Annotated in this window: 49 protein-coding genes; 25 read left to right on the top strand and 24 right to left on the bottom strand. The window is 42.8% G+C overall.

All coding sequences use genetic code 11. The features are described from left to right. Nucleotides 1-383 precede the first annotated feature (383 nt). From IEV39_RS18300 to IEV39_RS18285, 4 genes are all read right to left on the bottom strand, one after another. The gene (locus IEV39_RS18300) at nucleotides 384-941 is read right to left on the bottom strand and encodes a peptidylprolyl isomerase (RefSeq protein ID WP_004776438.1); all 558 of its coding nucleotides are present in this window, start codon (nucleotides 939-941) and stop codon (nucleotides 384-386) included. A 130-nt stretch (nucleotides 942-1,071) separates the two neighbouring features. Then, nucleotides 1,072-2,142 (bottom strand): alpha/beta hydrolase, encoded by a 1,071-nt coding sequence (locus tag IEV39_RS18295; RefSeq protein ID WP_005281510.1) that lies wholly within the window; start codon nucleotides 2,140-2,142, stop codon nucleotides 1,072-1,074. Between the two features lie 358 nt (nucleotides 2,143-2,500). Continuing rightward, nucleotides 2,501-2,737, bottom strand: coding sequence for a hypothetical protein (locus tag IEV39_RS18290; protein ID WP_005281513.1), 237 nt, complete (start codon nucleotides 2,735-2,737; stop codon nucleotides 2,501-2,503). 387 nt (nucleotides 2,738-3,124) lie between these two features. Continuing rightward, the gene (locus IEV39_RS18285; RefSeq protein ID WP_005281514.1) at nucleotides 3,125-3,979 is read right to left on the bottom strand and encodes an MBL fold metallo-hydrolase; all 855 of its coding nucleotides are present in this window, start codon (nucleotides 3,977-3,979) and stop codon (nucleotides 3,125-3,127) included. A 107-nt stretch (nucleotides 3,980-4,086) separates the two neighbouring features. Between IEV39_RS18285 and IEV39_RS18280 the strand changes: the two genes are divergently transcribed. From IEV39_RS18280 to IEV39_RS18245, 8 genes are all read left to right on the top strand, one after another. Continuing rightward, nucleotides 4,087-4,980, top strand: coding sequence for a LysR family transcriptional regulator (locus IEV39_RS18280; protein WP_005281517.1), 894 nt, complete (start codon nucleotides 4,087-4,089; stop codon nucleotides 4,978-4,980). Between the two features lie 159 nt (nucleotides 4,981-5,139). Further along, on the top strand, nucleotides 5,140-5,685 hold the full coding sequence (gene grpE / locus IEV39_RS18275; RefSeq protein WP_005228204.1) for a nucleotide exchange factor GrpE: 546 nt from the start codon (nucleotides 5,140-5,142) through the stop codon (nucleotides 5,683-5,685). Nucleotides 5,686-5,837: 152 nt separating this feature from the next. Next, nucleotides 5,838-7,784 carry a molecular chaperone DnaK gene (dnaK, locus tag IEV39_RS18270; protein ID WP_005281520.1) on the top strand — a complete coding sequence of 649 codons (1,947 nt, stop codon included), beginning with the start codon at nucleotides 5,838-5,840 and terminating at the stop codon, nucleotides 7,782-7,784. Between the two features lie 192 nt (nucleotides 7,785-7,976). Then, nucleotides 7,977-8,393 carry a hypothetical protein gene (locus IEV39_RS18265; RefSeq protein WP_005281521.1) on the top strand — a complete coding sequence of 139 codons (417 nt, stop codon included), beginning with the start codon at nucleotides 7,977-7,979 and terminating at the stop codon, nucleotides 8,391-8,393. Beyond that, nucleotides 8,390-9,298, top strand: coding sequence for a matrixin family metalloprotease (locus tag IEV39_RS18260; RefSeq protein ID WP_005281524.1), 909 nt, complete (start codon nucleotides 8,390-8,392; stop codon nucleotides 9,296-9,298). Before IEV39_RS18265 ends, IEV39_RS18260 begins: the two co-directional genes overlap by 4 nt. 390 nt (nucleotides 9,299-9,688) lie before the next feature. Then, on the top strand, nucleotides 9,689-10,600 hold the full coding sequence (locus IEV39_RS18255) for a matrixin family metalloprotease (protein WP_005281527.1): 912 nt from the start codon (nucleotides 9,689-9,691) through the stop codon (nucleotides 10,598-10,600). Between the two features lie 382 nt (nucleotides 10,601-10,982). After that, nucleotides 10,983-11,894: a matrixin family metalloprotease gene (locus IEV39_RS18250; protein ID WP_005281530.1), complete on the top strand. Its 912-nt coding sequence runs from the start codon at nucleotides 10,983-10,985 to the stop codon at nucleotides 11,892-11,894. 111 nt (nucleotides 11,895-12,005) lie between these two features. Next, nucleotides 12,006-12,389, top strand: coding sequence for a hypothetical protein (locus tag IEV39_RS18245; protein WP_165569325.1), 384 nt, complete (start codon nucleotides 12,006-12,008; stop codon nucleotides 12,387-12,389). Between the two features lie 45 nt (nucleotides 12,390-12,434). Here the strand turns inward: IEV39_RS18245 and IEV39_RS18240 are convergent, their stop codons facing one another. The 4 genes from IEV39_RS18240 to IEV39_RS18225 all read right to left on the bottom strand — a co-directional run bounded on the left by IEV39_RS18240 (nucleotide 12,435) and on the right by IEV39_RS18225 (nucleotide 16,584). Continuing rightward, nucleotides 12,435-13,730: a lytic murein transglycosylase gene (locus IEV39_RS18240; protein ID WP_005281533.1), complete on the bottom strand. Its 1,296-nt coding sequence runs from the start codon at nucleotides 13,728-13,730 to the stop codon at nucleotides 12,435-12,437. 602 nt (nucleotides 13,731-14,332) lie between these two features. Then, nucleotides 14,333-15,460 carry a 5-(carboxyamino)imidazole ribonucleotide synthase gene (locus IEV39_RS18235; RefSeq protein ID WP_264822105.1) on the bottom strand — a complete coding sequence of 376 codons (1,128 nt, stop codon included), beginning with the start codon at nucleotides 15,458-15,460 and terminating at the stop codon, nucleotides 14,333-14,335. 123 nt (nucleotides 15,461-15,583) lie between these two features. After that, nucleotides 15,584-16,096 (bottom strand): 5-(carboxyamino)imidazole ribonucleotide mutase, encoded by a 513-nt coding sequence (purE, locus tag IEV39_RS18230; RefSeq protein ID WP_005281538.1) that lies wholly within the window; start codon nucleotides 16,094-16,096, stop codon nucleotides 15,584-15,586. A gap of 134 nt (nucleotides 16,097-16,230) precedes the next feature. Beyond that, nucleotides 16,231-16,584: a DMT family protein gene (locus IEV39_RS18225; RefSeq protein WP_005186310.1), complete on the bottom strand. Its 354-nt coding sequence runs from the start codon at nucleotides 16,582-16,584 to the stop codon at nucleotides 16,231-16,233. 222 nt (nucleotides 16,585-16,806) lie between these two features. Between IEV39_RS18225 and mpl the strand changes: the two genes are divergently transcribed. After that, complete coding sequence (gene mpl, locus IEV39_RS18220) at nucleotides 16,807-18,168, top strand: UDP-N-acetylmuramate:L-alanyl-gamma-D-glutamyl-meso-diaminopimelate ligase (protein ID WP_005281541.1); 1,362 nt, start codon at nucleotides 16,807-16,809, stop codon at nucleotides 18,166-18,168. A gap of 311 nt (nucleotides 18,169-18,479) precedes the next feature. On the opposite strand, the gene IEV39_RS18215 is transcribed toward mpl, so the two are convergent. Genes IEV39_RS18215 through IEV39_RS18200 form a run of 4 tightly spaced genes read right to left on the bottom strand, consistent with a single transcriptional unit; the run spans nucleotide 18,480 to nucleotide 22,304 of the window. Further along, a complete protein-coding gene (locus IEV39_RS18215) occupies nucleotides 18,480-19,223 on the bottom strand; it encodes an SDR family oxidoreductase (protein WP_005281549.1) in 744 nt (247 codons plus the stop codon). Between the two features lie 19 nt (nucleotides 19,224-19,242). After that, nucleotides 19,243-19,941 (bottom strand): histidine phosphatase family protein, encoded by a 699-nt coding sequence (locus tag IEV39_RS18210; RefSeq protein WP_005281552.1) that lies wholly within the window; start codon nucleotides 19,939-19,941, stop codon nucleotides 19,243-19,245. Beyond that, a complete protein-coding gene (locus IEV39_RS18205; RefSeq protein ID WP_005281555.1) occupies nucleotides 19,938-21,059 on the bottom strand; it encodes a phosphotransferase family protein in 1,122 nt (373 codons plus the stop codon). The genes IEV39_RS18210 and IEV39_RS18205 overlap by 4 nt, the downstream gene beginning before the upstream one ends. A gap of 12 nt (nucleotides 21,060-21,071) precedes the next feature. Then, nucleotides 21,072-22,304, bottom strand: coding sequence for an acyl-CoA dehydrogenase family protein (locus IEV39_RS18200; RefSeq protein ID WP_005281559.1), 1,233 nt, complete (start codon nucleotides 22,302-22,304; stop codon nucleotides 21,072-21,074). Nucleotides 22,305-22,409: 105 nt separating this feature from the next. Here IEV39_RS18200 and IEV39_RS18195 point away from each other — a divergent pair, with 105 nt between their 5' ends. Both IEV39_RS18195 and IEV39_RS18190 read left to right on the top strand, forming a co-directional pair. Next, nucleotides 22,410-23,324, top strand: a complete 915-nt coding sequence (locus tag IEV39_RS18195; RefSeq protein WP_005281561.1) for a LysR family transcriptional regulator — start codon at nucleotides 22,410-22,412, stop codon at nucleotides 23,322-23,324. A 297-nt stretch (nucleotides 23,325-23,621) separates the two neighbouring features. Continuing rightward, nucleotides 23,622-24,578 carry a TerC family protein gene (locus IEV39_RS18190; RefSeq protein ID WP_005228180.1) on the top strand — a complete coding sequence of 319 codons (957 nt, stop codon included), beginning with the start codon at nucleotides 23,622-23,624 and terminating at the stop codon, nucleotides 24,576-24,578. Between the two features lie 56 nt (nucleotides 24,579-24,634). On the opposite strand, the gene IEV39_RS18185 is transcribed toward IEV39_RS18190, so the two are convergent. Continuing rightward, a complete protein-coding gene (locus IEV39_RS18185; RefSeq protein WP_005281565.1) occupies nucleotides 24,635-25,006 on the bottom strand; it encodes a hypothetical protein in 372 nt (123 codons plus the stop codon). 316 nt (nucleotides 25,007-25,322) lie between these two features. On the opposite strand from IEV39_RS18185, the gene guaD reads away from it, so the two are divergent. From guaD to IEV39_RS18170, 3 genes are all read left to right on the top strand, one after another. Further along, entirely contained in the window at nucleotides 25,323-26,639 is a 1,317-nt protein-coding gene (guaD, locus tag IEV39_RS18180; protein WP_005281568.1) for a guanine deaminase, read from the top strand. Between the two features lie 224 nt (nucleotides 26,640-26,863). After that, nucleotides 26,864-27,391, top strand: coding sequence for a hypoxanthine phosphoribosyltransferase (gene hpt, locus IEV39_RS18175; protein ID WP_004776485.1), 528 nt, complete (start codon nucleotides 26,864-26,866; stop codon nucleotides 27,389-27,391). 232 nt (nucleotides 27,392-27,623) lie between these two features. After that, nucleotides 27,624-27,875: a GlsB/YeaQ/YmgE family stress response membrane protein gene (locus tag IEV39_RS18170; protein WP_004660536.1), complete on the top strand. Its 252-nt coding sequence runs from the start codon at nucleotides 27,624-27,626 to the stop codon at nucleotides 27,873-27,875. A gap of 55 nt (nucleotides 27,876-27,930) precedes the next feature. Here IEV39_RS18170 and IEV39_RS18165 read toward each other — a convergent pair whose 3' ends face one another. Then, on the bottom strand, nucleotides 27,931-28,629 hold the full coding sequence (locus tag IEV39_RS18165) for a DsbC family protein (protein WP_005281571.1): 699 nt from the start codon (nucleotides 28,627-28,629) through the stop codon (nucleotides 27,931-27,933). Between the two features lie 427 nt (nucleotides 28,630-29,056). Between IEV39_RS18165 and IEV39_RS18160 the strand changes: the two genes are divergently transcribed. Beyond that, on the top strand, nucleotides 29,057-30,247 hold the full coding sequence (locus tag IEV39_RS18160; protein ID WP_005281573.1) for a PilT/PilU family type 4a pilus ATPase: 1,191 nt from the start codon (nucleotides 29,057-29,059) through the stop codon (nucleotides 30,245-30,247). A 53-nt stretch (nucleotides 30,248-30,300) separates the two neighbouring features. Here the strand turns inward: IEV39_RS18160 and mnmE are convergent, their stop codons facing one another. The 5 genes from mnmE to rpmH form a co-directional block, all read right to left on the bottom strand. Further along, nucleotides 30,301-31,656 carry a tRNA uridine-5-carboxymethylaminomethyl(34) synthesis GTPase MnmE gene (gene mnmE, locus IEV39_RS18155; RefSeq protein WP_005281576.1) on the bottom strand — a complete coding sequence of 452 codons (1,356 nt, stop codon included), beginning with the start codon at nucleotides 31,654-31,656 and terminating at the stop codon, nucleotides 30,301-30,303. Between the two features lie 114 nt (nucleotides 31,657-31,770). Continuing rightward, the gene (gene yidC / locus IEV39_RS18150; RefSeq protein ID WP_005281579.1) at nucleotides 31,771-33,528 is read right to left on the bottom strand and encodes a membrane protein insertase YidC; all 1,758 of its coding nucleotides are present in this window, start codon (nucleotides 33,526-33,528) and stop codon (nucleotides 31,771-31,773) included. 5 nt (nucleotides 33,529-33,533) lie between these two features. Further along, entirely contained in the window at nucleotides 33,534-33,854 is a 321-nt protein-coding gene (gene yidD, locus IEV39_RS18145; protein WP_005228171.1) for a membrane protein insertion efficiency factor YidD, read from the bottom strand. 9 nt (nucleotides 33,855-33,863) lie between these two features. Continuing rightward, nucleotides 33,864-34,259 carry a ribonuclease P protein component gene (gene rnpA / locus IEV39_RS18140; protein ID WP_005228170.1) on the bottom strand — a complete coding sequence of 132 codons (396 nt, stop codon included), beginning with the start codon at nucleotides 34,257-34,259 and terminating at the stop codon, nucleotides 33,864-33,866. A gap of 27 nt (nucleotides 34,260-34,286) precedes the next feature. Next, the gene (gene rpmH / locus IEV39_RS18135; protein ID WP_000831329.1) at nucleotides 34,287-34,421 is read right to left on the bottom strand and encodes a 50S ribosomal protein L34; all 135 of its coding nucleotides are present in this window, start codon (nucleotides 34,419-34,421) and stop codon (nucleotides 34,287-34,289) included. Between the two features lie 668 nt (nucleotides 34,422-35,089). Here rpmH and dnaA point away from each other — a divergent pair. The 4 genes from dnaA (at nucleotide 35,090) to gyrB (ending at nucleotide 41,383) form a co-directional block, all read left to right on the top strand. Further along, nucleotides 35,090-36,493, top strand: coding sequence for a chromosomal replication initiator protein DnaA (gene dnaA, locus IEV39_RS18130; protein WP_005281583.1), 1,404 nt, complete (start codon nucleotides 35,090-35,092; stop codon nucleotides 36,491-36,493). 112 nt (nucleotides 36,494-36,605) lie between these two features. Next, nucleotides 36,606-37,754, top strand: coding sequence for a DNA polymerase III subunit beta (gene dnaN / locus IEV39_RS18120; RefSeq protein ID WP_005228168.1), 1,149 nt, complete (start codon nucleotides 36,606-36,608; stop codon nucleotides 37,752-37,754). A 28-nt stretch (nucleotides 37,755-37,782) separates the two neighbouring features. Further along, a complete protein-coding gene (gene recF / locus IEV39_RS18115) occupies nucleotides 37,783-38,865 on the top strand; it encodes a DNA replication/repair protein RecF (protein ID WP_005260342.1) in 1,083 nt (360 codons plus the stop codon). 49 nt (nucleotides 38,866-38,914) lie between these two features. Continuing rightward, a complete protein-coding gene (gyrB, locus tag IEV39_RS18110; RefSeq protein WP_005281587.1) occupies nucleotides 38,915-41,383 on the top strand; it encodes a DNA topoisomerase (ATP-hydrolyzing) subunit B in 2,469 nt (822 codons plus the stop codon). A gap of 33 nt (nucleotides 41,384-41,416) precedes the next feature. Here gyrB and IEV39_RS18105 read toward each other — a convergent pair whose 3' ends face one another. The 4 genes from IEV39_RS18105 to IEV39_RS18090 form a co-directional block, all read right to left on the bottom strand. Continuing rightward, nucleotides 41,417-41,593, bottom strand: a complete 177-nt coding sequence (locus tag IEV39_RS18105; RefSeq protein WP_005281590.1) for a hypothetical protein — start codon at nucleotides 41,591-41,593, stop codon at nucleotides 41,417-41,419. Continuing rightward, nucleotides 41,577-42,734: a PepSY-associated TM helix domain-containing protein gene (locus tag IEV39_RS18100; protein ID WP_005281593.1), complete on the bottom strand. Its 1,158-nt coding sequence runs from the start codon at nucleotides 42,732-42,734 to the stop codon at nucleotides 41,577-41,579. Before IEV39_RS18100 ends, IEV39_RS18105 begins: the two co-directional genes overlap by 17 nt. Nucleotides 42,735-42,945: 211 nt before the next feature. Further along, on the bottom strand, nucleotides 42,946-43,503 hold the full coding sequence (locus tag IEV39_RS18095) for a VTT domain-containing protein (RefSeq protein WP_005281596.1): 558 nt from the start codon (nucleotides 43,501-43,503) through the stop codon (nucleotides 42,946-42,948). A 336-nt stretch (nucleotides 43,504-43,839) separates the two neighbouring features. Then, nucleotides 43,840-45,768 (bottom strand): ATP-binding cassette domain-containing protein, encoded by a 1,929-nt coding sequence (locus IEV39_RS18090; RefSeq protein WP_032883122.1) that lies wholly within the window; start codon nucleotides 45,766-45,768, stop codon nucleotides 43,840-43,842. A 211-nt stretch (nucleotides 45,769-45,979) separates the two neighbouring features. Here IEV39_RS18090 and IEV39_RS18085 point away from each other — a divergent pair, with 211 nt between their 5' ends. The 5 genes from IEV39_RS18085 (at nucleotide 45,980) to erpA (ending at nucleotide 51,173) form a co-directional block, all read left to right on the top strand. Then, a complete protein-coding gene (locus tag IEV39_RS18085) occupies nucleotides 45,980-46,987 on the top strand; it encodes a putative solute-binding protein (protein ID WP_005281604.1) in 1,008 nt (335 codons plus the stop codon). A gap of 213 nt (nucleotides 46,988-47,200) precedes the next feature. Continuing rightward, nucleotides 47,201-48,202 carry a putative solute-binding protein gene (locus tag IEV39_RS18080; RefSeq protein ID WP_005281607.1) on the top strand — a complete coding sequence of 334 codons (1,002 nt, stop codon included), beginning with the start codon at nucleotides 47,201-47,203 and terminating at the stop codon, nucleotides 48,200-48,202. A gap of 217 nt (nucleotides 48,203-48,419) precedes the next feature. Then, on the top strand, nucleotides 48,420-49,427 hold the full coding sequence (locus IEV39_RS18075) for a putative solute-binding protein (protein ID WP_005281610.1): 1,008 nt from the start codon (nucleotides 48,420-48,422) through the stop codon (nucleotides 49,425-49,427). A 282-nt stretch (nucleotides 49,428-49,709) separates the two neighbouring features. Further along, a complete protein-coding gene (locus IEV39_RS18070; protein WP_005281613.1) occupies nucleotides 49,710-50,714 on the top strand; it encodes a putative solute-binding protein in 1,005 nt (334 codons plus the stop codon). 123 nt (nucleotides 50,715-50,837) lie between these two features. Continuing rightward, on the top strand, nucleotides 50,838-51,173 hold the full coding sequence (erpA, locus tag IEV39_RS18065; RefSeq protein ID WP_005281616.1) for an iron-sulfur cluster insertion protein ErpA: 336 nt from the start codon (nucleotides 50,838-50,840) through the stop codon (nucleotides 51,171-51,173). 51 nt (nucleotides 51,174-51,224) lie between these two features. Here the strand turns inward: erpA and IEV39_RS18060 are convergent, their stop codons facing one another. Further along, nucleotides 51,225-52,358 carry an anhydro-N-acetylmuramic acid kinase gene (locus IEV39_RS18060; RefSeq protein ID WP_005228146.1) on the bottom strand — a complete coding sequence of 378 codons (1,134 nt, stop codon included), beginning with the start codon at nucleotides 52,356-52,358 and terminating at the stop codon, nucleotides 51,225-51,227. 61 nt (nucleotides 52,359-52,419) lie between these two features. Here IEV39_RS18060 and tyrS point away from each other — a divergent pair, with 61 nt between their 5' ends. After that, on the top strand, nucleotides 52,420-53,652 hold the full coding sequence (gene tyrS, locus IEV39_RS18055; protein ID WP_009506246.1) for a tyrosine--tRNA ligase: 1,233 nt from the start codon (nucleotides 52,420-52,422) through the stop codon (nucleotides 53,650-53,652). The last annotated feature ends 269 nt before the right edge of the window (nucleotides 53,653-53,921 follow it).

Below are 53,921 nucleotides of genomic sequence, written 5' to 3'. Positions count from 1 at the left end.
ATTACTGACTTATATATTTGCTCAAATAAACTTCGAGAAATTTAAACCAATTAATCAATGAAATATTTTCGATCGATCAACCAGTAAAAATCCACACAAGTTGTTCTTCTATTCTCTTAATGATCTCTTTATCGCCTCGTCAGCGATAAATAAAACGCAACAAATATTTAACAACTTAACCGTTAAAGCTAAGTTATTTTTGCTTCATTGCGTCGGGATGTGTGCATTATAGGAGATTTTTTTTTAGTGTGCAAGCTTTTTTAAGCCCTTGTTTTATTGAGTGTTCTTTTTTTACACATAAATATGTGTACTATTCAAACAAATTCGCTGTAACCATATAAATTTAAAGCAGAAATATTTTATTCATATTTCTGCTTTGCTTTTTACTTCTTGTTCTTTATCTGAACACTAAGAATTTTAACTGGCTGTTTAGGGACATTTTGATGCATTCCATAGTTCCCTGTAGGAACACTCACAATCTTGTCAACGATATCCATGCCCTTTGTGACCTTACCAAAGACGGCGTAGCCCGCATCCATCGGTGATTTGTTTAAAAAGTTATTATCCGCCACATTAATAAAGAATTGACTGCTTGCAGAGTTTGGATCACTGGTACGTGCCATTGCCAAAGTACCACGGGTATTCTTTAAACCATTACTTGCTTCATTCACAATCGGCGCTTTCGTGCTTTTCTCAATCATGTTTGCTTCTAGGCCGCCACCTTGCACCATGAAACCAGGGATCACGCGATGAAAGATCGTACCTGTATAGAAGTTACTTTTTACGTAGCTTTCAAAGTTCTTTGCTGAAACTGGTGCTTTATCATCAAACAGCTCAATTTCAATATTCCCCATACTGGTTTTCATATCAACCATCGTATTTGCAAATAAATGACCGCTTGCCAAAATTAAACTTGTTGTAATGAACAACTTTTTCATCATTGCTTTTCTCAGCTTGGAAATAGACGTGTTGTGGATCTTCATCTTATTTTTGCAAATCTGTTTTTGCTATTTCTATTTGTTACCTGAAACAAAGAACCGATGTTTCACGTGAAACATCGGTTCTTTATCATTAACTATGTTTATCCCAGAACTTTCTGAAGTTCTTCGCTACTTCAATGGTATTGCGTTTTGCTTTGCTTGAGACGGGCGTTATATTGATAAAACCATGCGTTTGGTCTGGATAATCGACGTATTGCACTTTGACGCCATTTTGTCTGAGTTTATGACTATAGATCGCACCTTCATCATGAAGTAGATCATGACCAGCCGTAATCACATATGCAGGGGCTAACTTTTTAAGGCTGCCATAGGTCGGCGAAATTAATGGGTCGTCTAAAGCCACATTTTGCTGGGTCGCATAATAATCTGTCACATAGTCCACATCTTTACTGGTTAACACCAGCCCCTCGCCATAGGCATAGAATGATGGATGTCTGCTTTTAAAGTCGACCACAGGATATATCAGTAACTGTGCTTGTGGTGCATAAGATTTCCCAACAGCATGTTGCGCGACTACCGTACTGATATTTCCACCCGCACTGTCTCCACCAACCGCAATACGGTTTTTATAGATTTTCAATTGACGGCGGTTTTGATAAACCCATGCCAATGCATCTTCACACGACTTAATCAGTAACTGAGGTGAAGCTTCCGGTGCCAGTGGATAGTCAATACTTAAAACCTGTACTTTGGCATGCTTGGCAATTAGTCGACATGCTTCATCATGCGTATCTAAACCACCCACCACAAAGCCACCACCGTGGTAAAACACCAGCATAGGCAATTTTTTATTGGGTGCCGGATGATAATGGCGGGCGAAGACCGTGCCGCTTTGGAGCGGTAAACGAATATCTTCAACCGATTCAATCGAAGTGGGTTTATTGAGAATCGCCAACATTTGCGCATCAAACTGACGACGGGAGTCAATCGGATCGTCACCGATAAAACCGATACGGCCTTGCTTGATCTGAACAGCCATCAGACACTTGGTAAATGCATCTAAATCTGGATATTGATGAGGATAGCCTAAAAGCTTGGCCAGAGATTCTTGTACAATTTTGGGCAGCTTATCGAGCGCTCGTGCAGCAGGGCCTTGTCCTTTATCTAACAGTGTTTGTATTTTTGGAGGTAATGCTGTCACTTCTGTCCCCTTTTCTCGCTCTGTCCATCATTGTTGTTGTCTTCGACTATATGCTTTTATAAAGTCTTAGATCAAGTTCAAGATTTGAAATAAGTCGTACGCTAAAGGGCTATTGCTAAAAAGTCATTAACCAGAGTGCTTATTCACAGCTACTTTTTATGTCAATTCAATGCTGTTTTAAGCTTTTATTGTCAAACTATAAAACTAGAGCTAACCGGTTAGCTCTAGTTTTATATCACTTTAAAAGTGTCATTTTTATGAGTAAGTTAGCTTCGCGTTATGTATAGCAGTACATGAATAAGATTAAATGCGGCATCTGTTGTTCAATCTTATGCGAAGCGAACTTAACAATAAAAAATTATTGCGCGCCAGCACCTGCTGAACCTGATACAGAGCCTGAAACGTCAGCAGAAGCACCACCTGGTTGAACATCGACTGATGAACCCGCTTCTACACCAACGCCACCTTGAACGCCTGCTGGGCTTGCACTTGTTTGAGCTGAACCAGAAGCATCCAAACCAGCTTGAGACGAGCAACCTACAGCTGTTAATGCAACACCAGCTACAACTGCAGAAATCAATGCTAACTTTTTCATTTCGTATTTCCTTTCATTATGACAAAAAGCAAAGTTGTCTTTGCGATGCCTATCATTCACAATTTTTTTCACGGACGTGATGAGGATTAGTTGCAGTTTGTTATGTAAGCCGCATTGTTTTGCAATTTTTCTTAAAGCAACTCATTGCTTAATTCACGTATTCTCTCAACCTTCGGCAAACGCTAAGCATTTATCAATACAGCACTTTCAGGGATTTTTACTGTCATAGAAAATGAAAAAAGCCATTATCTTATTTTTTTATAATTCATAGAAACACAGCACAACCGTCCTAAAAGATTACAATTAAGTAATTATGATTAAAAATAAATGTAGCAGATATAAAAAAACCGTGCATTTTCATCACGGTTTTCATTGATTAGCCCATAATTAAGGCCATTTCATCTCGCCTTTCACGACTTTGGCGCCAAGTTCCAGACTACTCGACTCACCCAACGCTGGATACTGCGTTTGCATCTTTTTCACCAGCTCAGCCGAGTTCTTTGTGCTTTTCACAGCTTTCTCATATTGCTTCAAATAATCAATCGAGAAATTCACCGCCTCTAGACCTTCTGCCGCTCCTGCTTTCATATGCGCAGGTACCACTACTTTCGGGTTGAGTGCCTTAATACTTTCTAAAGCCTGAACCACTTCAGCACGATCTTTGACTGTCGGGGTATCGGCTGTCCATAAATGAATACCCGAAGATACCGGAATACCACCAACGACAGCTTTTGCACTCGGAATCCATAAATAAGTCAGTTCTTTTTTGCCTTTAATCTCGATATCCTGATTTTCGAGTTTTAAAGTCTTCGCGCTATACGCTTGTGGCACAAAAATTTTACTTGGTGCATTCGCACCCATTTTTGGACCCCAATAGGCAACTTTCAACGCTTGTGTATCCTGAATATGTTTCACTGTTTCAGGAGTCGCAATGATTTGTACATTCGGAAAGTATTGTTTAAATACGTCTAAGCCAAAATAGAAATCTGGATCACCATAACTGACAAAAATAGTTTTTAGGGTCTTACCGCTATCCAAGATGTCGGCAGCGATGCGCAACGCCTCTGATTTAGAAAATTGCGCATTGACCAGTAAAACTTCTTTATCCCCTTCAATTAGGGTTGAAGTTACGCCAAAATGCTCAGGTTGAGCCAGAAAATTCTGGATTTTTAAATCTTGTGCAAATGTAGCAGATGTTGCTGCGAAGGCAGATAAAGCAAGGATGTAAGGTTTGGTATTCATCTTATCGTCTCCAATCTGATAAGGAACACTTTAAATTGCAATTATTGCTGAAGAAACACACTAAACTAAGATAAAATGTTGCATATCTTGCAACAATGATAATAAACATGGATACCTTAAAAGCCATTCAAGTCTTTGTCTGTATTGCCCATCAAGGCAATCTGAGCAAAGCCGCAGAACATCTGGATTATTCCAAAGCCATGGTGTCCCGTTATCTGGAACATCTTGAGCAGACGTTTTCAACCCGGTTATTTCAACGTAATACCCGTAAGGTGTCGCTTACCCCCGCTGGTGAAAAAGCGTTGGTGTATTGTGAGAATATTTTACAGCAGCAACAGTTACTGGAAGGTTTGGCTGCGCCCGAACAACATAACGGAACCATTCGTTTTACCTGTGGTCTGTTTTTATTTCAGCTAGGCGTGAATGAATGTATTAAGCAATTTAAAAAACGCTACCCACAGATTCATTTTGATGTGTATTTAACTGAAAATACCGTAGATCTGATCGATGCTCAGGTTGATCTTGCATTACGCATTACCCAGAAAGTTGCGGATGGATTGATTGCACGGCCTGTCTGCCAGATTGAATCGACCTTTTGCGCACATCCTCATTATTTACAAGACCACACGCCCCTGTCGCATCCCAGTCAGCTGATTCAGCATGATTGTATTGCGCATCATACCCATAACCAGTACTGGACCTTGTTTGATACAGATCAGCAACCCCAGAACTATCCATTAAATGTTACGTTTAAAAGCAATGATGTGATTGCGCTTTATCAGATGTGTCTTAAAGCTGAAGGTATTGCCATGCTACCGAGCTTACTGGTACGTAAGGACATTGCGCAGCAGCGTTTGCAACAGGTCTTTACCGATTTTTCTGCACCTGACCTGACCTTGTCGCTGGTCTATGCGTCAAGGCAACATTTACCCAAAATCACCCAAGAATTTATTGCTTTTGTGATTGAAAACCTGAATTTTTACTTAAATCAGCAAAATTAAAAGATTTAAATTGACCTGAACGCTTGAATTTTGTCGGCTTGCCCATACTTCATCCCTATCAATGAATGACCAAGATGTGGCAGTTCGGGTTTAACCCTAAGAGCATTCACGCCAAAAGGACTGTACATGTTTAAGAACTTTTTTCAACGGAGATCATCAATGGCTAATGAGCACAATGAGCAAGCTCAAGACATTCAAAATGAGCAACAGACTGAACAAACTCAAGCTGAAGGTGTAGAGCAGGCAAACGAGCTTAGCGTTGAAGATTTACAAGCGCAAATCACCAAACTTGAAGAAAGCCTGAAATTAGAAAAAGCACGTACTGCCAATGCGGTTTATGAAGCGCAGAAAAGTGTAGAGCGTATTCAACGTGAATCTGAAAAGCATAAAGATACCGTGCTTGAGAAGTTCGCAAAAGAATTGCTCGATTCTGTCGATAACCTCGAGCGTGCAATTCAGGCAGCTGGCGAAGAAGAAACACCGGTACTTGAAGGCGTTAAGCTGACTTTGAAATCATTATTGACCACGCTTGAGAAGTTTGGCGTAGTCGAAGCAGATACCCAAAATGGTTTCAATGCAGATTTACACCAGGCGGTAGGGATTGATCCAAATGCCCAAGCCAACCAAATCGGCACTGTTTTACAGAAAGGTTATACCTTAAATGGTCGCCTACTCCGCCCAGCCATGGTGATGGTGGGCCAATAATCCCCATGGGCAGAGCATTTATTTGCTCAAAAATGCAGAAATTTGAGAGTTTTTTGATTTTTTTTCATAAAAATGCTTGAAAAAAACCGATTGACTCTCATATCGAATAACAAGCAAAAACATTGCAACAAAATTTTAGAGGAACACAATCAATGGCAAAAATTATTGGTATTGACTTAGGTACTACCAACTCATGTGTTGCTGTACTTGAAGGCGATAAAGTAAAAGTAATCGAAAACGCTGAAGGCGCACGTACAACTCCATCGATCATCGCTTATAAAGATGGCGAGATCTTAGTAGGTCAAAGTGCTAAACGCCAAGCGGTAACCAACCCGAAAAATACATTATTCGCGATCAAGCGTTTAATTGGTCGTCGTTATGAAGACCAAGCGGTACAAAAAGATATCGGTCTTGTACCTTACAAAATCATCAAAGCTGACAATGGTGATGCTTGGGTTGAAGTAAATGACAAAAAATTAGCACCTCAACAGATCTCTGCTGAAATCTTGAAAAAGATGAAAAAAACTGCAGAAGACTATTTAGGTGAAACAGTTACAGAAGCAGTGATTACTGTTCCTGCTTACTTTAACGATGCGCAACGTCAAGCAACTAAAGATGCGGGTAAAATCGCTGGCTTAGACGTTAAACGTATCATTAACGAACCAACTGCTGCTGCACTTGCGTTCGGTATGGACAAAAAAGAAGGCGACCGTAAAGTTGCAGTTTACGACTTAGGTGGTGGTACTTTTGACGTATCAATCATTGAAATCGCAGACCTTGATGGCGACCAACAAATCGAAGTGTTATCAACAAACGGTGATACTTTCCTTGGTGGTGAAGACTTTGATAACGCATTAATTGAATTCCTAGTTGAAGAATTCAAAAAAGAACAAAGTGTGAACTTGAAAAATGATCCACTTGCGTTACAACGTTTGAAAGAAGCTGCTGAAAAAGCAAAAATCGAGCTTTCTTCATCAAATGCAACTGAAATTAACCTTCCATACATCACCGCTGATGCGACTGGTCCTAAACACTTAGTGATCAACGTAACACGTGCGAAACTTGAAGGTTTGGTTGCTGACTTAGTTGCTCGTACAATTGAGCCTTGCCGTATTGCACTTAAAGATGCAGGTCTTTCGACTTCTGACATCTCTGACGTAATCTTGGTTGGTGGTCAGTCTCGTATGCCACTTGTACAACAAAAAGTACAAGAATTCTTCGGTAAAGAGCCACGTAAAGACGTGAACCCTGACGAAGCAGTTGCGATTGGTGCAGCGATTCAAGGTGCAGTATTGTCTGGTGACAAAACTGACGTGCTTTTATTAGACGTAACACCGTTAACTTTAGGTATCGAAACAATGGGCGGCGTATTGACTCCGATCATTGAGAAAAACACCACGATTCCTGCGAAGAAATCACAAGTGTTCTCTACCGCTGCTGATAACCAGCCTGCAGTAGACATTTCGGTTTACCAGGGTGAACGTAAAATGGCTCAACAAAACAAATTGTTGGGTAACTTCCAGTTAGGCGATATCCCACCTGCTCCACGTGGCGTACCGCAAATTGAAGTATCGTTCGACATCAACGCTGACGGTATCTTGAAAGTATCAGCGAAAGATAAGAGCACAGGTAAAGAGCAATCGATCCAGATTAAAGCAAACTCAGGTTTGTCTGATGCTGAAATCGAAGCAATGATCAAAGATGCTGAAGCGAATGCAGAAGAAGACCGTAAGTTTGAAGAACTTGCAAAAGCACGTAACGAAGCTGATGCATTAATTTCAAGCTCGACCAAAGCTGTGAAAGATCTTGGTGATAAAGTCACTGAAGATGAAAAAACAGCTGTAAGCACTGCCGTTTCTGAACTTGAAGCAGCAACTAAAGAAAATGATGTTGAAGACATCAAAGCGAAAACTGAAGCTTTACAAAACATCTTGATGCCAATTACACAACGTGCTTATGAACAAGCACAAGGTGCAGCTGGCGGCGCAGAAGGTTTTGATCCAAATGCATTCCAAGGTGGCGATGCGGGTCAACAACAAAAAGCGGACGATGGCGTTGTAGATGCTGAGTTCACAGAAGTAAAAGATGACAAAAAATAATTTGTCTCTTTAAAAAAACCGCGCGTAAGCGCGGTTTTTTTATTTTAAATATCTGCTGTTTGAGCCAAATCATAGGCATGCACGTGCTATAAACCGCTTATTTCCCCCTTCCGCAAACGCTTGCAACAATTGAAGGAACTGAATTCTTTTTATGTATAATTCAGGCAATTAAAAAATCCTTCAGCGCTAAAAATGAAAAATGATCCTATCCTTAGCAAATCCAAATTTAGACTGTTATTAAGTGCTTCACTGCTTTGTATTGGTTTAGGCACAATCTTGGATGCCTATGATCAACGCTCTATTGCCGTAGCGGAATTGCTGGCAACCGAACCCCAAAACTGGGAAATTCTACTTTCAGGCCTAGCCTCAATCATTGCTGTGATCATGTTAGCGGGTTTATTTTTCTTTAAGGCATGGGCAAGAACCTTATATCTGTATAGCTATTTCCCCTTGTTACTGCTTTATCTATTACCCGGTTTTTCCTGGACATTCATATCGGGTCTGGGTGCTATTTTTTATGAAATGGGCAATATTTTTGCGACACTGATCTGGGGAATTCTCCTGCTCCCGAGCCTGTATCAGTCTTTATTCTGCACACCTAAGCAATGAAGCATCTCCTCGTTGTTATATTGGCAATGTTTCTGTTCTGGTCGGGTTATCAAACCTACCAACACCCGCAGCTTAAATTTAACTCATTGATCGATCGTATCAGCAAACCCTTTGATACACGGCTCCGCTATCGTATTGCTGAGGTGGATCCACGTTTTAAGCTTAGCCTTGAGCAAGTGCAGGCGATCAGTGAGCAAGCCGCCCAGATCTGGAAAGACGGTACAGGACAGGATTATCTGGTTTATGATCCAAAGGCCCAGCTGGCAATACATCTCATTTATGATGAGCGTCAAATCGAGAGTGAACAACGTCGGGAACATTTAAGCCAGCTTGAATCCAATCAGCAACGCTGGCGAGAGAAAAAGAAATCCTTAGATCAGATTGAACAGGAAATTCTTCAAAGCCGGCAATTTTTAGGCTTAAAACAGCAACAATTAAATCAGCAAATTCAGGCCTATCAGCAAGCACAGCAACAGGTTCGGCAGAATCCGGCGGTATTCGCCAATCCTGATGGTCTTCAACAGCGACAACAGGCTTTGCAGCAAAATGTACAGTCGCTTAAACAGGAAATTGACCAGTACAATCAGAAGATTCAGCAGCTCAATCAGCAAATAGATGAGCTTAATGCACTGGACCAGCAATTGAATGCATCCGTTGACCAATATAAACAACGTTTTAAGCCACATTTATTCCATAAAGGCCTATTTAATAGCAAACAGATTCTGATTTATGAATTTGAATCTGAGGATGATCTACGTTTAACGCTGGCGCATGAATTCGGCCATGCCTTAGGCCTACAACATACTGATGATCCACATGCATTGATGCATCCGATTATGAAAGATCAGGATAGGGCGCATTTTCGCCTCACTGAAGCAGATTTAAGTCTGTTAAAGGCCAGATAAGTAGAGAAAATAAAACCCTTCCAGAATGAGCGATCATTCACATTTTGCTTAAAATACGCCTCGACATTAAATGTCACAAAGCAGCAATTTTTTATCAAAAATTATAAAAAATTGCCAATTTATCAATATTTTACAAAAGGTAACAATCAAGGCTTTTATCGCTATTTATACAGCTGTTCCGTGCTTAATAAATTTAATCTTTTGATTCTCTTGGAATTATGAACAAAAAACAGACAAGCTGCTGATTTTAAGATTGTGTAAATTATTCGATTTATTTTTTTATTTATTAGAAAAAAATCACACTTTTTAGTTTTATTTATTAAATAGATAGCGTTTTGACCTGAATCCAATACTGCTCAAAAATAAGCCTTATTTAGGGGAGTTTGGCTTATGCGTATTACGAATATGGTGATGCTTGCAGTATATTTCTGTACGCTCTCCCCTCACCTTAGCTATGCCCAGACCAATATCAATCCGGTTAATCCGCATCAGCATCAAACCATCAAAAAAACACTGCATTATCGTATTGCCGATATTGATCCACGCTTTCATTTAAGTCAGCAACAAGTGCTTGAACTGACGCAGCAAGCAGCCAAAATCTGGGAACATGAAACAGGCCAGCAAAATTTTATCTATGATCCAGAGGCGGAATTTAGTATCAATCTGGTTTTTGATGAACGTCAACAACGCAGTACAGATCGCGTGCAGAGCCTGCAACAACTGCAGCAAGACCAGCAACAATGGCATAAACAGAATCAACAATTACAGCAGGTCAAGGCGGATATTCAGCAAAATTCGGCCTTGATTGCCGATAAACAGGCACAACTTAACGCACAATTTCAGCAATATAATCAGGATGTGCAGCACTTTAACCAGCAGCGCTCTTCTTCAAAAGTTCTGGCGGATCAACTGGCACAACGACAAACTGCCTTACAGCAGCAAGCTTTAGCTTTGCAACAGGACATTCAGCAACATAATCAACGTAGCCGACAGCTTAATCAGGACATTCGGGCTTTAAATCAAGGCAATCAGCAACTGGTGGCTTCTGCCAATCAGTTTAATCAGATCTTTCAACCCCGTCTGTTCCACAAAGGCCATTTTGATGGCAAACACATCATGATTTATGAATTTTCATCCACACATGACCTACGCTTAACGCTGGCGCATGAGTTTGGGCATGCCTTAGGTTTTGCCCATACTGATGATCCAAGCTCTTTGATGTACCCGATTATTCAACAACAGAACCTGCAAAAGTTCGCATTAACCCATTCTGATAAAGACCTGGTGAAAGCCATGTATTAATGATTCCCCCAATTTGGTAACGATTGAGGAACGACTAGACTCATTGTCTACTTTTCAATCAGTTAAATTTTGGCTTTTATGTGAAAAATAAAATAATTTTCAATCCTTTATTTTATGCTTTGCCTAGTTTAGACACGCTCTTTAGATGAGCACACATGAGAAAAGGATAAAAATTAAACACCTGTTCTGATTTTATTTTTTATTCACTTTAGCAGCAAACTTGCTCTATTCCGCTATATTTTACTTACTTTTTTCTACATCTGTATTTTTATTCATTTTCTAGAAATATCTTCCCAAATTCTCACCCTTCACTCAATTGATCCATTTGACTCCCTGTTTAAACTGATTAAAATGCGACCTTTTTCAAGCTTTATCTCCCTTTATGCGTTGTTTTTCTCATTTATTGGCTACATGTGTGTTCATGCTGGTCCAAGCGCCAGCTTTTGCCCAAATTTCCTCAAACGCCCCTCAAACACAAATCCGTTATAGCAGCGAGCATCCTCTACGCTACCGGATTGCCGATCTGGATCCACGTCTCAATATCACGCAACAACAAATGATTGAGTTAAGCCAACAGGCGGCTGCCATCTGGGCAAAAGATACCGCACAACAGTATTTTGTCTATGATCCAGAAGCCGAGTTTGTCATTCATTTGGTATTTGATCAGCGTCAAGTACGCAGCATGAAACGCTCGGAAAATCTGAACCAGCTTGAGCAGGAACAACAGCATTGGTTAGCGCAAAATCAGCAATTACAGCGTCTAAAACAAAGTGTTGCTGACTCCAGGACTCAACTCGAATTACAAAAGATTGAATATCAAAATAATCAGCAAAAGTATCAGCAGGCCCTGCAAAATCTCAAAGCCCCCGCTCAAAACTCAAAGCAAGTTGCACGACTGCAGCAACAACAACACACCCTGCAACAGCAAGCGAGCGATTTACAGACCAAAATTGCTGAGCATAATCAGCTGGTCCAACAATTCAATGCGCAAACAGAGCAATCGAAACAGCTCTACCAACAATTGACTGAATCCGTAGCGGCATTTAACCAGACCTTTAAACCTCAGGTCCTGCATAAAGGTCAGTTTCACGGTCAACAGATTTTTATTTATGAATTTTCATCCATGGACGACTTACGCCTAACACTCGCGCATGAATTTGGGCATGCTTTAGGCCTAAAGCATACTCAAGATCCTAAATCTTTAATGTATCCTCGCATTAAAGAGCAGAATGCAAAAGATTTTCAGCTGACGGATACCGATCTGGAATTATTGGGTTTTTCTCGAGCGCCTTAATCCCTATAAAATATAGGTGTTTTATCCATTATCGCTTGCTTAGTAACAAGAATGGGTCGATTCTTTGGATTTATTCATGTTATTGTGGATGAAAACATCATATTTATCTTAATGGAGATCGGCATGAGTTATTATCATATCTTAATTGAAGTGAACGACCACATCAGTACGATTGAGCAGACTCGTGATATCGAATTCTTGAATATTGAAGATATTAGCCCCTTTCTCCATTCCATTTTGATTCCCTATTTCAACGAGCAAGAAGTTGAGCTGGAAGATGAAAATGTCGCCTATGACGAGATTTTACATCTGGAAGTCAAACAGACCTTATTACCCATCGAACATCTGGTTGAAGAAGAACAAAAGCAACTCCCGAGCGATACAGATGTGACCATTACTGCTTATGAAATTTTTAATGACCGTGATTTAAGTCAGGATGTAACTGCAGTGATTTTCGATATTTTAGAAGCCGTTAAACTCGATCCTGCCCCTTAATATAAAAAAGGTCTGCATATGGCAGACCTTTTTTTAATGCATCAATTATTGCATCATTTGTTTGGCTTGTTCCTGACGGAAAGCGCGTAAAATCTGCTGCCCTGCACGTCCGGTTGGATTTAAGCCTAAACGGGTTTGCTCTTGGCGAATAGCCTGGCGGCTTTTATCACCAATCAATCCATCCACAGTCCCAATATCATAACCGCGTTGTACTAAAAACTGTTGAATTTCACGACGTTCCGCACGTGAAGTACCCGGATCATCGGTTGGCCATGAAGTTAAGAATGGTGTACCACCACGTAAACGATCCGATAAATGGGCAATGGCTAAACCATAGCTTTCAGCCGCGTTATAGCTATAAATCGCGTCAAAGTTCTTAAATACCAAGAACACGGGACCATTAGCACCGGCTGGAGAAATCAGCCCTGCCGGGGTGCTGCCAGATAAATTACCTTGAATCAATGCGGTACCGTCGGCCCGGGTCACACCTTGGGCTATCCAGCTATTTAACGGCTTTTTATTACGGCGGCTTTCACCAGAAATCGACATGCCTTGCGGGATTTTGACTTCAAAGCCCCATGGCATACCGGTTTGCCACCCTGCCCGTTTTAAGAAGTTTGCTGTTGAAGCCAGAGCATCTGTAGTACTAGAAACCAGATCACGACGGCCATCACCATCAAAATCAACCGCTAAACGTTCATAAGTCGATGGCATAAACTGGGTATGACCAAAAGCCCCAGCCCATGAACCGTATAGCTGATCCTGCGTTAAATCACCGCGCTGTAAAATACGCATGGTGGCAAAAAACTCGCCACGGAAATAACTTTGACGGCGACCTTCACAACTTAATGTTCCTAAAGCCTGTAATAAAGGATATTTACCGGAAATATCACCATAATTACTTTCCACTCCCCACACGGCCACAACCGTTTCCGCAGGGACACCATAGGCCTGCTCGACACGGTTCAATACTGCACGGTGTTGATTTAATTTTTGCTGCCCTGCCTGAACGCGCTCGTTATCCACAAGGCCAGACAAATAATCCCAGATCGGTGTCGAAAATTCAGGCTGATAATTTAATTTATCAATCACGGAATAATCCGGGGTTAAATTTTGGGTATAGCGATCATAGGTCGAACCAGAAACACCCGATGCGATGGCCTGCGAACGCAAATTGGCAATACAGCCCTGAAAATTAGAATTGGGCGTATAATTGCTGGCGACCGCTGCGGTCGTGGCTGGTGTAGAAACGGCTGCGCCATTAATTACCAGCTCGGCATGCGCCTGATTAAAAAAAGTAAATAAGGCAGTGCCTAGAAAAAAAGAAAAATGACGTTTCATGACTGAACCAAAACTTTTGAATTTAAATTTCCTCTCCACCTTAACACGCTATATGAAGATGTATAGTTTGGAAACGTAACTTTGAATTCATTTCTCGGTTTTTTAAATTTAAAACCCTGCTTTTAAATTCATAATTCAGACTTTATTTTAAATTTAAAAGTTATCAACAAGCCCAATTTAAATTCAAAAATACCATACTGGATAACTTGAGCATTTAAATTTAAAAAACTTATCCACTTTTAAATTCATTTCTTCGATTTAAACAGTACATGATGCGAACAAAACATCCAGAAGACGCTAAGCTTATATTTTTCAGCTTATTATTCTAGGTAAAAATAGATATCCACAGCCCATGATTTAAATTTAAAAACCTACTCTGGACTTAACTTTTAAATTTAAATCAGGCGCTCTTTTTTGAATTTAAAATACAGAACAACTTATCCACTGCATATTTAAATTCAAATTACCCCCATAATTTTAAATTCAAAATACCGAAAACAAGTTATCCACAACAGCTCAACTTTATTATTTTAAATTTAAAAACAGCGCAGAATGAAAAAAGCGATCCGAAGATCGCTTTTTTTGAGCTATTGTGGATAAGTTTAGAGGGTCATATCTGCGGTTAATGCCAATGGTACAGGTAAAATTCGTGCCAATTGGCGGCATAAAGCGGTTAAATCATCCGAATTATTCGGCATCAAGGTAATATGTCCCAGCTTACGACCTGTACGCTCAGACTTATTATAGAGATGTAAATGTGCACCGTTCAGGGCCAAAACATCTTCAGATTTTGGATGCTGGCCAATAATATTGATCATCACCGTTGGACGAATCACTTCCGTTGAGCCCAAAGGTAAACCGGCAACCGCACGAATATGGTTCTCAAATTGCGAGCAAATCGCACCTTCAATCGACCAGTGACCTGAATTATGTACACGACATGCCATTTCATTGGCATAGAGACCTTGCTCGGTTACAAACAATTCAAGTGTAAGCACGCCGACATAATTCAAGTGGTTTAACAAACGGGTAATATAATCTTGTGCCACAGGCTGTAAATCGACGCTATTTGGCGCTGGTACAATCGAATGGGACAAGATGCCGTTATGATGATGGTTTTCTGCCAGCGCCCAGGTTTTCACATCGCCGTTTTGTCCACGCACCGCAATAATCGAGACTTCACGACTGAATTTAACAAAGCTTTCAGCGATCAAGCTTTTTGCCGGGCCAAGTTCAGCCCAAGCCGTGTCGATCTGATCTTCAGTACGTAATACGAACTGACCTTTACCATCATAGCCACCTGTCACGGTTTTTAAGACAATCGGTAAGCCAAGATCAGCAACTGCCTGTTTTAAGCTCTCTAAGCTCTCCACAGCACGATACGGCGCAACAGGAATGTTGAGCTCATCAAACAAACTTTTCTCGGCCAAGCGGTTTTGTGCAGTCGCTAACGCAAGGCGAGGCGGGTACAGGGTTTTGCTTTGAGTTAAAACATCCACATCCGCAACAGGCGTATTTTCAAATTCAAGACTAAATACATCCGCACTGGCAATGAAATCTTGCAAGCCTTGCGGATTTTGGCTAGAAAATACCGGACCTAAAATTGCAGCAGGGCAATCCGTTTCTGCCTCAAAGAAGGTGCATTGAATATTCAGTGGCAATGCCGCTTGCGCCATCATACGTCCAAGCTGTCCGCCACCAAAAATACCGATGGTTTTATTCATATCTATAACTCTTTTGCTCGGGCAAAGCCTTAAAGCGATGCTTTAAGTTTGCTTATCCTCTTACTCGGACAAAGTCCTTGTCTTGCATTCGGGCAAAGCCTTAAAGCGATGCTTTAAGTTTGCTTATCCTCACTCATGACCAGGAATGTTATTGCTCGATACTTTTTCTGTTTGTGCCGTACGAAAATCCGCTACATTTTGAGCGATGTCTGGACGAGTTAAGCCTAAAATCTGCGCTGCCATAATCGCTGCATTAGTCGCACCAGCCTGACCAATCGCCAAAGTACCTACCGCAATACCTGCTGGCATTTGCACGATTGAAAGCAATGAATCTACACCATTTAAAATCGATGATTTAACCGGTACGCCCAGTACAGGTAAATCAGTTTTAGCCGCACACATCCCCGGTAAGTGTGCCGCACCACCAGCGCCTGCAATAATCACCTGAATACCACGATCACGAGCTGTTTCAGCATATTCAAACAAACGATCCGGGGTACGGTGCGCAGAAACCACTTCAGCTTCAAAAGGAACACCCAACTGTTTGAGCATGTTAGCGGTATGTTCAAGGGTTGCCCAATCTGATTGAGAACCCATGATAATTCCGACTAAAGGTTGGCTATCTGTTGCGACCGCATTCATTGGCTTTTCCAAAACATGATAAAAATAGAGAAGTATCTCGACTTACGCCAAGCACGAAGGAATAAATTGGCAAATATTATAGCGGTTTTTTCAAGCATCCCCAACAAAAGAACGCGTGAACTGCTTCACGAAAATTAGCTCTGGTTTCGAAATACAAAATAGACACACCCCATTAAACACAGCATTGCCCAGATATAGTCCAGCTTAAACGGCTGTTTAAAGACAAAAATCATAAAGGGCACAAACACCATTAATGTCACCACTTCCTGGGTAATCTTCATTTCCCCCAGACTCCAGCCATGCTGGTTGAGCAACTTGGTGGCAGGAATCATAAAACTGTATTCCAGCAGGGCAATACACCAGCTAAACAGGATCGCTTGCCAGATCGGCGCATCATGCAGGATTTTCAGATGTCCATACCATGCCAAGGTCATAAAACAGTTGGAAATAATCAACAAACATAACGCTAAAAGAGTAGGGCTCAACATAATGTGCTGGTATCCAGATCAAGGGTGAATCGCAGAGAAGATATGCTTTTAAAAACCCTGAAATTTTAGCACTCATCTGCATAATTAGAACTAAACAACAACAACGAATTTTGACTATCTTTTCCATGCAAGCCTTGCTATCGTTGCGTTTGATTTTTATTGATAACGACAATCATACATACGATATCAGTGCTGTATGAAGAGCAGTGGAGAAGGCGCGTTATGCATCTGCATATTTTGGGTATTTGTGGCACATTTATGGGGTCTTTGGCTCTACTCGCACGAGATTTAGGACATAAAGTCACAGGTTCAGATGCCAATGTTTATCCACCTATGTCAACTCAACTCGAAAATGCGGGTATTGAACTGATGCAGGGCTATGACCGTAGCCATTTACAGCCGCATCCTGATCTTGTGATCGTCGGTAATGCCATGAAACGCGGCATTGATGCGATTGAATATATGCTGAATGAAGGCCTGCCTTATATTTCTGGCCCACAATTTCTGGCAGACCATGTGCTGCAAGGCAAACACGTACTCGGTGTCGCAGGTACACATGGTAAAACCACTACCACGACAATGCTGGCCTGGGTGCTGGATCAGGCGGGTTTAAATCCAGGTTTCTTGATCGGCGGCGTACCGCTTGGTTTTAGTGAAAGTGCACGTTTAGGTGGTGGTCAATATTTCTGTGTTGAAGCGGATGAATATGATTCTGCATTCTTCGACAAGCGTTCTAAGTTTGTTCACTATCATCCTAAAACCGCAATTTTAAACAATCTTGAATTTGACCACGCTGACATTTTCGATGATCTCGCTGCGATTCAAAAACAGTTCCATCATTTAGTCCGTACCATTCCGAGTGAAGGTCGTATTATTGCGCCCATTACTGAAACCAATATTGATGAAGTCTTGGAGCAGGGCTGCTGGACACCAGTGATTCGTACCAGTCTAGAGCCAAATGCACAAGCCGCGTTATCTGCTGAGTTGATCAGTGCGGATGGTAGCCACTTTAAAGTGCTTGAACAGGGCAACGTGGTCGGTGAAGTGAAGTGGAACATGACCGGGCAACACAGCGTTGCCAATGCCTTAGCGACCATTGCTGCTGCACAACACGTGGGTGTTCGCCTTGAACAGGCCTGTGAAGCCTTATCCAACTTCGGTGGGGTAAAACGCCGTATGGAGCTGTTAGGTACGGTGCGTGGCATCGAAGTCTATGATGACTTTGCCCATCATCCAACTGCCATTGAGACCACATTGGACGGCGCGCGTAAACGTCTAGGTGAACGTAAGCTATGGGCGATCATTGAACCACGTTCAAATACCATGCGTATGGGCAGCCATAAAGATGGTTTGGCACATTCAGCCCGTTTAGCCGATGAAGTGATCTGGTATCAACCGGAAGGTCTGGATTGGGATTTGCAACCTGTGATTGCAGCATCATCGAACAAGGCAGAAGTCAGCCGTTCATTGGATGAGATCATTGCCCGTGTGGTGAATGAAGCAGGTGAGGGGGATGCTGTGGTGATCATGTCCAATGGCGGTTTTGGTGGTTTACACCAAAAGTTGATTACGGCATTGTCATAATCAAAGTCAGCACTTTCTGAAAAACTATTGTCTTAACGGAGTCTTGCAAGTTCTTATCTAATTTCTGGATCAGCCTGCGGCTCGCCCTACTTTTCTTTCGGGAAAAGTAGGCAAAACCATTGTCATCTGCAAAACCTGTCCTCTTCTTGCATTTATCAACATATATCGCAGAAACAGCCTCTCATTTAAACCACGCAGGTTGCAGATGACGTTTCCGCGTATCGTATTTCTTCAAAATTATGTTCATTCAGATCGTGACAAGCAACATCCCTGTCGAATAAACATATGTACACATGCATTTTAAATTGCTATCAACTCAGTTTATTCACCAATTTTAACGGCAAAATCTTCATTGCTATGCCCATTGGCAACCATGGCCATTGTGGCACATACGCCTTCACAGGCTCTTTCTCAATGGCTTTCACCAAAGCCTTGCTTCCTGTCTTCTCATCCACTTCAAACGGCAGTTTCTTGGCGCCTTCATTCAATTCAGTGCGAATATAACCTGGGTAAATCGTCGACACTTTAATGGGTGTACCCAGCAATTCCGCACGGATGCCCTCTGCCAAATGCGCCACTGCCGCTTTACTGGCTGCATAGGTCGATAAATGCTTCGGTAAACCACGCATGGCACTCATCGAGGAAATCACCACCAAATGACCTTTATTTTGCGCTCTAAAGATTTCAACCGCGGCTTCGCATTGTGCCAGAGCAGAAATAAAGTTGGTCTCCGCCGTCGCCCGATTCACCTCAAAATGTCCTTTCCCAATACGGCGACCATCACCGACACCTGCATTGACAATAATGCGGTCAATGCTGCCAAATTCTTGCTGAAAGGCTTTAAATACGGTAAACACATCATCGTAATGAGTCACATCCAGGGTCTTGATCTTGACCTGAACGGAAAACTGGCTTTGCAACTCCTGTTGTAACGTTTCCAGACGCTCTAAACGTCGTGCACAAAGCGCCAGATTGTAGCCTTTGGCGGCAAATTCACGCGCCATACCTGCGCCTAAACCCGAACTTGCACCTGTAATTAAAATTGTCTTTGCCATTTCTGCCACCTATTCTTGTTTAAATCCATGTAAGGAGTTCTGCATCGTGTGCTTTTAAATAATGATGTTCATTAAAACTCAGTAATTGCAAGCGTCCATCCACCCAACGCAGCGTCGTAATACTGGCATTGGCAATCGACCAGTTCAGCGCAAAGATCTGTTTCGCATCCAAGCCCAGCACCTGGCCCACCGCCACTGAAATGACACCACCTGAGCTGAATACCACCGCCTGACGCTGCTGTGTGGCATCAAGCTGCTGACACAGGCCATGCAACGCGCTTTCTACACGGCTTTGGAAACCTAACCAGGTCTCATGATATTCATGGTCATATTGCTCTCCAATCCAGCGTTCAATCGCCCCATCAAAGATTTTCGCCAGATAGACACGTGGGTTCTCAACTTGCGCGACATCCTGTTTGAGTAATTCAGGCTGATTAAAGCGGGGTTCGTATTGAGCAAATACATGCTGATGATCAAACTCATTCCAGCTGGATTCAGTGTGAATCGGTACCTCTGCAAAACCTTGCGCTAAAGTGAGTTGCGCGGTTTGTTGATGGCGTTGCATTGAACCGGCCACCACCAAAGGAGAGGATTTTAAAGTCTTGCTGAGAAACTCACCCGCTGCCTGTGCCTGTTGTTCACCTTTGGCAGAGAGCAGGTCATAACTGGCCGCCCCAAAGGAGGCCTGCCCATGTCGTACCAGATATATGGTGCTCATGCTGTTAAAATTTCCTTCAGTTTTGCGCCATATTCAGGAATTAATTGCTGGGCTTGTGTATTGTCCTGTGCAATCAATTTTAGGGCACGAATATGCAGGGCATGAATCAGGATCCAGAAGTCTTTAAAGGCTGGATTATCGGTTTGCTGATGGTAATAACGGTAATAGATCTGCTGCGCGATCACGGCTAGGCGGAATAGACCAAATACTTCATAAAATGCCCAGTTGTCAGGCTTCAACCCTGTTTTTTCCAGATAGTAATCCACCACTTGCTGACGTGTCAGCATGCCTTTCAGATTGGTCGGCTGACGGCGACTGGACTTCATCAAGGCATCGTCATCGTCCTGAATCCAGTAGGCGAGGGCGCTGCCCAAATCCATTAACGGATCACCCAAGGTCGCCATTTCCCAGTCCAGTACCCCAATCACCTGAGTCGGTTGCTGTGGATCTAAAATGACATTATCAAAACGCCAGTCATTATGAATCACGCAGGTTTTGGAATCGGCCGGAATATGTTGTTGCAACCATTCCCGCACAAACGCGAAATCAGGTACATTCGGTGTCAGGGCCTTGCTATAGCGCGCGTCCCAACCTTCGACCTGACGGCGGCAATAGCCTTCACCTTTGCCCAGTTTTTCCAGCGCTGTACCTTGATAAGGCACTTGATGCAGTTCAATCAATTTATCCAGCACATTCAGGCACAGTTGCTGGACTTGCTGTTCATCCAGCTGTAATTCTTTGGGTAAATTGGCACGTGGAATAATGCCTTCAATCCGCTTCATCACATAGAAATCACAACCGATCACGCTCTCATCCTGACACAGCGCGATCATTTCAGGCAGCACAGGGTAGAAGGGTGCCAGATACTTCTGCACATTGTATTCACGGGCCATATCATGCGCTGATTTGGCCTTAGTGCCTTTCGGTGGACGGCGTAGGATCAGATCTGCATTGTCATACGCTAAACGGTAGGTCCAGTTAGATGCACCACCTGAATATTGGGTGACTTTTGCCTGTCCTTGCAGACTCACTCCCTGATTTTTTAACCATGTTTCAACCGCTGCAATATCCAGTTCTTCACCATGACGAACCTGACCGCCCATATCAATTACTGTCATTTGCTTTTATCCTTATTTACGACCATAGCCACGTTTTTTGAGTTCTAATTTGGCAATCATGCCTTTATGGACTTCGTCAGGTCCATCGGCCAAACGTAAACTTCGCGCCTGAGTAAAGAAAGCCGTTAACGGTGTATCACGGGAAACACCTTCGCCACCGTGGATCTGAATCGCCATATCCACCACATTTTGCAAGACTGTTGGCGCGACCACTTTAATGGCCGAAATTTCAGTTAATGCCGCCATATTACCTTGCGTATCCATCTTATAGGCAGCGTATAAGGTCAATAAACGCGCCTGATCGATCTGCACACGCGCATCTGCAACGCGTTCCAGATTGCCACCCAGCTTGAGCAGTTCTTTGCCAAAAGCCTTACGCGACATGCCACGGTCAATCATCAGTTCCAGTGCTTTCTCTGCCGCGCCAACACAGCGCATACAATGATGAATACGCCCAGGGCCTAAACGGCCTTGCGCAATTTCAAAGCCTTGGCCTGCACCACCAATGAAGTTGCTAACAGGCACACGCACATTGTCGAAGCTGACCTGTCCATGCCCATGCGGTGCATCGTAATCACCAAACACAGGCAGCATACGTTCAATGGTCACGCCTGCGGTATTGACCGGTACCAGTACCATAGAATGCTGGTGATGACGGTCTTTGCTTGGGTCCGGCGTATAGGCCATAAAAATAATGATTTTGGCATTGGGATCGCCTAAACCGGATGACCACCATTTGCGTCCATTCAAGACGATTTCATCACCCTCTATCACCGCAGTGGCCTGCATATTGGTCGCATCACTGGATGCCACCGCAGGCTCGGTCATACAGAACACGGAACGAATTTCACCCTTGAGTAGTGGTTGTAGCCATTGCTGTTTTTGCGCATCGCTACCATAGCGCCACAATACTTCCATATTGCCGCTATCGGGTGCATTACAGTTAAATACCGTCGGCGCAAGCAGGCTACGTCCCGTCAGTTCGGCAATATGTGCATATTCCTGAACCGATAAGCCTGCACCAAGCTCGGCATCAGGTAAGAACATGTTCCATAAGCCCGCTGCTTTGGCTTTGTCTTTCAATTGTTGTAATTGTTCAGGCCATTGCCATTGGGTCCAGTCACCATCGACATTGAGGCGATGTACCTCATCCCAGAATGCTTTTTCAATAGGTTCAATTTCTTGTTGGATAAACGCTTGCGTACGTGCAATAAAATCCTGTGCACGCGCTGATAATGCAAACATCCTGTTCTCCCTCAATCTAAAATTTGGCGAAAGCTGATTCGCTGCTTTACATCACCATAAGCGAAAATTTATTATGAATGAAATGATTTTATTTTATTCAAAACTATGAATCAGATTCATAATAGCAACCTACTGGAAGTCGGGCACTTTCATCGTATCGATATTAATTTATATCCGCTTTTTATTGCGATTTTTGAACAGAAGAGCATTTCTAAAGCAGCACAATTGCTGTGTATCAGCCAGTCTGCGGTGAGTCATGCCTTGCAACGCTTGCGTAGCCAGCTTGGCGATGAGTTATTCGTGCGCAGCGGTCAAAAAATGCTCCCTACTCCGTATGCCGAGCAAATTTACCAGCCCATTCAAACCGCGTTATTGACGATCCAGAGTATTGCCGTACCGCAACAGGACTTTGTGCCTGATATGTTGCACAGCTTAAAAATCGCCATTCATGACGAAATTGAGCCGATTATTTTTCCGCAGCTGGTACATCATTTTGCGCAACTGAATCTGGACATCCAGTTCCTGAGCTCCAAACTGGATCGTAAAAACATGCTGGCGGATCTTTCTGCCCAACAGATTGATTTTGTCATTGATCTGGTGCAACCGTATCAGGCCAGTTTACAGTTTGAAAATCTGATTGAAGACCATTTTGTGGTGTGTACCCAGCAGCCCAATATGGATTTATCGCTGTATTTGTCTTCACCGCATATTGGTGTGTCTTCACGGCGTACCGGGATTCTGCTCGAGGATATTTATCTCAATCGGCAGCAATTATCCCGCCAGATTTTCCTGCGTTGTCAGCACTATGCAACGGCATTGCAGATATTGAATCATTATCCCGATGCCATTCTGACCATTCCGCAAAGCATCCTCAAGCATTTGCATTATTCCCAAGCCTTACATATCCATCCTTTGCCAATCGAGCTACCTCAAATCAATATGGGTATGTATTGGCATGAAAATGTGAAACATCATCCACGCCATCAATTTTTACGCACGGAAATCCTGAAAATTTTTTAGTTGAACCTTGCTGATGAATATTTGCACATTGTCTAAAAATATGTAATTCTATACGCATATTTGGATATGAATATCCATACAGAATAAGTTGACAAGGGGAGTAGCCTCCTCCAGACCTAAGCGCTGAATGCCTTAGGTGTCAGAGCTTCGTCATTACACTTTGCAAAAAGTCGGACTCTGAGCATCACAATCCATCGTGGTGTAGGCAAGACCTTGATCATGTTGAAACAGATGTATTAATTCATCTGGCAACTGGTCGAGGTTTTTTTATGTCCATTTGCCAGATAGGGAGTTGTGATGGAAACTATCGGTAATTTATGGCTCTATGTCGCATTCTTCGGTCTCGTTACCGTGATGCTACTGGTCGACTTTTTAGGCTTTAAGCAAAAACAAAATCAGGACGTGCCGATCAGACAGGCAGCCTACTGGAGTATTGCCTGGGTCAGTGTTGCAGTGATTTTTGGTGGCGGATTATGGTTTTATCTACAGCAAACCGTAGGTGCAACCATTGCCAACCAGAAAACCATGGAATACTTCGCAGGTTATCTATTGGAAAAATCGCTGGCAATTGATAACGTCTTTGTCTGGTTAATGATTTTCGCAGCTTTTGCGATCCCGCCTGCATATCAACGTAAAATCCTGCTTTACGGCGTACTTGGTGCAATCATTCTGCGAACCATTTTTATCTTTATTGGTGCGTGGTTTGTGCAAGAGTTCTCTTGGGTGCTATATATCTTCGGTGCCTTCCTGGTCTACACCGGCTTTAAATTCCTGAAAGGTCAGGATGAAGAAGATACCAATATTGAAGATATCAAGTTACTGAAATGGTTACGCAAACACATGCGTATCACACCACAGCTTGAAGGCAACAATTTCTTCGTTCGCCAGAATGGTGTGTTATGGGCAACCCCTTTATTTTTAGTTTTGATTTTGGTCGAAGCGTCTGATGTGATCTTTGCGGTGGATTCCATTCCTGCAATTTTCGCCGTGACCAGTGATCCGTTCATTGTTTTAACCGCAAACTTAATGGCGATTTTGGGTTTACGTGCGATGTTCTTCTTATTGGCAGGTGCGGCGTCGAAAATGCATTACTTACCGTATGGTTTGGGCATCATCTTACTATTCATTGGTGCAAAAATGTTATTGCTCGACGTATTCCACATGCCAATCTGGATTTCGTTAGGCTTTATCGTTCTGGTATTAGGCATCACCGCTTATCTGTCGTTACGACACAATAAGCGACAAGCGCAATAAACCATCAGAAATAGAAAGGGCCTGCATTGCAGGCCTTTTTTATCATGACCTACTTTTTAAAAGCAGTCTTTAATAAAAGAGGGATGTGAACCCAGCTTGATAGGAATCATATTCATATCATCAAAGGTTGAGTTGAAAATTTCATTTCGAGCTTTATTCACCTTAATCCGCCCAGCTGATCGGGTGGCATTTGGCTGTTTTTCAGCGATGTTAATTTGGATAATTTCTTCATTGTTATCTTTCGCTTGAAAATCAAAGCTCAAACGCTCCTTTGCAATATCATCCAGCTTAAAATTGCCTTTGCTAATGTCTATTAACTGAGCTTGGCATTCAGTAGTATGCTTAAACGTGCTTTGATAGGTTTCGTTGTGAGAACTGCATGCCGAAATTGTGCATGCCAATAAAATAAATAACCCTGTTTTTTTCATAAATTTTCTCTTGATTTCTAAACTCTAAATGACAGCAAAGTGAATGTGCACTTGATTATAGCTTTCATAAGCACTGCCGGGCGAATGAAATAATATGATTCAGAACACATCCGGGTCTTCAAATATTCATCTACTGTTCTCAAATGCACTTCTTTTTATTGAAAATATAGATACAGCGTCGCTGAAGACACAATCAAATGGCTCAAACTACTGCTCACATTTATATACCTTTTAAGCGCATTAATTAGCCGAATAATCCAGTAAATTTGGCAAAATCAGGTACAATCAACCGAAAAAAGTAAAATTGTAGGTTGTTATGACTTTGGCTACTCCAACCACGGTGATTCGTGGTCGCTTCTTAGATATTCAAAAGACCGTTTCTCAAGCCACTGAAATTGCCGATCAAGTCCGTTATATCGAAGACGGCATAATGATCACTGAACAAGGTAAAATTCGCTGGTTTGGCCCGTGGAACGACGCTCAAGCCCATCTTCCTGCAAACGTTGAAATCCAGCATTATCCAGAACAATTGATCATCCCGGGCATGATCGATACCCATATCCATTTCCCACAAACGGAAATGGTCGGTGCTTACGGCGAACAATTATTAAGCTGGCTCAACACCTATACCTTCCCGACTGAAATTCAGTTTAAAGACAAAGCTTATGCCCAAGAGATAGCTCAGTTTTTTGTCAATGAATTGCTTAAAAACGGAACCACCACCGCGTTGGTGTTCTGTACGGTACATCCTGAATCTGTGGATGCTTTATTTGAAGCCGCAGCACAGCACCAGATGCGTTTAATCGCAGGGAAGGTGATGATGGATCGTCATGCACCAGAAGCATTGTGTGATACCGCACAGAGTGCCTATGATGATTCTAAGGCGCTGATTGAGAAGTGGCATGGACAGGGCCGTGCTTTATACGCGATTACACCACGTTTTGCGCCAACGTCTACTCCCGAACAACTGGAACAAGCAGGCCAGCTCAAAGCACAATTCCCTGATGTTTATGTACATACCCATTTAAGTGAAAACAAAGATGAAATCGCATGGGTAAAAGAGCTATTCCCTGAGCAAGATGGTTATCTGGATGTTTATCATCATTATGGCTTAACCGGTCAACGTTCTGTATTTGCGCATTGCGTCCATCTGGAAGATGCAGAATGGAAATGTATGCATGAAACCGACTCTGCGATTGCCTTCTGCCCAACTTCAAACCTGTTCTTGGGCAGTGGATTATTCCCTTTGAAAAAGACCTGGGAACAGCAAGTAAAAGTCGGTTTAGGCACTGACGTTGGGGCAGGGACTTCATTTAGTCTGTTGCAAACCGTGAATGAAGCGTACAAAGTTCAACAGTTACAAGGCGATAAACTCTCGGCTTTTGAATCGTTGTATCACGCCACACTAGGTGGGGCGAAAGCGCTGGATCTGGATGAGAAACTCGGTAACTTTAACATCGGTAAAGAAGCTGATTTCGTGGTCTTGAATACCCAGCCAACCGCGTTACAACAACTGCGTCAGTCACGTTCAAAATCGGTTGAAGATAGCCTGTTTGCTTTATTCACCATGGGCGATGACCGAAATATTGAGGCAACCTATATCTATGGACAAAAAGCCTATAGCCAAAACTAAATTTTTAAATAAACAGAGACTTGGCTTACTCTGTATTGCGATTGGATGTGCAGTTCTGCTGAAACGGGACAGCTCGTCTGCTCAAAATGAAACACATTCTTCGTCATCAAAAGGTGCATGAAAAGTGATTTTGTTTTAAAATTGCCAGATTAGCTCAAGATTTCGAGGTGTTGCAGGTCAACACCTTTTTTATTTTCCCGTTTTTAAGTTTTAGGAATCTACCGATGACCATTGCAATGCGCATTATGATTTCAAGTGAAGAGATTCAAGCCAAAGTGAAAGAACTTGGCGACAAAATCAATGCACACTATGCTCAAAGTGATAAAGAACTGGTACTGATCGGCTTATTACGTGGTTCAGTCATTTTTATGGCGGATTTATGCCGTGCCATCGACAAACCACATGAACTCGATTTTATGACCGTGTCTAGTTATGGTGGTGGAACCGTTTCCTCTCGTGATGTCAAAATTTTAAAAGATCTTGATGGCGAAATTCACGGTAAAGATGTGCTTGTGGTCGAAGATATTATCGACTCAGGTAATACCCTCAGCAAAGTGGTTGAAATGCTGAAAACCCGTAATCCAAACTCAATTGAATTATGTACTTTAGTCAGCAAGCCGTCACGCCGTGAAATTCCTTTAGATGTAAAATTTCTGGGCTTTGAAGTCGAAGACCGCTTTATTGTCGGCTATGGCCTCGACTTTGATCAAAAATATCGTCACTTGCCATTTATTGGTGAAATCGGGATTTAATCCAATCCTTCGGTTAATAATCTCGTTCCTACCTTGTCCTGCGCTCAGATCAACTGTCGAATGCTTTGGTCTGAGTGATGCGTCTAAAGCTGCTTTTTCAGCCATGCTTTAATCAAAACCCGCTAAATCCAGCACAAAAATACGACATAACTCAGTAATCCACTACAGACAAAGTTTGTGCGTATCAAGCAGGATAGTAATAAATATCACTGTTAAAACAAGGAGAAAGACAATGTGGTCTCTAATTGTGGCAATCGTCGTTGGTTTTTTTGCTGGTTTAATTGCACGTGCTTTACATCCGGGTGAAGATAAAGCAGGCTTTATTGTAACCACCTTATTAGGTATCGCAGGTTCACTCTTGGCAACCTATGGTGGTCGCTTGCTCGGCCTATATGGTGAAAATTCGGCAGCCGGTTTCATTGCCTCTGTGATTGGTGCGATCATTATTTTGTTTATCTACAATCTGGTCACCAAAAAAAGCTAGAACGGTCTAGATTAATACGCCCAATTCATTCATGTAATGGATTGGGCATTTTTATTTATAGGCCGAGTTCTTTCCAGATCGTCTGAATGTCTGCAGCACTTCGTGCACCGACCATTTTAAATCCATTGCTGAAAATCAGGGTCGGGGTGCCATCTACGGCTAATTTTCGACCGAGCTGCAAATTACGCTCTATCGGATTCGCACAGGTTTTTTGTTGCGGCTGTACATTCTTCTGCAGCAGGTTTTTCCATGCATAGGCCGGGTTAGCATCACACCAGACTGATTGAGACACAGCAACCGATTGTGCTTTTAAGGGATAGATAAAGGTATAGATGGTCACATCATTCAGCTTGTCCAGCTCGGCTTCCAGTTTCTTGCAATATGGACAGTTCGGATCGGAGAAAACCGCCAACTCACGCTTACCATTGCCTTTGACGGTTTTAATCGCATCTTTGAACGGAAGCTGTTTCCAGTCCACCGTGTTTTGCTGGATCACCAGATCCTTGGTCAAATTTTTCTGGTCTTTTAAACGCACCATTGACCCGATAAACATGTGTTGAGCACTTTCATCCAGATAGATGATCTGGTTGTCCAGACTGGCACTGTATAAACCGTTCATTGCAGTCGGTTGGATGTTGGTCACCTGAATATTGGGATATTGTTTACTCAAATTACTTTTTAAGGTCTCGACATTGGCAAAGCCCAGTGCAGAAACACAACTTAATAATGAGAAAATCCCAATTTTTTTTAACATGAGTGACACTCTATACAAAAATCAGCCGCTATTGTAATGATTATCGGACGGCCAAACAGCTCAGCTTACGCAGTAACAACCAAAATTCAACCGACGACTGTGATGTTTCACGTGGAACATCTGCTTCAATCCAAGTCTGGTTTTAGATTGCTTTTCATGAGCTATTTTTAGTTAGAAAATGACAATTATTTTCACATCACATTGAAATATCCGCGTTAATTTGAAAATAACTAGATCAATCGGGCCATGTTTGGAATAATTCCCCAGGAAACGATGAGCTGTGGAAATGATTCAGCAAATATTTGGGGTGTTTTTGAGGCTGAATAGTTTTAACCCACATTTAAAAACCATATAGATCATTCTTTTCATTGCAATTTTTAAATCGAATGGCAACAAACCATCTTATTATTCAGATCCAGGTAGATTGATGTATAGCGCAGAATTACTCGAAGAAGCCAAAACATTTATGTTTCATATGCTGACCAAAGTAGTGGAATATGGGGGTTCAGATTTATTTATTACTGCAGATTTTCCGCCCAGCATTAAATTACAGGGACTGATGCGTCCACTCGGGCAACAGGAACTGACGGCCGATAAAACCAAACTGTTTGCCTATAGCTTAATGAATGAAAAGCAACGCCAGGAGTTTGAAAAAGAATGGGAATGTAATTTTGCCATCAATGTTCCCCATGTTTCACGTTTTCGTGTCAATGTGTTTAAACAGCAGCTACAGATCGGCATGGTGATTCGTACCATTACCTCGGAAATTCCAACCTTTCAGAAGCTGAAGCTGCCTGAATCGCTTAAACAGGTGATTATGGAAAAACGTGGTCTGGTCTTGGTGGTAGGCGGTACCGGCTCAGGCAAATCAACCTCTTTGGCCGCCATGATTGATCACCGCAATGAAAACTCAGCGGGACATATCATTACCGTTGAAGATCCGGTTGAGTATGTACATAAACACAAAAAATCCATGATTACCCATCGTGAAGTCGGTGTTGATTGTCACTCATGGCAGCATGCCCTGAAAAACACCTTACGTCAGGCACCCGATGTGATCCTGATTGGGGAAATCCGTGATACGGAAACCATGGAACATGCGATTGCCTTTGCCGAAACAGGGCATCTTTGCCTAGGGACTTTACACGCCAACAATGCCAATCAGGCGCTGGACCGGATTATTAATTTCTTCCCGGAAGAACGTCGTAACCAGTTACTCATGGATCTTTCATCCAATATGAAAGGTATTATTTCTCAACGATTGGTGCGCACGCAGGATGGCAAAGGGCGTCGCGCAGCGATTGAAATCCTGCTGAATACGCCCTTAATTGCAGATAATATTTTAAAAGGCCAGTTCCACGCACTGAAAGAGATTATGAGTAAATCACGTGAGCTGGGGATGCAAACCTTCGATCAGGCTTTATTCGATCTGTATAACGAAGGCGCGATTAGCTATGATGAGGCCTTGCGTAATGCCGATTCAGTCAATGAATTGCGTTTGCAGATCAAGCTCAAAGCCACACGTCAGGACGGCGCGCCAGCTGCCATGATGACGGCATTAAATGTGGTACCAGAACAAAAAGCAGAGCAAGAACAGACCGCTGAAGAGAAGGAATAAAAAATGGCTTGGATTGCAATACAATTCAAGCCATAAGTATTTGATTTAATTGATTATTTACCAATACAAAATGAACCAAAAATCTTCCCTAGAAGATCATCGGCACTAAAGTCACCGGTGATTTCACCCAATGCATTTTGTGCCAGACGCAATGATTCAGCCACCAGTTCACCTGCGTTAAACACAACAAGTTGCTCACGTGCCTCGGCAAGATAGCGCTGAGTGCGCTTCATTGCGTCTAAATGACGTGTTCGGGCAATAAAGGTGTCTTCCTCAGGCTGGAAGCCTGCATGCGCTGTAATCGCTTCTATAAGCGCCTGAACACCCATATCCTGTTTGGCAGACACACTGATATGACGGAAGCCCTGATAATCACTTAAAGTCGCCTCCTGACCGGTTAAATCACATTTATTACCGATCAACAGTAAACGTTTCGGTTCAAGATGATCGGCAAAATATTCGCGCGCCAGCTGCAACGGTTCATCGCCCTGGTTTAAATCGTAGACCAGCAGTAATAAATCGGCCTGTTCAATTTCTTTAATCGCACGACGAATCCCTTCCTGCTCGACGATATCACCTGTTTCACGTAAACCGGCAGTATCGGTTAAGGTAATTGGCAAACCATTCAAACTGATCTTTTCATGCAATACATCGCGGGTGGTTCCGGCAATATCGGTCACAATGGCCCGTTCGTGGCCCGCCAGCGCGTTTAACAGGCTGGATTTGCCCGCGTTCGGCTTACCGGCGATCACTACCTGCAAACCTTCACGTAACAGCTGACCTTGGCGTGCAGATTGCTGTACGGCCTTAACCGAGTCCTGTACATCATCCAGCAAAGCTAAAATCTTGCCATCGGCAAGGAAATCAATTTCTTCTTCTGGAAAATCAATGGCCGCTTCCACATGCAAACGCAAGTGAATCAGCTTTTCTAAAACGGTATTAATTTTGGTTGAAAAGGCACCCTGTAAGGAACGAACCGCTGAACGTGCGGCGGCCTGTGAGGTTGCATCAATCAAATCAGCGATCGCTTCGGCTTGCACCAGATCCATCTTGCCGTTTTCAAAGGCACGCATGGAAAACTCACCCGCCTTGGCAGCCGTCGCACCCAAATCCAGTAAACGCGCTAATAACGCATTCTGAATAACTGGGCCACCATGCCCCTGTAATTCCACCACATCCTCACCGGTAAACGAATGCGGATTTGGAAAACACAGTACAATGCCTTCATCCATCACTGAACCATCCGCATCACAGAACTGACGGAAGCCAGCCATGCGGGCAGCAGGAAGAGTTTTCTGGGTCAACTGTTCAGCAATGGCATAAGCTTTAGGGCCGGAAAGTCGAATCACGCCCACACCACCACGACCTAATGGGGTAGCAATCGCAGCAATTGTGGTTTGATGTTGCATGTTAAATTCACCTAAAAAACACGAGGGTTATGAAACAGGAACCCTAAATACAGACAAAGAAAAATCCGCTTAAGATTACCATCTTAAGCGGATTTATTCAGCAAAAGTTCGAACTTAAGAACTCGATTCAACCTTGTTGAGACGGTCTTTTTCGACACCTTTGTTAATAAACCATTGTTGCAAAATGGTAATACTGTTGTTGACGATCCAGTAAAGCACCAAACCGGCAGGGAAGAACAACATGAATACCGTAAACATGATTGGCATGATACGGAACACTTTTGCCTGCATAGGATCAGTCGGTTGTGGATTCAACATTTGCTGAACGAACATGGTCACACCCATGATCAACGGCAAGATAAACCATGGATCCATTGCCGATAAGTCTTGAATCCAGCCTAACCATGGTGCATGACGCAATTCAACCGATTCCATCAATACCCAGTACAAGGCCAAGAAAATCGGCATTTGTAACAATAACGGCAAGCAACCAGACAATGGATTGACTTGTTCACGCTTGTATAAGGCCATCATTTCTTGAGAGAAGCGCATACGGTCTTCACCAAATTCTTCTTTCATGCGTTGCATTTCTGGTGCAATCACACGCATTTTCGCCATTGAGCGATAACTTTTTGAAGAAAGTGGCCATAAAATCAATTTCACCAAGATCGTCAATAAGATAATTGACCAACCCCAGTTACCAATGATGTTATGGAAGAACTGTAAGCCCAGGAACAAGAGTTTGGCAATCGGCCATAACCAGCCGTAATCTACAGTCTGGTTTAAACCAGCAGCTAGATCTTTGAGTTCAGACTGAATTTTTGGACCAGAATAAAGTTGCGCATCCACTTCCATTGAGGTACCGGCCGGTACATTGATCACTGGAGAGGTGAAGCCCATGATATTCATGTGATCGGCAGACTGGCGCGATTCCAGTTTAGCCACATAAGGCTGGCCATCCGCTTGGGTCAGTTTCAGATTACCCGGAATCCAGGCACTGACGAAATAATGCTGAACCATGGCAACCCAGCCGCCTTTGGCTTCAACACTCAATTTTTCATCATTAAAATTGCTGAATTTCAACTTGTTATAATGCGCGTCTGGTGTACCCCATGCGCCACCCAGATAAGTTCCAAGGGTAAAGATACCTTGAGAAGATTTACCCGGATCATCAGAATTGTCACGCTTTAACTGACCAAACATCTGGCCTTGCCAGTTTTGCTGACTACGGTTAACAACCTGATGTTTCACTGTAATTGGATAATCACCTTGGGTGAAGATGAACGACTTGATCACTTCCACACCTTCAGGTGTTTTAAATACCAATGGCACAGTCAACACTTGATGTGTCTTACCATCTTTTGAGGCAACGCTCTTCGCATCCGCCAAAGTATATGCTGTTTTTTCAACATCATACATTGGACGTCCGCCACGGCTGCTATCTGGTCCATTCAAACCGATCAAACCAGATTGAGCGACGTAAGTACGTTTCGCATCACTTTCCAGCATGACAAACGGTTTATCGCTGTCTTTGCTTTCATCATGGCTTAACAATTCAATACGAACGATATCACCACCTTTAGGATTGATCCAAAGATGATACAGATCCGTTTGTACTGAAATCAGTTGCTGACTCACAGATGGTGTTTCTGTGGTTTGTGATGCAGTCACATTTGCTTGTGGCAAGTCTGAAGCCGCTGTTGCATTTTGAGCATTTGGCAAATCTGCAGATACATCATGTGCAGTGACAGCCGCCGCTTGTTGTTGCGGTGCTGGTGCAGCATGACCATAGTCTTTTTGCCAAGCCAAAATAAGCAAATATGCGGTAACAAACATGGCTCCAAGAATTGCAAATCTGGCCCATTGTTGCATATCTATTATCCCAAATGATTAGAGAGATTTTGCTTGAATAAACGATCACGAAAGGGTACAGCAACGTGATGCATTTGAGAATCTATTTGATGAAACGAAATAAAACGAAGTGCTTTGCGGGGTACCGGATCATAGCCTGAACCACCCCAAGGATGACAACGGCAAATTCGCTGAGTCGATAGCCATACACCTTTGAGCGCACCATGCGTTTGTAAAGCTTCAATTGCATATTGCGAGCACGTGGGAATATAGCGACAACGAGGACCCAATAATGGACTAATTGCAATCTGGTAACATCTTATCAACCAATGAAGTAAACGTACCATTGGAGATCTCTAATTCTGGAGGGATGTCACAACGACTTTGGAATGCTTCTTTGCTAAGCGTTGTAATTTTTGCCAAGCAAAATCTAATTGTTGATGTAATTCTTCATTTGAAATTGCTTCTATACCTACTTTAGGCATCACCACAATATCGATATCAGCATTAAATTGTGCTTGATGGATACGAAAGCTCTCCCGAGCAAGACGTTTTATTCGATTTCGTTCATGAGCACGACGTACCTTTTTTTTAGCAACGACAATACCCAAACGGCTGTTAGGCTGTTCGGTTAATTTTGCTAAAAAAAGGAAATGGGGCTGATGCACTTTAAAAAGCGCACCATCAAATACACTTTTATAATCAGCAGCACAACGAATACGAGATTCAGTACTGAAACTGTAAAGTGTCATCACCCAAGTCTGGTCAGCTTAACAGTATTAAACAGTTAAGCTATGACGACCTTTTGCACGACGACGAGCTAACACTTGACGACCTGCTTTAGTAGCCATACGAGCGCGGAAACCATGAACGCGTTTACGCTTTAATTCAGATGGTTGGAAAGTACGTTTCATTTCGAAACTCCAAAATGATCTTTCTATAAAGGTCCGCGATTTTATTGTGCAATGTTTACGCTGTCAATGAAAAATCAAAAACTTTACATTTTCTTTGTTCTGTTTTGAAGCAATAGCGCTACGCGTAAAGAAGTGCTTTTATTGAAAACAAAAAATATACACAAGCTATCTCTTTATATTATATCAACATTCAGCTATATTCACAGCTTAATAGCACAGTTATCAACAATTCAATTTCTGATTTAAATTTAATTCTTGGATTTTGAATTTAAATTTCGATATGCTCGGTTATCCACAATTCCGTTAAACCCCTATAAGTAAATTCAAATTTTAAAATTTAAATTTATTCTTATTAGGGGGGATTTTTTCTGTGGAAAGTGACGTTTTTATATAAATAAACAAATAGTTACTTTGTGGATAACCATGTTTTTATCAATTTTATAGATTGTGGATAACTTGAGGGTTGAAATTATCCACAGCTTGTGCAAAAAGTTATACACAAGTGGTTTTGAATTTAAATTTATAAACGACTGCTTTCTTTTTCAGCAAAAGTCCCATAAATTGGCCTGACAGATGTGGATAACTTGGTTAGAATGGCGACCCCTTCGAAAGATGGGGCTGGTGATTTTTATTTTTTGAATTTAAAAATGGATATATAGGGGATGCACATGCTCTGGACAGACTGCTTAACTCGCTTGCGACAAGAGCTCTCTGATAACGTCTTTGCGATGTGGATTCGTCCTTTAGTTGCCGAAGAGGTTGATGGTGTGATGCGTTTATACGCACCGAACCCTTATTGGACCCGTTATATTCAAGATAACCATTTAGAATTGATTTCAATTCTTGCTGAACAACTGTCTGAAGGTCGCGTACGTCAGGTTGAGATTTTGGTCGACTCTCGCCCAGGGACAATTTTGTCTTCGAATGAACAACCAGCCACGACCACTGCTGCTTTAAGTAGTGCGCCAACCGCCACTGCCGTACCAGTTAAAGCCAAAAAAGAATCTGATCTGATCCAACCCGGCCAAAATGTCACGAAAATACCGAAGAAAAGACAACTTAATCCGTTATTTACATTTTCTTTATTTGTTGAAGGCCGTTCTAACCAGATGGCTGCTGAGACTTGCCGTAAGGTATTAACCCAATTAGGTGCATCTCAGCACAATCCTTTATTTTTGTATGGCCCAACTGGTTTGGGTAAAACCCACTTGATGCAAGCGGTCGGTAATGCGCTGTTACAAGCCAAACCCAATGCACGGGTGATGTATATGACTTCAGAAAGTTTTGTACAAGACTTTGTCAGTTCATTACAGAAAGGCAAGGTTGAAGAATTTAAGAAAAATTGTCGTTCTTTAGATTTACTCTTGGTCGATGATATTCATTTGCTTGCCGGTAAAGAAGCCAGCCTTGTTGAATTCTTTTATACTTTCAATGCCTTACTGGATGAATCCAAGCAAATTATTCTCACTTCAGACCGTTATCCAAAAGAACTCACCGAACTTGATCCACGTCTGGTTTCTCGATTCTCTTGGGGACTGTCGGTGGGGGTAGAACCACCGGATATTGAAACCCGTATCGAAATCTTGCTGAAAAAAGCTGAAAATAGTGGCGTCGATTTACCGCGCAACTGTGCTTTGTTTATTGCGCAACAAGTGGTCGCAAACGTGCGTGAACTTGAAGGTGCATTGAATAAAGTTGTGGCAATTTCACGATTTAAAGGGACCGCCATCGATCTCGATGTGGTGAGGGAATCCTTAAAAGACGTGCTGGCGATCCGTGCCCGGACCATTAGTGTAGAAAACATCCAGCGTGTGGTCAGTGAATACTTCCGCATTCCGCTAAAAGAACTGATTGGGCCAAAACGTACCCGTATTTATGCCCGACCTCGTCAATTGGCGATGGGATTGGCGCGTGAATTAACCGGAGACAGTTTTCCGGAAATCGGTATGGCCTTCGGTGGGCGAGATCACAGTACCGTGATGCACGCCTGCGAAAAAGTGGTCAGCTTGCGCGAGGAAGATCCAATTTTTAATGAAGATTATAAAAACTTACTTCGTTTATTACAAAGTTAGGCCTGAGCATAATCTCGGCTGACTCAATTTTCATGGTTGCAAACTGCTTTTAAGTGCAGCATAGTACACTGCTAACATTCATATCGGCTTCTGTTGTAAGAGGAATAAAATCGTGCGTTTGAAAATCGCTAAAGAAAGTTTACTCAATGTGTTATCCCATGTGGTCGGGGCTGTAGAGCGTCGTCATACCTTGAATATTCTTTCAAATGTCAAAATTCAAACCACGCAACAGGCCTTAACCATTACCGGTTCTGATTTAGAAGTTGAACTGGTGGCAAGCACAACGTTAGCTGAAGGTGCTTGTCTGGAAGCAGGGGAGACCACCGTTCCGGCACGTAAACTGGTCGAAATTTGTAAATCTCTTCCGACAGCAGCCTTGATTGACTTACAAATTACAGAAGATCAGCGTTGTATTTTAAAATCGGGTAACAGCCGCTTTGTGTTGGGTACACTTCCAGCGGATGATTATCCTTTACTCACCACTGAAAATAGCCAGGGCACACAAGTTCAGGTGACTCAGCGTGAATTAAAACGTTTATTTGAAAAAACTGCCTTTGCAATGGCGGTACAGGATGTACGTTTCTATCTGACTGGTACTTTGCTGGAAATTGATCAAAATCAATTACGTACCGTAACCACAGACGGTCACCGTTTGGCATTGTGCGAAGTATTGGCATCCTCAACTGCTGCTGCACCGATTCAGGCCATTGTACCGCGTAAAGCCGTGGGTGAATTGCAGCGTTTATTGAGTATTGAAGATGAGCAGCTTACCTTGCTCATTGGTCGTGAATTGTTGAATGTCACGATTAATACGCCAAGCCGTGATAAAGAGCAGGGTGATATTACCGTTCGTTTCACCACCAAATTGATTGATGGTAAATTCCCTGATTATCGCCGTGTTATTCCGAAAGGTGGTGATAAGCATGTGTTTATTGCGCATGATGTATTTAAACAGTCTTTACAACGGGTCGCGATTTTAAGTAATGAAAAATTACGTGGCGTGTTCCTGAATTTTAATCAGGATTCGTTGCAACTCCGTGCTAATAACCCGGAGCAAGATGAAGCGGTTGAAGATATTGCAATTCAATATCAGGATGCACCACTGGAAATGTCATTTAATGCGCAATATATCCTGGATGTATTGAGTGTGCTGGATGGCGATGATGTGAGAATGAGCATGACTGAAGCAAATCAATCGGTACTTGTTCAAGATCCAGCGCATCCAGACCAGACTTATGTTGTTATGCCGATGCGTGTGTAATTGGCATTGATGATTTGAGTTTTTAAGCATGCAAATCACGCGTTTAAATATCGAACGTGTACGTAATTTAAAGGCGGTTGCACTCAATGAGTTGCAACCGTTTAATATTTTTTACGGGTCGAATGGTTCTGGAAAGACCTCAATTCTGGAATCTATCCATTTATTGGCCACAGGTCGCTCATTTCGCACCCATATTCCCAAGCATTACATCCAGTACGAGGCTGATGATGCGATTGTCTTCGCACAGTCGGCCAGTGAACGGATTGGCATGCAAAAACTGGCTTCGGGTGAGCAACTGATCAAGGTCAATGGCGATACTATTGCCACTCAAGGGCAACTGGCAAAACTTTTGCCCTTACAACATATTGATCCGCAAAGTACCGATATTATTGATCATGGCGCCAAACCCAGACGGCAATTGCTGGACTGGTTGATGTTCCACGTGGAACCTGAGTTCTATTTTGCCTGGCAGTACTATTCTCGTGCCTTAAAACAGCGTAATAGCTTGTTAAAGACCCGACGTAACCTGAGCTTGGCCGATTTAGAGCCGTGGAACAAAATGCTGAGTGATTATGGCGAAATTTTGCACTCGCAACGGGTCGGTATCGTGGAGCAATGGAACCAGTTCTTTCAGGAAGATTTGCAGCAACTATTGCCAAATCTTGAAATTGAACTGGAATATCACGCCGGTTTTCATACCGAACAGGGGCTGTTGCAGGACCTGATTCAACAGCATCAAAGAGACCAGGAACGGCGTTATACCGAGTATGGTCCACATCGTGCAGATTTGCGCTTGAAAACCCCGTATGGCAATGCCGATGACGTGTTATCACGTGGGCAAAAAAAGTTGTTAATCATGGCATTAAAACTGTCACAAATTGCAATGCTGCATGCGAGTAACAAGGAAACTGTGGTATTATTAGATGATCTGACAGCAGAGTTAGATTTAGCTGCACAACAACGTTTAATTGAGCGATTGAGTCAGTTAGGAAGTCAGGTTTTTATGACGACCTTAGACCATACGTCGGTATTAAAACACTTACATGATTTGTCGATTTCCTTTCAATTGTTTCACGTTGTCCAAGGCCAAGTCAGTCTTGCTGCGCCATAATTTTATTTCCTCATCTTTGGATAGATTAGATATTTACTAGGGAGTAACCATGAGTTCAGAGTCTCAATCAGTCTCTCAAACAGAACAAACAAATGAAAAGGCTTATGATTCCTCTAGTATTAAAGTATTACGTGGATTAGACGCGGTTCGTAAACGTCCGGGCATGTATATCGGTGACACCGATGACGGTACCGGTTTGCACCATATGGTGTTTGAGGTGGTGGATAATGCCATTGATGAAGCTTTGGCAGGTCATTGTGACGAGATCTTAGTGACCATTCATGAAGATGAGTCGGTCAGTGTCTCGGATAATGGTCGTGGTATTCCAACCGATATTCACCCTGAAGAAGGGGTGTCTGCCGCAGAAGTTATTCTGACCATTCTGCATGCGGGTGGTAAGTTCGATGACAACAGCTATAAAGTGTCAGGCGGTTTACACGGCGTTGGTGTTTCGGTAGTAAATGCGCTCTCTAAGAAATTGCATTTGACCATTCAACGCGCAGGTAAAATCCATGAGCAGGAATATGCACATGGTGATCCGCAATATCCGTTGAAAGTTGTCGGTGAAACTGACCAATCCGGTACCACCGTGCGTTTCTGGCCAAGTGAATTGACCTTTAGCCAAACCATTTTCAGTGTGGATATCCTGGCACGCCGTTTAAGAGAACTTTCATTCCTGAATGCCGGTGTACGTATCGTATTGCGTGACGAGCGCGTGAATCTTGAGCACGTTTACGATTATGAAGGTGGGTTATCCGAGTTCGTTAAATATATTAACGAAGGTAAAACCCATCTGAATGATATCTTCCATTTCACCACAGATGCAGATAATGGCATTGGCGTTGAGGTGGCATTGCAGTGGAATGATAGCTATCAAGAGAATGTGCGTTGCTTTACCAACAATATTCCGCAAAAAGATGGTGGTACCCACCTTGCAGGTTTCCGTGCGGCATTGACCCGTGGCTTAAACAGCTACATGGAAAATGAAAGCTTACTGAAAAAAGAAAAAGTGGCCGTGACCGGTGACGATGCACGTGAAGGCTTAACTGCCATCATTTCAGTGAAAGTGCCTGATCCAAAATTCTCTTCACAAACCAAAGAAAAACTGGTGTCGAGTGAAGTCAAACCTGCGGTCGAGCAGGCCATGAACAAAGAGTTCTCGGCTTATCTGCTGGAAAACCCGCAAGCGGCGAAATCGATTGCTGGCAAGATTATTGATGCTGCACGTGCGCGTGATGCTGCACGTAAAGCGCGTGAAATGACACGCCGTAAGAGCGCGTTAGACATCGCTGGTTTGCCAGGTAAACTGGCAGACTGTCAGGAAAAAGACCCAGCATTGTCGGAACTGTATCTGGTCGAGGGTGACTCTGCGGGCGGTAGTGCCAAACAAGGTCGTAACCGTAAAATGCAGGCGATTTTACCGTTGAAAGGTAAGATCCTGAACGTTGAACGTGCGCGTTTTGACAAGATGATTTCCAGCCAGGAAGTGGGAACTTTAATTACCGCTTTGGGCTGTGGTATCGGACGTGAAGAATACAATCCAGACAAATTACGTTATCACAAAATCATTATCATGACCGATGCGGACGTGGATGGTTCACATATTCGTACCTTGTTATTGACCTTCTTCTTCCGTCAAATGCCGGAACTGGTTGAGCGTGGCTATATCTATATTGCACAGCCACCACTGTACAAGTTGAAGAAAGGCAAGCACGAGCAATATCTAAAAGACAATGATGCATTAGAAACCTTCCTGATCTCCAATGCGATTGATGAGCTGTCCTTGCATGTGAGCGCGGATGCACCTGCGATTAATGGTTCTGCATTGGCCAGTGTGATTGCCGATTATCAGGTATCACAAAAGAGCTTACAGCGCTTAACGCAACGTTATCCGGCAAGTTTACTGGATGGCTTACTGGAGCTGGATGCTTTCAAAGGCGATCATAATCATGAACGTGACTATGTTGAAGCATGGGCTGAGCAATTACGTGTAGCGATTGAAAAGTTGCAACCAAGCCTGCGTCCTGAAATTAGCTTGGAAGCATTTGAACGTGAAAATGCACAAGGTGAGAAATCAGCGCATTATTGGCCACGTGTGACGGTTTATGTGCATAACTTACCGCATTCTTATTTACTTGATGCCGGTTTGCTCAATTCTGCCGAGTATGCACGTTTGCTGAAGAACTCGAAGAGCTGGTTTAAATTGCTTGAAGAGGGGGCTTATCTACAAAAAGGTGAGCGTCGTATTCAGGTCAGCAATTTCCACCAGGTGTGGCAGCACATTTTACAAGACTCGCGCCGCGGCATGATGATCCAGCGCTATAAAGGCTTGGGTGAGATGAACGCTGAGCAGCTTTGGGAAACGACCATGGACCCTGAAAACCGTAATATGTTACAGGTGACTATTGATGATGCGATCGAAGCAGATCGTATGTTCTCATGCTTAATGGGCGATGATGTAGAACCACGTCGTGCCTTCATTGAAGAAAATGCATTAAATGCAGATATTGATGCTTAATGAGTTTAGGCATCAATAATATGTAAAAAGCGCTTATCTTTTGCGTTGCTGTAAAAGATAAGCTCTCCATCCTGCAATTAAAACTGGAAGCAGGGTGATGATGAGAAAAATAATATCTGCAATACCGTCCATCAGCAGCATGCCGATTATTCCTAAAATACTGCATACAGCCATTAGCCATAACAAGCCTGATTTATTCCACAGTTGCATTACTGACTCCTTTTAGGCTTTTTGGCCGACGTTTTGCCCACCATAGCCAAGCGCCATTCAGGGTGATAAACAAACTTAAAAGCGTACATAAGCTCCATAAAATCTTGAGTGGCATACCGCCGTAATTACCGAAATGTAGAGGCTGAGAGAGCAAGATGGCTTTCAGATAGGTCGGGAGTTCTTCAACAGTATCGACTTGTCCTGTGGCTGCATTGACCAAGGCAACCTTCAGCATTTTTTGGTTTAAACCCTCATTGCCTTGCAGTAATACCATGTAATGCCCTTGGGTCGAATATTCGGTTTTAGGATAGAACACAGTGGTAGGGTGCCAGCCGATTTCGCCTTTCTGTGCAACAGCATAGACATTATCAATACTCAATGTCGGATTAATTGGGCTGACATGATGATATTTTTCTTGCAGAGCTTTTAGTTCAGTCATTTGCCAGAGACCAATGGCAACCGTACCAAAACCGAGTAAAAAGCCAGTCAAGGTCACAACCAATGCCCAGCCGAGTACCGCTGAACCGATTAAGTTATGTAAATCGAGTTGTAATAAACGCTGACCTTTGCCTGTTCGAATAATCCCCAAAAAGAATTTTTTCACATAAGGGGCGTATACCACCAGCCCTGAAATCAGTGATAAGAACACTAGAAAGGCAATCAAGGCACCGATCAATTGTCCAATAAAACCTAAAAACCAGTTGGCATGCAGTTCCAGTAACAAACCGGTTAAAGTATCCCGTTCACTGGGTTGCTGAATCAGCGTAGCAGAACCAATATCTGCAAATAACCAACGCGCTTGCTCAAAACGCTGTTCCGGTTTTGCCATTCCGATCAGCAGTACACCCGGATGATGCTCAGGATCATAGCCTGTACTGATAATGTGCTCATGAGGATAGGTATTTTGTGCGGTGGCTAATGAATCTGCCAGTGGGCGCTGTTGTTGTAAAGATGAGTGAAGTGCCATCGGTTCTACACCCAGTGCATGATCGATTTCTTCATGAAAGATCAGAATGATTCCCGTGATTGATAAAATCGTAAAGGGGAGCACAATCACTAAGCTGATCCAGCGATGAATCCATAAGTTGATGCGGAACCAGCGTGAATTGGTTTTCTTTGCTGAAGTGCTTGCTTGGCTCATAACTGATTATTCCATGCTGAATGGATCATGGCTTTCCCAAATAATTTATATTTTTAAAAGCTGATTTTATTTTTATTGATAATTATTTTCATTATTATTTACTATTGTTTTTTACGTTCCACGTGAAACCTGACATAGAATAAACGGATTAAAAAAAAGCAGGAAAGACGAACTTTCCTGCTAAATCATACAATACGTTATTAAAAGGGGATTAACTTTCTACAAAATCACTGACCTGAATTAAGGCATGACCAAACAAATAACCTGCTGTCACCAGTACGCTGATCCAGAGCAAAGCCCCCAGAATGTTATACATCACAAAATGGGTATAATTCATATTGCTCGAACCTGCTGCCAAAGGCGCGAAAGAACGTGCAAAAGGAATAAAACGCGCCAATAAAATGGTTTTTCCGCCATGTTTCAGGAAAAACACATTGGTTTTTTGTAGATATTCCTGCTTGATAAAGCGTGATTTCATATTGAAAATACGGTCACCAAAATGACGTCCGATATGATAATTCACCATATAACCCAATGCTGCGGCAAAGAACAGCAGGCTGATCATATAACCTAAATGCATTATTTCAACCACTGAACACAATGCACCGACTGTCAGCAATAAACTATCACCGGGTAAGAAGAACATGAAAACAAAGGCTGTTTCTGAAAAAATAATTAAGAAGAGGATAAAATAGATCCATAAACCATATTCTTGCACCAAAACGGGCAGAATATGCTCAAAATTAAAAATAAAATCTAAAGAATTCATTCAGTTTGTATGATCCAAAATAGAGTACTCACCAAATTAAAGTACAAAAAAATGTGAAATGAATTTAACCCTCAGGATTCATTCGTTAGTTATAACATTACAACAATGGGAGCTGAGTATATCGAGCCTGAACCCAAAGCTCAATTTTCTACGAAAATTCCAGTTTTACCTTATCTTAAATTATCGACAGAATCATGACATTTTTGATGATATTCATAGTGTTTTTAAGTATCTGCTCACTATGGTTAGGTTTTATCAAAATCATTTTTATTCAGCGTCGAGGCCTGAAAAGATGAGATCCATACCTATTTCAGTTACAGATATGGATCACTCATGTTATTCAGCAAATGAGCTTTCCAGTTCTTCTAGCTCCATCATCAATTCTAAAAGCTGTTCCTCAAATTGTTCCAGTTTGGCTTTTAGCTCATTTTGTTCATTCATGAGTTTCATCAAGTCTTCTTTGCGACTTGCTTCGTATAAAGCACTGTCTGCCAGCGCCTGTTCGATATCTGCCAGACGGGGCTGTACCTTTTCGATTTGAGCTTCGACTTTTTCAATGTTTTTACGAATGGGGCGCGTCATTTCACGGCGGCGTGCCGCTTCTTTACGTTGCGCTTCCTTATCGATCTTCACGGCTGGAGCTTGAGTGGCCACGCTTTGTTGCTGCCCGGCACTTTGTGCATTGATCTGTTGTTGGCGTGCTTCTCGTAACCATTTGGCATAGTCTTGCAAATCACCTTCAAATTCGGTGCATTTGCCTGCATGCACCAGCAATAGATCATCACAGACGCTGGCAATTAACTGACGTTCATGCGACACCAGCACCACAGCGCCTTCAAAATCCTGCAGCGCCATAGTCAAGGCATGACGCATATCCAGATCTAAATGGTTAGTCGGCTCATCCAGGATCAGTACGTTCGGACGCTGCCATACGATTAAGGCCAGTGCCAGACGGGCGCGTTCACCACCAGAGAAGCTTTCACACGGGGTGTCCATACGTTCACCGCTAAAGCCAAATCCACCCAGAAAGGCACGTAACGCAGCCTCACTGATTTTTTTGTCCGCAATACGGGCCAGTTGCAGCATTGGGCTGGCATTGGCATCCAAAGCATCCATCTGGTGCTGGGCAAAATATCCGATATTTAATAATTCAGAAGCTTTACGTTCACCTGCAAGTAGCGGTAAATCCCCGACCAAAGTTTTGATCAGTGTTGATTTACCCGCGCCGTTCATCCCCAGTAAACCGATCCGTGAGCTTGGGGTGATTTGCAGGCGAATTTTTTCGGCAATGATTTTATCGCCGTAACCAATGCTTGCTGCATCTAAACTGAGCAATGGTGAACTCATTTTGGTGGGTTCACGGAAACTAAAGGTAAATGGTGTATCCACATGCGCAGGGGCGAGCTGTTGCATGCGCTCTAGCTGTTTAATGCGGCTTTGTGCCTGACGGGCTTTGGTGGCTTTGGCCTTAAAGCGATCAATAAACTTTTGTAAGTGGGCACGGGTTTCTTGCTGCTTCTCAAAGGCTTGTTGTTGTTGTGCCAAACGTTCGCTGCGGGTGGTTTCAAAGGTTGAGTAATTGCCGGTATACAGCGTCAGTTCCTGATTTTCGATATGCAGAATATGATCGGTAATCGCATCAAGGAAGTCACGGTCATGCGAAATCAGAACCAGTGTTCCTTCATAGGCTTTTAGCCAGTCTTCTAACCACAGGATTGCATCTAAATCCAAGTGGTTGGTCGGTTCGTCCAGTAATAACAGGTCTGAACGACTCATCAGGGTACGGGCCAGGTTTAAACGCATACGCCAACCCCCAGAGAAACTGGCGACATTTAAACGGATTTGATGATCCAGAAAGCCTAAGCCAGCCATCAATTGTGCTGCTTTGGCGGGGGCGGCATAGCCATGGATTTCATCAAAACGGCCATGCAGACGGGCAAGCTCATCATTACTGAGCTGATCAGGATGGGCTAATTTTTCTTGAATCTCCCAATATTCCTCATCGCCAGAAAGGACAAAATCTATTGCAGGCATTTCCAGCGCTTTAATTTCTTGCGCCATGTGTGCCACGGTCCACACTGCAGGACGGCTTAAATTACCTTCATCTGCGCCCAATTCACCTAAAAATGCTGCAAATAAAGTTGATTTACCTGCGCCATTGACACCAGTCAGACCAATTTTCCAGCCAGGATGAAGCTGCATTGAGGCTTTTTGGAACAGGACGCGCCCACCACGGCGTAATGAAACTTGGTCAAATTGGATCATGAGCATGCAAAATAGCGAATAGATAGCTGCATTTTAAGGTGATCACCCATGAATGCAAATTTTATATTGCAGATTAAGGCAGACATCATCATTTTACCCGCTCATCATAAAATAGAGCAAATGCTCTATTTTATGATGAAAAATCAGATTATGATTTAAAATCTAGGAAAAACAACACATCACATCAAAAAGAGTCAACTAGGACGGGGCAATGAAGAAGGGAATTCTGGCATTGGGAGCCATGCTGATGCTGACTGTAAATACACAGGCTAGTGCTGCAACTAAAATTTGTGTATTTGATCTTATGGGGAAATCCGGCGAAGCCTACAAGGCCATGCAAGAATGGGCCTTAGCCGCAAGCGCATGGCAGGGTGAAATCAATCTGGTCAGCTATCAAAATGAGGCGATGGCTGAACATGATTTTGAACAAGGTCGTTGCGAGGGCGTGTATATGACTTCCATGCGTGCACGTGCCTATAACAAATTTGCAGGCTCAGTCGATGCGATTGGCGCTGTGCCGAGCTATGCCATTGCACAGAAAGCGATTAGTTTTGCTTTGGACAAGCGTAACCAGCGCCGTTTAATCAGTCAGGTCGCGAATCAAAGCTATGAAGTGGCAGGGATCTCACAAATTGGTCTGGCCTATATCTTTGTCAAAGACAAAAGAATGAACAGCATTGAACAAATCCGGGGCAAGAAGTTTGCAGTCCTGGGCTATGACGAAGCGCAAAAAATTGTGGTCAGGAGTCTTGGCGGGCAAGCTGTACTTTCCGATATCTCTGATATTGCCAAGAAATTTAATCAAGGGCAGGCCGATATTATGGCAGCGCCAGCCTATGCCTATAAACCACTGGAAATTTATAAAGGTTTGGGCAATGACGGTGCCATCATTACTTTTCCTGCAGTTAACATGACCATGGATCTGATTATTCGACCTGAAAAATTCACGACCAACTTTGGGCAAAACTCACGACAGTGGTTTCTCAGTCGGCTTAATCGCAATTTTGCTTTAATCCAGCGAATCGAAGCGGAATTACCGGCCAAATATAAAATCAGTCTGGATCAGGAAGATAAAAACCGTTATCAGCATATCTTGCGTGAAGCACGGATTGATCTGACCAAACGTGGAATTTACGATGCTACCATGATGAACGTACTCAAACGGGCACGTTGTACCGTCGACCGGACTAATTTTGAATGTACCTTAGGTGGAGAATAAATAGAGTCCACCCTCTAGTGATGAGTAATCGGGGGCAAACGGCCCTTCTCAAAAAGGAATTGGCTTAAATTGTCAAACTGTGATCAATAGTGTTAAAAGTCAGGAAAACCCGACGTATGTATATAAAAGCACTATGCTTTTAAACAAAAGCTGACTATATTGATCTGGCACTGATGGAAAATTGTGCAATATAGGGTAGAAAGGGAAAACAAGATGAAAAAAGGACTTTGGGCATTGAGTGCTACGGCGCTCTTGGTCACAGCGACTCCTGCACAGGCCAAACAGGACATTTGCGTATTTGATTTATTGGGTAAGGCTGGGGAGTCTTATAAGCTGGTCGAAGAATGGAAGCTTGCTGCCAAGACCTGGCAAGGGGACGTTGAATTAATTCCTTATCAGGATGAGGAAAAGGCAGAAAAAGATTTTGATGCCGGCAAGTGTGATGGGGTATATATGACCTCGATGCGGGCGCGTAAATATAATAAATTTGCAGGTTCTGTCGATGCTGTCGGGGCAGTCACCAGTAATGCCATTGCACAAAAGGCGATTAGCTATGTGCTGGATAAACGCAATCAGCATCGTTTAACTGCGACAATGAACGGCGAAAAATTCGAAGTTGCCGGCATTATTCAGGTCGGGCTGGCCTACATTTTTGTGCGTGATAAAAAGATCGACACCATAGAAAAGGCCAAAGGCAAGAAATTTGCGTATTTACATTATGATCAGGCACAAAAAGCGATTGTTGAAAGTATTGATCTGGTGGCAGTGCCATCGGATATCTCTGATTTTGTAAAAAAATTCAATAGCGGGCAGGTCGATGTGATTGCTGCACCCGCTTATGCCTATAAACCTCTGGAAATCAGTAAGGGACTGGCCAATGGTGCGCTGTTTAATTTCCCTGTGGTCAATATTACCGGTGACCTGATTATTCGCCCGGAAAAATTTCCTTCTGGTTTTGGTCCGCAATCACGTAAATGGTTTGTCAATAAATTGCCGAGTAACTTTGCCATGGTGCAACGTTTAGAGGCAGGCATGAATGCCAAAAAGATTACCTTGACCAATGAAGATAAAACCCGTTATCAAAAAATGTTGCGTGATGGGCGCATGAATTTGACCAAGCAAGGTGTGTATGATGCGAGTATGATGAATGTACTTAAACGCGCCCGTTGTACGGTAGAACGGACCAATTTTGAGTGTACCCTGAGTGGCGAATAAAACAGGAGAACAACAAGCAATAGATAAATTGATACACAAACTTAGGCATATATAACAAAAATGCCTATTAAAATAATAGAAAGAGATAAAAGAGGGTAAAAAATAAACAATCCAGTCATAAAAATAGAGTAGAAGCTCTATTTTTTTTCAAAAAACATGATTAATATTTGCTTCGAACAAGGAGACAAACATAAAGTTTGTGAAAGGATGAAAAAATATGAAAAAAATGGCACTTGCTCTTGCAGCAACTTCGATCTTTGGTGTATCTGCTTCTACTCAAGCAGCAATTGACGTGTGTGTATTCGACTTATTAGGAAAGTCAGGTGAATCATACAAAATGATGCAGGACTGGGCACTCGCAGCGAAAGGCTGGGGCGCTGATGTCAACCTGCTTGCAATCACGGATGAACAGGTTGCGGACAATAACTTTAAAGCGGGTAAATGTGCTGCTGTAGCAATGACAGCAATGCGTGCTCGTCCATATAACAAATTTGCGGGTTCTGTTGACTCGCTTGGTGGTGCGCCAAGTAATGCGGTAGCACAACGTGCAATTACTTATGTTCTTGATGCGCGTAATGCTGCAAAAATGACCACCAATTTAGGTGGTAACAAATACGAAGTTGCGGGTATCTCTCCACTAGGTGCTGCTTACATTTTCGTACGTGACAAGAGCATTAACTCCATTGAAAAAGCAGCGGGTAAAAAATTCGCGGTATTGGGCTATGACGATGCGCAAAAAATCATGGTACAACGCGTAGGCGCGCAGGCGGTCCTTTCTGATATTTCTAACTTTGCTGCGAAATTCAACAATGGTCAGGTCGATATGGTTGGTGCGCCTGCTTATGCTTACAAACCATTAGAGTTAAGCAAAGGTTTGGGCGCGAATGGTGCAATGTTTAACTTCCCAGTATTACAAGTGACTGCGGATCTTGTGATTCGTCCAGAAAAATTCCCTGCTGGTTTTGGTCAAAAATCTCGTGACTACTTCGTGAAACAATTGCCAAAAGCTTTTGCCATGATCAAGCGTTATGAGTCTGAAATCCCAGCAAAATACAAAATGAACTTAAGTGCTGAAGACAATCTGAAATACCAAAAACTGTTACGTGACGGTCGTATGGATCTTACTAAACGCGGTATTTACGATGCTGGTATGATGTCTGTATTGAAGAAAGCACGTTGTTCAGTAGACAAAGCAAACTTTGAATGTGCATTACCGGGTGAATAATCCCTAATTGCCATAAAGTGTACTTAAAGCCTAGATTCATCTAGGCTTTTTGTTTTTTTACCACTGTCATTTGAGTCATTGTGTTTAGATTGAAAGATCGTAATGATAGAAATATATAAAAACCAGATGGAATCTTGAAAGATCGAAAGCAGGTTTGGTCTGGACGATGAAACATGACTGCATAACAACATAGATTTATTTGAAATCTGAACAGGATGGACCAGGATTTTAAATTTGGGTGTGGTGCAACAACAATTAGCATAGATGCAAAGGAACAATAAAATGCAATGGTTTAAAACATTATTACTTGCAACAGGGATCGCGGCGGCATCTGCGGGTGCTCAGGCCAAACAAACAATTTGTGTATTCGATATCGTCGGCAAAAGCGGTGATGTGTATGCCTTGATGAAAGATTATCAACTGGCTGCAAAAAACTGGGGCGCAGATATTGAGCTTAAAGTGGGCACCAATGAGGCGGTCATTGCTGAAGACTTTAAAGCTGGTAAATGTGATGGGGTCAGTATCACCGGTATGCGTGGCCGTCAGTTTAACCCGTTTACAGGGTCACTGGATGCGATTGGAGCGATTACTGATCTTAAACTTGCCGTGAAAGTGATGCAGGGCCTTGCGAGTCCAACCTTTGCCAAAGCCATGGTCAATGGCAAATATGAAGTGGTGGGGGTGATTCCTGTCGGCGATGCCTACTTATTGGTAAATGACCGTAATATCAATACCGTTGCTAAAGCTGCGGGCAAGAAAATCGCCGTACTGGACTATGATGAAGCACAAAAAATCATGGCTTCACAGGTCGGTGCACAAGCAGTCAGCTCAGATATTACCAATTTTGGTGCCAAATTTAATAACGGACAGGTCGATATCATTGGTGCACCAGCCGCTGCATTTAAACCGTTGGAACTCTATAAGGGTTTAGGCAGCAAAGGCGCAATTGTGAATTATCCAATCTTGCAAGTGACAGGTAACCTGATTATTCATCCTGATAAATTTCCAACAGGCTTTGGCCAAAAATCTCGTGAGTGGGTGAAAGCGCAATTACCACGCGCGTTTGGTATTCTGGGCAAAATGAAAGCAGATATTCCTCAAAAATACTGGATGGAAGTACCTGCCGCAGATAAGCCTGGTTATCAAAAACTGATGCGTGAAGCGCGTATCAATCTGACCGCTAAAGGAATTTATGACAAGCGGATGATGAAATTATTATGGCAATTCCGTTGCCGTGAAGATGCCAAGAATTTTGAATGTGGCTTACAAGACGAAAACTACAAGTAAACTTGTAAAAAGTCATTAAGCGCACTTTAAAACTTCAAATACAGACCCGATATTGAGTATGCTATACTACATATCGGGTCTTTTATTTATGAAAGACGTATTGAAGTCTGAGGAATATCCATCATGAACGCCCAAGCTCTAGAATTGTCAGATAATGCTGCCAACAAAGTTCGCCAACTACGCGAAAGTGAAGGGAATAACGACCTTATGTTACGCGTGTATGTAACGGGTGGCGGATGTTCAGGCTTCTCTTACGGCTTTAACTTTGCTGAAAGTGTCAATGAAGATGATGCTGAATTTGTGAATGGCGATGTGAAAATGCTGGTCGATTCACTCAGCTATCAATATCTGGTCGGTTCAGTGGTTGATTATCTGGAAGGACTGGAAGGTTCACGTTTTGTGGTGCAAAACCCGAATGCGACCACCACCTGTGGCTGTGGTTCATCTTTCTCGATTTAATAGATTCTTGTGATAAAAAAAGCTTCTCCAGTTGAGAAGCTTTTTTTATTCTTATACCACGGTGATGGTCCCTAAAATACGATCACCTGATGCACCAGTCACTGCGGGCAGATTGCCACTCAACTGTTCTACGAATCGCATCGCGAGCCATGCAAACGCTGTTGCTTCTACCCATGTTGGCGCTAGACCCAGCGCATCTGTGGTTTGTACCGACCAGTTATGTTTACGCAAGCGCCAGCGCAACTGTTCAAGTAAATGCGAGTTATACGCCCCACCCCCACACACGTAGATTTCGCCTGTCGGCATCGCCTCTTTGCTGCGATAAATGGCTTTCTTAATAGCGCGTGTGGTCAGTTTCATCAAGGTGGCCTGAACATTTTCTGGCGTATCTTCCAGTTCGTCATAGCCTAGGTCATTGCGCCAGTCACTGAGCTGTTCGTCTAGCCATTCCAGATTAAAGTCTTCACGACCCGTACTCTTAGGTGGTTCTTTGGCAAAAAACTCATGGCTTTGCAAACGATCTAATAGCGAGCGAATCGGATTACCATAGGCTGCCCAGTCGCCATTTTCATCATAAGGATGACCGGTATGGCGATGGCACCAGCCATCCATCAAGATATTGGCCGGGCCTGTATCAAAGCCATAAACGCCGTCTGCATTGTTGGCTGGCAACATACTGATATTGGCAATCCCGCCTAAGTTTAGAATCACACGATGAATACTGTCATGCTGAAACAACGCCTGATGGAACGCCGGGACTAAAGGTGCCCCTTGCCCGCCAGCAGCCATATCACGTCGGCGGAAATCCGAAACCACAGGCAGTTGCGTGATTTCAGTGATGATATTGGGATCACCAATTTGCAAGGTAAAGCCATGCTCAGGACGATGACGAATAGTTTGCCCATGTGAGCCGATGGCTTTAATTTGTGTGCGGTCTAAATTATTTTTCTCAATCAGTTGATTGATGCCGTGTCCGATCATTTGTGCCAAAGCGACATCAGCTTTACCCATACGGTCAATTTCATTGTCATCAGGCAGCGTTAATGCCATCAATTCATCACGCAATTCTGGCTCAAAAGGCACGGTGAGTGTGGCATGCAGCGTTAAAGGATCGAATGAAGTTGCAACAATATCAACACCATCCATGCTCGTGCCTGTCATTACACCAATATAGATCGCGCTCATATACAACTTATCCTGCAAGATGCTGAAAAAATGTTAGTATATCGCACAAATTGAATAACTGATGTGTTTAGGTTTTGTGATGTCAAATTTCTTGCCAGCCGAAGAACAGCTTGCTCTCATTCAACGAGGCACGCACGAGATTATCTCTGAAGAAGATTTACTGAAAAAACTGAAAGAGAATCGTCCTCTCCGTGTAAAAGCAGGCTTTGACCCTACGGCTCCTGATTTACACTTGGGACATACTGTTCTGATCAATAAATTAAAAACCTTTCAGGATTTAGGTCATGAAGTTACTTTCCTGATTGGTGACTATACAGCCATGATCGGTGACCCAACGGGTAAGAGCGCAACGCGTCCGCCGTTGTCACAAGAGCAGGTCATTGCCAATGCAAAAACCTACCAAGAACAAGTTTTTAAAATCCTAGATCCAAATAAAACCAAAGTCCGTTTTAACTCAGAATGGTTTAGTCAAAAAACCGCTGCTGATTTAATCCAGTTGGCAAGCCAGCAAACAGTATCGCGTATGTTAGAACGTGATGATTTCACCAAGCGTTATAACAACCATCAGCCGATTGCGATTCATGAGTTCCTCTACCCATTGGTACAAGGCTATGACTCGATTGCGCTTGAAGCAGACGTCGAATTAGGCGGAACAGACCAGACGTTTAACTTATTGATGGGTCGTACCTTACAAGGTCGTTATGGTCAGGAATCACAAGTGTGTATCACTGTGCCAATTCTTGAAGGTTTAGATGGCGTTAATAAGATGTCTAAATCTTTAGGCAACTATATTGGCGTATTTGATACACCAGGCGCGATGTACCAAAAAATCCTGTCGATGCCAGATAGTCTAATTGAACGCTACTTTGATTTACTCAGCTTTAAATCACTGGATGAAATCAAGGTATTACTTGATGAGATGGCTGCGGGTCGCAATCCACAAGAGATCAAACGTATTTTGGCGCTTGAGCTGGTGGAGCGTTTCCATGACGCAGAAGCGGCAGAAAATGCACATAAAAGTGCAGGGAACCGCGTAACTGAAGGTGAAGTGCCGGAAGATACCCCTGAAGTAACAATTTCTCGTGGCGAGTTTGGTGGCGAGTTGTTTATTGCAACTATTCTGCGCGTTGCAGGTTTAAACCCGAATGCAGCTGCTGCAAAAGATGCTGTGGGTCGCGGTGCGGTTAAAGTCGACTGGAATGTGGTAGATATGAGCTACTCTGTCAAAGAAAACGTCACTTTAATCATTCAGTCAGGTAAAAAAGCGATTGCACGTGTGACTTTCACCGACTAAATCGAAATAAAAATCATAAAAAGCAGGCCCAGAGCCTGCTTTTTATACGTAAATAGATGATAAAAACAACGAAAACATCAGTTTTGTTGAAAAAAGAAACATGCAAAAGAAAATAATAAAAAACAGGGTTGCATCCGGTCTGAAATGCTGTAGAATGCACATCCATCGGCGGTGATGCAGATAAAAACTTGTTGATAAACAAGGATTTGGCTAAAATGGTTAGATTCTTGGATTGGTTGATAAGTTTGCTAAATATCTAAATTACCTGT

This window comes from Acinetobacter courvalinii (assembly GCF_014635545.1).
Classification (GTDB): Bacteria; Pseudomonadota; Gammaproteobacteria; order Pseudomonadales; family Moraxellaceae; genus Acinetobacter; species Acinetobacter courvalinii.
Note: the sequence above shows the minus strand (reverse complement) of the source record. Positions and strands in the feature narration are given on the sequence as shown.

Excerpts from the sequence above, each read along its gene's own strand:
- IEV39_RS18300 (WP_004776438.1), bottom strand. The coding sequence starts at position 941 with ATGATGAAAAAGTTGTTCATTACAACAAGTTTAATTTTGGCAAGCGGT.
- IEV39_RS18290 (WP_005281513.1), bottom strand. The coding sequence starts at position 2,737 with ATGAAAAAGTTAGCATTGATTTCTGCAGTTGTAGCTGGTGTTGCATTA.
- IEV39_RS18285 (WP_005281514.1), bottom strand. The coding sequence starts at position 3,979 with ATGAATACCAAACCTTACATCCTTGCTTTATCTGCCTTCGCAGCAACA.
- IEV39_RS18280 (WP_005281517.1), top strand. The coding sequence starts at position 4,087 with ATGGATACCTTAAAAGCCATTCAAGTCTTTGTCTGTATTGCCCATCAA.
- grpE (WP_005228204.1), top strand. The coding sequence starts at position 5,140 with ATGGCTAATGAGCACAATGAGCAAGCTCAAGACATTCAAAATGAGCAA.
- dnaK (WP_005281520.1), top strand. The coding sequence starts at position 5,838 with ATGGCAAAAATTATTGGTATTGACTTAGGTACTACCAACTCATGTGTT.
- IEV39_RS18265 (WP_005281521.1), top strand. The coding sequence starts at position 7,977 with ATGAAAAATGATCCTATCCTTAGCAAATCCAAATTTAGACTGTTATTA.
- IEV39_RS18260 (WP_005281524.1), top strand. The coding sequence starts at position 8,390 with ATGAAGCATCTCCTCGTTGTTATATTGGCAATGTTTCTGTTCTGGTCG.
- IEV39_RS18255 (WP_005281527.1), top strand. The coding sequence starts at position 9,689 with ATGCGTATTACGAATATGGTGATGCTTGCAGTATATTTCTGTACGCTC.
- IEV39_RS18250 (WP_005281530.1), top strand. The coding sequence starts at position 10,983 with ATGCGTTGTTTTTCTCATTTATTGGCTACATGTGTGTTCATGCTGGTC.
- IEV39_RS18245 (WP_165569325.1), top strand. The coding sequence starts at position 12,006 with ATGGAGATCGGCATGAGTTATTATCATATCTTAATTGAAGTGAACGAC.
- IEV39_RS18240 (WP_005281533.1), bottom strand. The coding sequence starts at position 13,730 with ATGAAACGTCATTTTTCTTTTTTTCTAGGCACTGCCTTATTTACTTTT.
- purE (WP_005281538.1), bottom strand. The coding sequence starts at position 16,096 with ATGAATGCGGTCGCAACAGATAGCCAACCTTTAGTCGGAATTATCATG.
- IEV39_RS18225 (WP_005186310.1), bottom strand. The coding sequence starts at position 16,584 with ATGTTGAGCCCTACTCTTTTAGCGTTATGTTTGTTGATTATTTCCAAC.
- mpl (WP_005281541.1), top strand. The coding sequence starts at position 16,807 with ATGCATCTGCATATTTTGGGTATTTGTGGCACATTTATGGGGTCTTTG.
- IEV39_RS18215 (WP_005281549.1), bottom strand. The coding sequence starts at position 19,223 with ATGGCAAAGACAATTTTAATTACAGGTGCAAGTTCGGGTTTAGGCGCA.
- IEV39_RS18210 (WP_005281552.1), bottom strand. The coding sequence starts at position 19,941 with ATGAGCACCATATATCTGGTACGACATGGGCAGGCCTCCTTTGGGGCG.
- IEV39_RS18205 (WP_005281555.1), bottom strand. The coding sequence starts at position 21,059 with ATGACAGTAATTGATATGGGCGGTCAGGTTCGTCATGGTGAAGAACTG.
- IEV39_RS18200 (WP_005281559.1), bottom strand. The coding sequence starts at position 22,304 with ATGTTTGCATTATCAGCGCGTGCACAGGATTTTATTGCACGTACGCAA.
- IEV39_RS18195 (WP_005281561.1), top strand. The coding sequence starts at position 22,410 with ATGAATCAGATTCATAATAGCAACCTACTGGAAGTCGGGCACTTTCAT.
- IEV39_RS18190 (WP_005228180.1), top strand. The coding sequence starts at position 23,622 with ATGGAAACTATCGGTAATTTATGGCTCTATGTCGCATTCTTCGGTCTC.
- IEV39_RS18185 (WP_005281565.1), bottom strand. The coding sequence starts at position 25,006 with ATGAAAAAAACAGGGTTATTTATTTTATTGGCATGCACAATTTCGGCA.
- guaD (WP_005281568.1), top strand. The coding sequence starts at position 25,323 with ATGACTTTGGCTACTCCAACCACGGTGATTCGTGGTCGCTTCTTAGAT.
- hpt (WP_004776485.1), top strand. The coding sequence starts at position 26,864 with ATGACCATTGCAATGCGCATTATGATTTCAAGTGAAGAGATTCAAGCC.
- IEV39_RS18170 (WP_004660536.1), top strand. The coding sequence starts at position 27,624 with ATGTGGTCTCTAATTGTGGCAATCGTCGTTGGTTTTTTTGCTGGTTTA.
- IEV39_RS18165 (WP_005281571.1), bottom strand. The coding sequence starts at position 28,629 with ATGTTAAAAAAAATTGGGATTTTCTCATTATTAAGTTGTGTTTCTGCA.
- IEV39_RS18160 (WP_005281573.1), top strand. The coding sequence starts at position 29,057 with ATGTATAGCGCAGAATTACTCGAAGAAGCCAAAACATTTATGTTTCAT.
- mnmE (WP_005281576.1), bottom strand. The coding sequence starts at position 31,656 with ATGCAACATCAAACCACAATTGCTGCGATTGCTACCCCATTAGGTCGT.
- yidC (WP_005281579.1), bottom strand. The coding sequence starts at position 33,528 with ATGCAACAATGGGCCAGATTTGCAATTCTTGGAGCCATGTTTGTTACC.
- yidD (WP_005228171.1), bottom strand. The coding sequence starts at position 33,854 with ATGGTACGTTTACTTCATTGGTTGATAAGATGTTACCAGATTGCAATT.
- rnpA (WP_005228170.1), bottom strand. The coding sequence starts at position 34,259 with ATGACACTTTACAGTTTCAGTACTGAATCTCGTATTCGTTGTGCTGCT.
- rpmH (WP_000831329.1), bottom strand. The coding sequence starts at position 34,421 with ATGAAACGTACTTTCCAACCATCTGAATTAAAGCGTAAACGCGTTCAT.
- dnaA (WP_005281583.1), top strand. The coding sequence starts at position 35,090 with ATGCTCTGGACAGACTGCTTAACTCGCTTGCGACAAGAGCTCTCTGAT.
- recF (WP_005260342.1), top strand. The coding sequence starts at position 37,783 with ATGCAAATCACGCGTTTAAATATCGAACGTGTACGTAATTTAAAGGCG.
- gyrB (WP_005281587.1), top strand. The coding sequence starts at position 38,915 with ATGAGTTCAGAGTCTCAATCAGTCTCTCAAACAGAACAAACAAATGAA.
- IEV39_RS18105 (WP_005281590.1), bottom strand. The coding sequence starts at position 41,593 with ATGCAACTGTGGAATAAATCAGGCTTGTTATGGCTAATGGCTGTATGC.
- IEV39_RS18100 (WP_005281593.1), bottom strand. The coding sequence starts at position 42,734 with ATGAGCCAAGCAAGCACTTCAGCAAAGAAAACCAATTCACGCTGGTTC.
- IEV39_RS18095 (WP_005281596.1), bottom strand. The coding sequence starts at position 43,503 with ATGAATTCTTTAGATTTTATTTTTAATTTTGAGCATATTCTGCCCGTT.
- IEV39_RS18090 (WP_032883122.1), bottom strand. The coding sequence starts at position 45,768 with ATGATCCAATTTGACCAAGTTTCATTACGCCGTGGTGGGCGCGTCCTG.
- IEV39_RS18085 (WP_005281604.1), top strand. The coding sequence starts at position 45,980 with ATGAAGAAGGGAATTCTGGCATTGGGAGCCATGCTGATGCTGACTGTA.
- IEV39_RS18080 (WP_005281607.1), top strand. The coding sequence starts at position 47,201 with ATGAAAAAAGGACTTTGGGCATTGAGTGCTACGGCGCTCTTGGTCACA.
- IEV39_RS18075 (WP_005281610.1), top strand. The coding sequence starts at position 48,420 with ATGAAAAAAATGGCACTTGCTCTTGCAGCAACTTCGATCTTTGGTGTA.
- IEV39_RS18070 (WP_005281613.1), top strand. The coding sequence starts at position 49,710 with ATGCAATGGTTTAAAACATTATTACTTGCAACAGGGATCGCGGCGGCA.
- erpA (WP_005281616.1), top strand. The coding sequence starts at position 50,838 with ATGAACGCCCAAGCTCTAGAATTGTCAGATAATGCTGCCAACAAAGTT.
- IEV39_RS18060 (WP_005228146.1), bottom strand. The coding sequence starts at position 52,358 with ATGAGCGCGATCTATATTGGTGTAATGACAGGCACGAGCATGGATGGT.
- tyrS (WP_009506246.1), top strand. The coding sequence starts at position 52,420 with ATGTGTTTAGGTTTTGTGATGTCAAATTTCTTGCCAGCCGAAGAACAG.